Below are 45,775 nucleotides of genomic sequence, written 5' to 3'. Positions count from 1 at the left end.
GCTCCAACTCAGCCTCCACTTCCGCCGTGAACGACAGTGTCACCGCCACCCGAGCCATCTCATCCCCCCCAACGCCGCAATGGGGGTTATCATAATACTATCGATGTATAATGCAATTAGGCACTAGGAAGCGAGTCGCTAGCGCATTGAACATTCCATCGGCATGGAGCAGATAGCTGATGGGTGTCTTGGCGAGCCCGAGTTTGCGACTTGCCGCCTGCACTCGCGCATACAGGTCAGGCAATTGCTCCGGGCTCAACTTCACCGCCGATCCGCGAAGGTAGGAAATGAAGGCGGAATGAGCGAATACGTAGGCGACATAGAACAGCAGCAACCACAGCAAAGCGATGCCCACCGTGCCGACAATCAATGCAATCCAGAAAATGATCGCCAGCGTGGCAGCAATCCCGAAGCGTGTACGTTCCCCCCGGATAAACCAGTTTCATGAAGTCCCCTTGGTTTCAGTTCGACGCCTGTTGGCGCACGCGGCCCCCGCCAGCGTGGAGCGAGGGTAGGACCTTAAGGAAAAGTGCGCCAGGGGATGCACATTGGTCGCGACATGCGGCGCGGGTTCCCTTAGGCTAAACGCCCGCCCAATCTACTGAATCGAATCATGATCGTCCTCGTCACCGGCGCCAGTGCCGGCTTCGGCAGCGCCATCGCGCGCCGCTTTGCATCCGCTGGCGCCAGCGTGATTCTGGCCGCACGCCGGCGTGATCGCCTCGATGCGCTGGGCGAAGAACTTGGCGCGAGTGCGTATATCGTCGAGCTCGACGTGCGTGATCGCGTGTCGGTACAGAATGCAATCGCGTCCTTGCCGCCGCACTGGAGCGAGATCGATCTGCTGGTCAACAACGCCGGTCTCGCGCTCGGCCTCGCGCCGGCGCAGCGCGCTTCGCTCGACGACTGGGAGACGATGGTCGACACCAACGTCAAGGGCCTGATGTCAGTGACCCACGCGGTGCTGCCAGGCATGGTTGCGCGCGGCCGCGGACACATCATCAACATCGGATCTACCGCCGGCGAGTGGCCTTATGCGGGCGGCAATGTCTACGGCGCGACCAAGGCTTTCGTCCGTCAGTTCTCGCTGAATCTGCGCGCCGACCTTGCCGGAACGCCGCTACGCGTCAGCAACGTCGAGCCCGGGCTCTGCGGTGGCACCGAGTTCTCCAAGGTGCGTTTCAATGGCGACGACGAAAGTGCCGCGAAACTCTACGAAAACGCAACGCCGCTGACCGCTGAGGATGTCGCGGAGACGGTGCATTGGATCGCGTCGCGACCAGCGCACATGAACGTCAACACGATCTCGCTGATGCCGGTTTCGCAGTCCTTTGCCGGGTTATCCGTGCATCGTCGGGGTTCCAGCTAAATCGCGATTACCGCGCGGCAACTCTCTGTGTGAACTGCGTCTCTATCTTCACACGATAGACGGGCATAGCATCGGCAATCCGGCTCCGCCCCGGAGTCTGGACGCAGCCCAAGAGCTGCGGAAAGCGAGAGGAGAACCTGCGATGAAATCAATGTCGATACTGATGATGAGTACCGGACTTGCGGTAACTTCAGTTGCCGCCGTTGCCGGAAATGGAGCGGTGGGAAGCAAGGAGGTTCAGCGACCGGTGGCGGCCGCAGCCGTCGTGCTGACGCCGGTGTTCACGCTGCCGGGAACCACGCATGTCGCGGCCGGCGCCGCGCTGCGCAACCGGCCCTCCGCTGTCATCAACCTCAGCGGCGTCCCGTCCGGCTACACGCTGTCGGCCGCCTATCTTTACTGGGCCTATGCCAGCATCTCCGGCGAAACCGCGGATGGCGTCCACAACAAGATGCTGTTCAAGGGTCTGGCGCCGACTTCGTCGCAGGTTACGCTGAAGGGAACCACGGTCGGCAACGGCGCCGATCCGTGCTGGAGCGGCGGCAGCGTTTTTGTGTACCGCGCCGACGCCACCAAGGCGATCCAGAGTTTCATCGATGCTGTCGGCTCCCTGCCGCTGTCCTACCAGGTGACGCTGCCGGCCGGTGCAGCGGGTGACGTCAGTGGCGCCAGCCCCTGGTCCTCGGCCGTACCGCCGCTGGCGGAAGGTGCCAGCCTCGTCGTGATCCTGGCCAGCGCCAGCGAGACCGGAACCACGCTCGTCTACGACAAGAAGCTCGCGGGTCGCACGATACCGGGCGGCTCGCTGGCCTACAGCATGAGCCTGGTGCCGGCCGGCTTCTCGACGCTGATGACCACCATCGGCGCGGACGGCCAGGTCGGCGGCGGCTACAACGACAGCGCAACCGGCGAAACCACGACGGTCAACGGCACACTGATCGCCGGCCCCGGCTCGACGCGCAGCGACGGACACTGGAACGGTGCCGACGGCCATGCGATGCCGCAGTTGTGGGACACCGCGACACAGGATGTCTCGTCGCTCAATGACGGCAGCGGCACGATGTCGGTGCTGGAAAACTCGCCCGGTGATTGCCTGGTGCCGGTCGCCGACGTGCTGTCGGTGAAGTGAGATAGGCCAGGCTTGCAGCTCCAGCGCTGCAGGCTGAAGCGGCCTCGATCGGGCAGGGATGCCCGATCGACTCGCCCAGCCGGCGATCAGGTGCCCGGCATTACCGGCAGATCGGTCGCCTCCGGGTCGATTCCGAATTGCATCAGCAGCGTCGTAGCCTGACCTCGGTGATGGGTCTGGTGGTTGAAGAAATGGGTGACCAGCAGCCAGGCCGGCTTCGTGTAGTGCATGTCGTAGGCCTTGCTGTAGTAAGCGAAATCCGACGCCAGCCAAGTGGAGTCGACGGTGGCAGCCCAGGCGCTGATTTCCTGGTCCAGTGATTCGCGGTGTGCGCGCATTTCGGCGAAGGTATCGAAGCGGCCGCCGAGCGTCAGATTCTCGATGCTGCGGCCGGTGAAGCGGTACATCCACATCGTGTCGCCGCTGATCAGGTGGTCCAGCGTGCCGTGCAGTGACTTGAAGAACGCGCCGCGGTCCTGCCTGCGCTGCTCGTCGCTCAGACGCTCTGCGCAGGCATAGAGCCTGGCGTTCATCCAGCGGTTGTAGCGGGCCATGGTGATGGCGTATGCGCGGTCGATCATGATGTTGGCCTCTGGCTTGCGGCGGTAGGCGGCAGACGTATCTTAGCGATAGAGTCGGCCCGCCATGATCGAATCGAATACAGCAGCTGCCGCAGCGGCTCCGGAAATCTTCAGTGAGCTCGACGCCTGCGTCGATGCGATTCTTCAGCGCGTCGGCCGCGACGTGCGGCTCGGTATACCGCTGGGTCTGGGCAAGCCGGTCGAACTGGTGAATGCGCTCTACGAGCGCGCACGCTGCGATCCTGCAATGCGGCTGACGATACTCACCGCGCTGTCGCTGGAACGGCCGCATCCCAAGGGCCTGGAAGCGGCGCTGCTCGATCCTTTTCTGGATCGCGTATTCGAAGGCGTGCCCGAGTTGCAGTACGCCCTGGATCAAAGCGCCGATCGCCTGCCGGCGAACGTGCGCATCGTCGAGTTTTTCATGGCGCCCGGCAGCCGCCTGCATAACCCGCGCGCGCAGCGCGACTACATCAGCACCAACTACACTTTCGCCGCGCGCGATGTGTTCGAGCAGGGCTGCAACCTGGTCGCGCAAATGGTCGCGCGGCGCGATACGCCGGATGGCCTGCGCTACAGCCTGAGCTGCAATCCGGACACCGGCCCGGAGCTGGTGCGGATGCTGCGTGCGGCCGAAGCCGCGGGTACGCGCAGCATCGCGGTCGTCGGCCTGGTCAACCAGAATCTGCCATACATGGCGCGCGATGCCGAAGTGCCGCCGTCGACTTTCGACTACGTGATCGACCACCCGCGTTTCAACACCGCACTGTTCTCGACGCCGAAAACGCCGGTGGTCACGGCCGATCATGCGATCGGCCTGCAGGCTTCGGCCCTGGTACGCGACGGCGGCACTTTGCAGATCGGCATCGGCAGCCTGGGCGACGCGATCGTGGCTGCGCTGATCCTGCGGCATCGCGACAACGCGGCGTATCGCAGCGCGCTCGATGCGCTCGGCAGCGTGCAACAGCACGGTGAGATGATCACTCGCTTCGGCGGGATATCCGCATTCGAGCGCGGTCTTTACGGCGCCAGTGAGATGTTCGTCGATGGCTTCCTGGAGCTGATCCGCGCCGGTGTGCTGACGCGCGAGGTCTATGATTTCTGGGCGCTGCAGGAGCTGGTCGACGAAGGTGTCTGCGAGCCGGCCGCGCTGAAGCCCGAATTGCTGGACGAGCTGGTCGCGCGCGGCGTGCGTCTGCTACGCAGCCAGGACTTTCGCCGGCTGCAGAATCACGGCTTCTTCGCCGACGGAACTGTCTATGAAGACGGCCAGCTGATTGCCGCGGACGGCACGCACATCAGTGCGAACCTGGCCGATCCGGACGCCCGCGCACAGATCGCCGCGCGATGCCTCGGATCTCGTTTGCACAACGGCGTCGTCATGCATGGCGGCTTTTTTCTCGGGCCGCGCAGTTTTTATCGCGCCTTGAACGAAATGAGCCAGCAGCAGCGCGACTGCATCTGCATGACTGGCGTCGAGCGCGTCAACCAGCTCGACCTCGATCCGCGGCTTTACAAGGCGCAGCGTGTGCACGCGCGCTTCGTCAACACCGGCATGATGGCGACGCTGTCGGGTGCGGTGATTTCGGACGGGCTGGCTGACGGCCGCGTGGTTTCCGGTGTCGGTGGCCAGTACAACTTCGTCGCGCAGGCGCACCAACTGCTGACCGGTCGCTCGATCTTGCTGATCCGCGCAGTGCGGGAAGCCGGCGGTGCCAGCACCAGCAACATCGTGTTCAACTACGCGCACTGCACGATTCCGCGGCATCTGCGCGACATCGTCATCACCGAATACGGCATCGCCGACCTGCGCGCGAAGACCGATGCGGACGTGGCGAAGGCGATGATCCATGTCGCGGACTCGCGCTTTCAGGCCGGTCTGCTGGCGCAGACTCAGAAGGCCGGCAAGATCGAGGCGGGCTATGCGATCCCGGAGCGGCACCGCGACAACACGCCGGAGCGCCTGAGCCGCCTGTTCGAGTCACGCGCGAGCGCGTTTCCGGCGTTTCCGTTCGGGCATGAGTTCACCGCGCAGGAACTGCGTATCGCGAAGGGCTTGAAGGCGGTGCAGGCGCGGGTTTCGAGGACGCCGAAGTGGAAGCTGCTGGCGATGGCGGCGAAGCCGGCACTGAGGGTCGATGGCGCACTGCGCGAGGATCTGCAACGGGTCGGTCTGGTGATGCCCGAAGGTCTGGAGAATCGCGTGGCGCGGGCGCTGCTGATCGAAGAGCTGCGCCGCTCGTAGCGCGTAGGTTGGGGTGAGCGCAGCGAACCCCAACATTGCGCGGGTGATCGTTGGGGTTCGCTGCGCTCACCCCAACCTACATCGTACATTCGGTCAGCTGAGGTAAGTGTAGCCCGACAGCCCGGCCTCCAGCTCCGCCAGCAGCGCCGTGCGCTGCGCCTGCGGCAGATTCAGCACCGCCAGCTTCTTGCGATAGCTCTGCGCCAGATCCTCCGGCGCGATGTGCACGTAGCGCAGCAGTTCGTCGGTGCGGTCACCATGCTCGGCGCCTTCCAGGTGCCAGCCCTGCGGCGACTTCGCGTCGAGCACGACGTTCACCGCGTTGGTGTCGCCGAACAGATTGTGGATGTCGCCGAGAATCTCCTGGTAGGCGCCGACCATGAACAGGCCGATCAGATAGGGCTGGCCCTCGATCAGCTCGTGCACCGCCAACGTCGGCATCACGCCTTCGCGATCGACGTAGCGATCCAGGCGGCCATCGGAGTCGCAGGTCAGATCGCACAGACGCGCACGAACCGAGGGCCGCTCGTCGAGCCGGTGGATCGGCAGAATCGGAAACACCTGTTCGATCGCCCAGGCATCGGGCACCGACTGGAAGACCGAGAAATTGCAGAAGTATTTCGCCGACAGCTTTTCGCTCAAGCCCTCGATCGCCTCGCGCTCGGCGCGAATGCCGGAATCGAGTTTGGGCTGTACGTCGCGCGCGACCGCAAAGTACGCGCGCTCGGCCCAGGCGCGCTGGCCCAGGCTCAACAGGCCTTCGGCGTACAGCGATTGCGCTTCCGACAGGAATTGGGCTGCTTCATGCAGCGATTCGATCGGTCCGCGGCCGGGGCTGTCGTTCAGCAACTCGTACAACTCGCGCAGCACGCTCGGCGCGTCGGCGGCCGGCGCTTCGATCGCCGAGGTCGGCACGATCTCCTGGTCGATCACGCTGGTGATCAGCACCGCGTGATGCGCGGTCAGCGCGCGGCCGGATTCGGAAATCACGTTCGGCTGCGGCTCGCCGGCTTCGATGCAGACATCGCGCAGCGTGCGCAGGATGTTGCGTGCATATTCGCGCAGGCCGTAGTTCATCGAGCAGTGGCTGCGTGAACGCGTGCCTTCGTAATCGACGCCCAGGCCACCGCCGACGTCGACCACGTCGATCGGCGCGCCCAGACGGCGCAGCTCGACATAGAAGCGCGCGGCCTCGCGCAGACCGCGCGCGATGTCCTGCACCGCGGCGACCTGCGAACCCAGGTGGAAATGCACCATCTGGATCGACGCGATGCGGCCAGCCGCGCGCAGCATCTCGACTGCTTCGAGCACCTGCGGCGTGGTCAGGCCGAACTTGGCTTTCTCGCCGCCGGTGTTCTGCTGCGTGCTGCTCGAGTCCGCAGCCAGGCGCACGCGCAGGCCGATCACCGGCACGACCTCGAGCGCGAGTGACTCTTCAAGCACGATCGGCAGTTCGGACAGTTTCTCGACGACGATGTAAACCGTGTGGCCGAGCTTTTGGCCGATCAGCGCGCGGCGGATGTAGCCGCGGTCCTTGTAGCCGTTGCAGACGATCAGGCTGCCAGCCGGCGCGAGGCCGAGCACCGCTGCGAGTTCCGGTTTGCTGCCAGCCTCCAGGCCGACGCGCGCGCCGCCGTGGCGGACGATGGTCTTGACCACGTCGGCCTGCTGATTGACCTTGATCGGGTACACGGCCGTGTAACGACCTTCGTAGCCAAGATCCTCGATCTCGCGCGCGAACGCGCCGGTCAGCGCATCGACGCGGTCTTCCAGGATATTGTTGAAGCGCACCAGCACCGGCAGGTCGAGGCCTTCCAGCGGCAGCCGCCGGGCAATCTCGTACAGATCGATCGCGGGGCCGTCGGGATCGCGGAACGGCCGCACCAGCACGTGGCCGCGGCTGTCGCCCGCGTCGGACACGTCGAAATAGCCCTCGCCCCACTGCGGCAGGTTGTAGCGCTCGCGGGCGCGGTCGGCGGTCCAGGCTGGCTTCGACATCGTATCGTCACTCAAACAAAGTTATGGGCCTTTATACTCGCGCGTTCATTGCAACCCTATTGATGAGAGCGCGATATGGCACTGGATACCAGCTGGTTCACCGAACCCGTCGATGCAACCGGCACGGCATTTTCGCTGAAACTCGGCGAAAAACTGGTCGAGGAACAGACTCCGTACCAGAAGATCGAAATCTATCGCACCGAGACCTTCGGTTACCTGATGGTCATCGACGGCTGCACCATGGTGTCGACGCGCGACAATTTTCTGTATCACGAGATGATGTCGCACGTTGCGCTGAACTCGCACCCCGATCCGCGCAACGTGGTGGTCGTCGGCGGCGGCGATTGTGGGACTTTGCGCGAGGTTTTGAAACACCCCGAAGTGCTCAAGGCCACGCAGGTGGAGATCGACGAGCGCGTCACGCGGCTGTCCGAGCAGTATTTCCCCGAGCTGTGCACCGCGAACAAGGACCCTCGCGCGACGCTGTTCTTCGGCGACGGTATCCAGTGGATGAAGGATGCGGCGCCCGGCAGCATCGACCTGATCATCATCGACTCGACCGATCCGGTCGGGCCGGCGGAAGGTCTGTTCGGCAAGAAGTTCTACCTGGATTGCATGAAGGCGCTGAAGCCCGACGGCATGCTGGTGCAGCAGTCGGAATCACCGCTGCTGCATCTGGAGCTGATCCAGGAGATGCACCAGACGATGAAGGTCGCGGGCTTTGCGCAGACCCATCTGTTCACGTTCCCGCAGCCGCTGTATCCGTCCGGCTGGTGGTCGGGTTCAATCGCCTGCAAGACCGCGGCGCCGCTGCAGGAACGTCTGGACGGCGCCGCGCTGGCCAAGCTCGATGCGCTGTACTACAACGCGGCGATCCACCGCGGCGCGTTCGCGCTGCCGGGGTATGTGGCTAAGGCGTTGGCGTAAGGCTTGGGTGCTGGAACTGTAGGAGCGGTCCTTGACCGCGATTGTGCTGACGGGGCCTCAATCGCGGTCAAGGACCGCTCCTACCGCTAGTTCGTTGCCGATTTCGGCCGCACCTGCTGATACAGCCGTTGCGGCGCATCCGCAGCGCAAAGACCCGTCGTTTCGCGTTCGGTCTCCGCAACCAGCAAGCGCGCCTGCGAAGCCGACAGCCGATAGGTATTGCCATCCGGATCGCGTCCGTACAGCGTCTTGGCCGAGCGATAGCCGGCCAGGCGTTCCCGTGTCTGCGCGCAACGCTGCTCGACTTCGTGCGCAAACTCCGCGGGCACGATGCCGGCCCATTCCGGCACCGCCTTGACGACGCGCTTCTTGACGTCGTCCTGGGTCATCGCGTGGCCGCTCGCCTGGTTCATGTCGTCGTAGTGCAGCGCGCCCTGGCTGTCGGTCCACTTGTAGACCGCCGCATCCGTGACCACCGGCAGCGCGGCGATCCACAGCAGCAGGAGCGCAATCCGGCGGCGGTTCATACGCCCGGTCTGCCGCAGGCGCTCAATACTCGTCGCTCGGCGAGCTGCATCAGCTGGGTTCTCTGTGCCGGGTCGTATTCATGGCTTTGGCCCAGCGCGTCGGTCTCGACCACCGAGGCCGCGCTCTTATAGGCCTCCAGCTGGCTTTTGCGGCGTTCGCATTCCTGGGTGAGCGGCTGGACGGCCTCGGCCTGCTCGACCGGCCGGGCCTCGCCGCCACCGGGCCGGATTTCGATCGCGCTGACACCGGCACCGCGCTGGTCGCCGTAATGCACACGGCCGCGCTCGTCCACCCATCGGTAGATGGTCGCGGCCTGGGCGATGCCGATCCAGCCGATCAGCAGCCAAGCCAGCAGTACCCGCAGTGAGATCCGCCGGAGTGTCATGGAGCCATGCGTCGAGAAAAATCGGACGACGATCAGTCTATTCGCTTTGACCTGGCCCTCTTGTGCCTAGAATCCGACCATCGCTACCGCCGGACCGCTCCTTGAGACTGAGTCATTTGCTGTTGCGGGTTCTGCTGCTGGCCGCGGTCGTTCTCGGCGTCGCGCAGTGGTGGGCTCTGCATCAGGCGGAGCTGGCGGCGCAGCGTTTCATCTACCAGTGGCAGGCCTATGGCCAGATCCGCTACGAAACACTGTGGGTCAATCTCTGGGGCAGCGGCGTTCTGCGCGGCGTCTCGATGCAGCCCAGCGGCCTGAGCCAGGCGATGCTGGGCACGCCGCTGGAATACCGGATCACGGCCAAAGAGCTGCGCATCGACCGGCTCGACCTGGCCGACGACGGTTCGCTGGAGCACGCCAGAGTTCGGCTGATCGACCTGAGCCTGCCGATGAGCGACGGCTATCGCCTGCGCGGCCGCGACGTGCCACCGGCCCTGTCCGCACTTGGCTACCCCAGCTTGGATCTGCAGGCGAAGTTCGATGTGCGCTCGCTGCCGGATGCCGGCCTGCTGCTGATCGATGGCGATCTGGACGGAGCGGACAGCGCCGGCCTGCGCTTTGGCCTGCAGCTGGACGCGACGCCCGCTCAGCTGGCGCATGCGCCCGACCAGGTCGGGCTGCGCAAGCTGCAGCTGGACTATCAGGATCGCGGGCTGATGAGCCGCTACCTGGATCGGCGCGCGCTCGATCTCAATGTCAGCCGCGAGGCCGCGCCGGAAACCCTGATCGGCCTGCTCGACCAGCGCGCCAAGCGCGAGCACTGGCGCTGGGACGCGGCGTCGGCCGCCGCGCTGCGCGGTTTCATCCGCTACCCGCAGGCCTGCCGGGTGGTGATGGACCCGCCGGCCGAAGTGATTCTGCGCAACCTCAACCTGTACGCAGTCGGCGACTGGGCGCCGCTGCTGGGCTTCCGGTTCCAGCTGCTGCAGCCGAAGCCGGGCACCGCGGTGCGGTGACGGCGTAGGTTGGGGTGAGCGATAGCGAACCCCAACAGTGGTCCGCGCCGGTGTTGGGGTTCGCTATCGCTCACCCCAACCTACCAAGCGACCCAGTCTTGAAGCTCTAGACCGCGTTGACGCCGGATTCGCCGGTGCGGATGCGCACCGTCTGGCCCAGGTCGTAGACGAAGATCTTGCCGTCGCCGATCTGGCCGGTCTTGGCGGCCTTGGCGATCGCGTCGATCGCCTTGTCGACGTTCTCCGGCGCCAGCGCGACTTCGAGCTTGATCTTGGGCAGCAGATCGACCGTGTATTCGGCACCGCGATACAGCTCGGTGTGGCCTTTCTGGCGGCCGAAGCCACGGACTTCGGTGACCGTCATGCCTTGGACGCCGATGTCGGACAGCGCCTCGCGCACCGCGTCCAGCTTGAACGGCTTGATGATGGCGATGAGCATTTTCATGACGGGGGCCTTCTGCGCGCTTGAGAGTTAGGTTCGTTCAGTCTAGCCAAAGCGCGGGCGCTTGTAGAAGCGCTGTCGTAAATATTTGTACCTATCGGCCTGCTAGTGGCGCGAAGCGGCCGGCGTCGAGCCCCCGATGCCGTCCAGCGCCTGGGCTTTCAGCAGCCCCAGATGAGCATCCTTGCGCGCCCACAGGCCGTTCAGCCAAGCCTGGAAGCGGCCGCGGTATTCGGCGTCGGTGTCGTAATCGCCGTGCATCAGCTCCGCCGGGATCGGCCGCAGCTCGGCCTGCACCACCAGGGTCTGCTGCTGCCCGCACAGCCAGCTCCAGACGATGCCGCCGGCGCCAGCAGCGGGTTTGTAGGCGATGCTCACGTCGATCAGGCCGGCAAACTGCTCGCCCATCGCATTGAGCGTGAACGCCATGCCGGCCGACTTGGCTCGTAGCAGGTGGCGGTACGGCGACTGCTTGCCGTCGCGCTTGGCCTCGGTGAAGCGTGTGCCTTCCGGGAACATGATCGCGGTGATCGGCTGGCGGCGGTATTTCTCGCAGAACTCGCGGGTTGCGCGCAGATCGTCGCTGCGCAGCTCCGGGTTTCTGGCCAGCGCCTCGCGCGAGTGGCGCTTCATGAAGGGCATGTCCAGCGCCCAGCAGGCGACTCCGATGATCGGCACCCAGATCAGCTCGCGTTTCAGGAAAAAACGCGGGAAGCGGATGCGCCCCTGAAACGCGTCGCACAGCACCAGGATATCGGCCCAGGACTGGTGGTTGGCCATCAGCAGGTAGCTGCGGCCCGGCTCGATGGCCCCGGCTATCGTCACCTGCCAGCGCAGGTCCTGCAGCAGCCGGACGATCACCGCGTTGCCCGCGGTCCACAGGTCGGCGACGCCGGTCAGATAGCGCGTGCACAGATCGCGCGCCGCCGGCACCGGAACCGGATAAGCGAAGATCGCCTTGAGCAGGATGCCCGGCGCCAGCATCACGCCGATCGCCAGCAGCCAGCACAGCATCAGGCCCAGCGTCAGCACACCGATCAGCGGCGCCGGCAGCAAGATCGACAGCATCAACGCCCTCCTACTCGAACCGCTGGTAGGTCGGCAATCCCTTGCCGACGTGTACGGTGAATGCGCAACCGGAGCCTCCCGTCGGCAAGGGATTGCCGACCTACGACTTCAGCGCAGCGCCGGTAACGTGATGCGCCGGGCTGAGTTCGCGCACCGCAGCTATCATCACGCCAGCATGTTCCGGCGGCGTCTGCTGCAGGATGCCGTGGCCCAGGTTGAAGATATGGCCGGGCCCGGCTCCGTAACTCTGCAATACCCGCGCGACTTCGGCCCGGATGCGTTCCGGCGACGCGAACAGCGTGGTCGGGTCGAGGTTGCCCTGCAGTGCGACGCGGCCCGCGACGCGCTCGCGCGCCACGGACAGGTCCGTGGTCCAGTCCACGCCCAGGCCGTCGCAGCCGGTGTCGGCCATCTCGCTCAGGTACTGGCCGCCGTTCTTGGTGAACAGGATCACCGGCACGGTCGGCGCCGCCGCCTTCAGGCCGGCGACGATCGCACGCATCGGGTCCAGCGAATGCCGGCGATACAACGACGGCGCCAGCACCCCGCCCCAGGTGTCGAACACCATCAAGGCATCGGCGCCGGCCGCAACCTGCGCCAGCAGGTACTGGGTCACCGACTTCGCCAGCTTGGCGCTCAGCCGGTCCAGCACTTCGGGCTGCTCGTAGGCCAGTGCCTTGATCTTGGCGAAGTCGTGGCCGCCGCGGCCTTCGACCATGTAAGTCGCCAGCGTCCACGGGCTGCCGGCAAAGCCGATCAGCGGCAGCCGGCTGCCGAGCGCGCCGCGGATCGTGCGCACCGCGTTCATTACGTAGCGCAGTTCGCCTTCCGGGTCCGGGTCGGGCAGCGCGTCGATGTCGGCGGCGTTGCGCAGCGGCCGCGCGAACTGCGGACCCTCGCCCTCGGCGAAGCTCAGGCCCAGGCCCATCGCGTCGGGGATGGTCAGGATGTCGGAGAACAGGATCGCCGCGTCCAGGCCGTAGCGCTCCAGCGGCTGCAGTGTGACTTCGCAGCACAGCTCGGCGTTGCGGCACAGGTCCATGAAACCGCCGGCTTTCGCGCGCGTGGCGCGGTACTCGGGCAGGTAGCGCCCGGCCTGGCGCATCATCCAGGTCGGCGTGCGCTCCACGTTCTCGCGGCGCAGTGCGCGCAGGAACAGGTCGTTGTCGAGAATCCGGCCCTGTGAGGGCGCGCTGGCAGTTGAGAGTGTGTTCATGGCTTATTGTCGCCTGCCGGCACGGTGTTGACGATGCCCGGCGTCGGCAGCGATGGCATCGGAACGTAACGCTGCTGATCGTCGACGCCGGTATTGGCGGTCTCGAGCCGGCGCAGGCTGTATCCGGCGAAGGCCAGCAGCACCACGAACACTGCGACGTACAGCCCGGCCGGCCCGAGCAGGCTCATTACGGCGGCGCTGACGATCGGCCCGAGGCATTGGCCGACGCCGTAGCACAGCAGCAGGCTGGCATTCGCCGCGACCGGATTGCGGCCGTGGGTGCGATCGTTGAGCCGCGCCAGGCACGAGGGATACAGGCAGGACAGCGTGGCCGTGAACAACATGCTGGCGACGAACAGTCCGGCCAGCGACAACTGCCCGACGGTCGCGGCCAGCAGCGACGAAGCCGCGACCGCGATCGCAATGCCGAGAATCACCCGGCGCCGGTCGTAGCGGTCCGACAGCCGGCCGATCGGATATTGCAGCGCCATCGAGGCGACCACCGCGCAGGCCATGTAGCGCGCAACCGTGCCGACGTCATAGCCCAGCCCTTTTACCGAAATCGGCGACAGCTGATAGAACGCGGCCATCGCAAAGCCGGCGACCAGCGCCCCGGCGACGCTGATCCGCGACGCACGGAAAAGCTCGCGGAAGGCAAGCCGGCCCGAGGTTGGCAGCGCCGGTGCCGGGCGCGAGGTCAGCGACAGCGGCACCGAGGCCAGCACCAGCAGGCTGGCGGCGATCGCGAACAGCCGGTGATCGCCGGGCGGATACAGGCCCACCAGCAACTGGCCGCCGGCGCCGGCGAGGTAGTAATTGACCATGTACAGACTCATCAGCCGGCCGCGCGCCTGCGGCGTGGCGTGCGCATTGATCCAGCTTTCCAACACGATCAGCAGCAGCGCACCGCAGAAACCGGAGATCGCGCGCAGCAGAGCCCAGAGCAGGTCATGCAGGAGCAGGCTGTGCATCAGCGCCGCGCAACAGGTCAGCGCTGCAAACGCGGAAAACACCCGGATATGACCGACCCGGCTGATCAGCCGCGGCCCGGTGACCGAGCCGAGCATGAAGCCGAACGAGTAGCACATCATGACCAGACCGATGTGCATCGGCCCGAAGCCGGCCGCGGACAGACCCAGCGACAGCTGGGTACCGAGCAGCATCTGTCCGGCGACGAACAGCGCAGCGGCCGTGAAGACCGAAACAGCGGAAAGGACGAGCGGCAGCATGCGATGGTGCGATAAAAAAGCCGCAATTGCAGCTTTATCTATCAATTGATCAATAAGCGATGTTGTATTGTCCGGGAAAGCGGCAGCGGATGCAGGATCGGTGGCGGAAATTCGAGATCATGTTGGTGCTAATAAATTAAAAATAACGGTAAGAATAAATTTTAAATCACATAAATGTGTATTTTTATTGTATATTATGTCTTTATTAATTTAATCATCAAGCACAATACGATGTGCTGAATCGAACCGTATAAGAGCAATTAGCGATTTAAAATCACATATTATGTGATTAAAACTATATTAGTACGTCTTTTTTTAGGGAAAACGCACTTATGACCGCTGAGTCCTTGACCGAACCCGCGGTGCGCCTGGCGCTGGTTGCTGCCGGCGTCTTCTTTCTGTCGGGCTTGCTGACCGGGGTCTGGAAGTACGGCCATATCGCCACGAGCACGCGGGCCGCAGCGCCGGCCTATGTCGACATCGCCCATCGGGCTTCGCTGATGTACAGCTTCGCGGCGCTGCTGCTGGCGGTGTTCGCTTCGCTGTCGGCCTGGTCGAATGCCGTCGATCTGTGGTCGGTTGCGCTGCCCTTGCTGTTCTTCGCCGTCGCGATCGTCGGCTACGTGGTGCACGGCCTGCTGCGCGACACCGACAACCAGTTCCGCCGGCCGCAGACCATCGGCCCGTTGGCGCTGCCGCGACATGGGCTGCTGTTGTTGATGGTGGCACTGACGGTCGCCGAGATCGGCGGCTTCGTGGTGCTGTTCGCGGGTGTGCTGCGGCGACTCGAACTGCTCTAAATCTGCCAACTGTAGGAGCGGTCCTTGACCGCGATTGAGGCTTTGCAGCGCATAATCGCGGTCAAGGACCGCTCCTACAGTGGTTTTCCCGTGGCGCTGGCTACAACAGTTTCACCTCGAAGCCGACGATCACGCTCGCGCCTGGCAGCGGTACTTGGTCCTTGATGAACGACGTCGCGCGGCGCGCTTCCTGATCCAAAAGATTGCGCCCGCGGATGTACAGCGTCGTGCTGTGCGAGGCACCCGGCAGCGTGTAATTGGCGCTGGCATTGAGCATCGTGTAGCCGTCGGTGTCGGTTTCCAGGCTGGCGACACGATCCTGCTTCAGCACCTGGATCAGGTCGAGATTGCCCGACATCGGGCCGTGATCCGCCTCCAGGCCGAGGCCGATACGCGCCGGCGTGATCCGCGGCAGATTGTCGCCGCCGCTGAGTTCGCCATAAGCGGCGTCGCCGAACAGGCGGGCCTGCAGATTGATCGGCTCGCCCTGCAGCAGCGCATAGCCGATCTCGCCTTCGACGCCGTAGAAGCGCGCATTCGACTGCTGGTAGTTCACCAGCAGCAGTTCGCCGTTCGGGTCGTATGTGCCCTCGGCGTCGACACGATCGGGCTGGCCGTCGCTGGACGCGACGCCGCTGCCGTCGGCGTTCAAGCCCTGATCGGTTTCCTGCTCGAAAATGTAATTCTTGATGATTTCGTAATACACATTCGCGCGCCATTGCAGGCGGCCTCCGTGCTTGTCCAGGCCGATCTCGAAGTTGTTCGCGGTCTCCATGTTCAGACCGGCGTCACCACGCTCGAAGGTCGAGGTCGCACCGTGCGGCCCGAACGAATACAACTCCTCGGATTCGGGTGCGCGCTGCGAACGGGTCGCGTACAGCTTCAGGTGATAGTCGCGGCCGAGATCGAAGGTGGTGCCGGCCGACAGCGACAGCGGATCGAAGCTCTTGTCGGGAAAACCATCCGGGTCGCTCTGGGTGTGATCGCTGCGGATGCCGAGTTCGAGCGAGCCCCAGGACACCGGCCGCTGCTCGACCAGGAAAGCGCCGAGATCGGTCGAGATCGTCGGCGGCACAAAAGCCTCTTCGCCAATCGCGGAAAAGTCGCGATGCCCGTATTGCAGGCCGAACACGCCGGTCCAGCCGGCGAGCGGATCGTGCACGGCTTCCAGCCGCGTATCGCTCTGCTTGTTGCTGAAGCGCGTACCGGCGACGCCGGGTGATTCGAACTCGACATGGCCGTAGTCGTTGTAGCCGCTGCGCAGACGCAGCGAGGCGATGCCGGGCAGCGGGTCCTTGAGCTTGGCCTCGAGGTCGTAGCGCGTCTGGCTCATGTCGATGAACGCAGTCTGTTCGACCGGCAGACCGTATTCGGCGACCACCCGGCTGACGCTGCCGGCGATCGAGCCGCCGTCCCAGACCTGCGCCGCCGAGACCGAGCCGGAGTCCTTGCGCGTGGCGCTGTTCGGCATGTGGCCTTCGGTGCCGCTGCCGTCGCTGGCCGAGTTGCCGTGGATGTCGTAGTCGCTGGAGTTGTTGCCGGCAATATCGGCATGCAGCTGCGTGCCGCCGAAGCCGTAGCCGACGTCGGCGCTGCCGAAACGCTGATCGCCGTTGCTGCCGTAACCGGCTCCGGCACTGCCGGAGACCCCCGGCGTCACGCTGTCCGGCAGTCGTCCGTCGACCACGTTGACCACACCGGCCGACGCGCTGCTGCCATAGATCAGCGCTGAGGGTCCCTTGAGGATTTCCACCTGCTCGGCATGCGCCGGATCGATGCTGACGTCGTGATCGGTGCTGACATCGGAGGCGTCCATGGACGGGCTGCCGTTCTCCATCACCAGTACGCGCGGGCCGCCCTGGCCGCGGATGATCGGGCGGCCGGCACCGCGGCCGAAATCGGTGGTCGAGACGCCGAGTTCATGCTCCAGCGTCTCGCCGATCGAGGCGCCGCGCTCACGGTCCAGATCCTCGCCGCTGAGCACTTCGACCGGCTGCGTCAGCTGATCTGCGGCGCGCGCGAACGGGTCGGCGGTGACGATGATTTCGGGCAGGGCTTCGGTGCCGGAGACGTCCGCGGCGGCGAGGGTCGGTGCGGTATCGGTAACGCCGGGATCGGCGGCCAGCGCCGGATGTGGGTAAGCCAGGTACAAAGCCGGGTACAGCGCGCTCGCGATCGCGGAGCGGCGAAAAAGACGGGACATGGAGGGATTCCTTGAGATTGAGCCAAACAGGCAGGCCCGCGCAGATACGCACGGACGACACAACGCGGCCGCCGATGGCCGCCGCGCGAAAGCGCAGGCGGCTGCGGCGGTACGGGGTCAGCTCGAGGAAACGGGAGGGCCGCGGGCGCGGGCCGTCGGCAGCCCAGCCGACGCGGCATCAGCTGCGGCTTGTGGCGGCGGCAGTTCAGTGGGGAACCAGTACGCGATCGTCGGCAGTGCCGGCAACGGCATGCCGCCGTCGAGGTTGAGGCCCATCACGCAGACCGCGCAGGCCTTGTCCTGGGACAACGCCGGGTGTTCGACCGCGTGCGCGAACGTCAGCCACTGCGTCAGCAGCAGCGCACAGCCGAGCAGCGCCGCGCGCAGACGGCGCGCGCGGATACGCTCACCGTGGAACAGCTCGCCGAGGCGCGGCCGGTTCATCGGGTGGTCGAGGCTCGCTGTCTCATCGCGGCGGCGTCTACGCGGCGCGGGAACCGCGCAGCAGACGTCCCGTGACGCCGGCGATCAGCGACAGAACCGCCAGCGCGCACACCACCAGCGGGCCCGACGGCAGATCCAGCGGCACCGAGATGCTCAGGCCCAGCGCGTAACCCAGCGCGCCGATGCCATAGGCCAGCGCGACGCCGCGGCGGCCCATGCCGAGCACCGCGAGCGCCGGCAGGATCAGTGAGGCAAACACCAGATACACGCCGACCAGCTGCACCGACGCGGTAACCGTCAGCGCGAACAGAAAGTAGAACAGCGTGCGCCGGTGCTCGCCCGCCAGCGCCCAGGCCGCGAGTACCAGTGCATACAGCCCGGCGACCGGCAGCAGCTGCGCATAACTGACCCACAGGATCTGCCCGGCCAGCAGTTCGGTCATATGCTCGGCGCCGTGCGGGCTATGCGCGAGCAGCAGCAGCGCGCTGCTCGCTGCCACCACGTACAGGCTGCCGATCAGGGGCTCCTGGATCTGCGGGAACTTGTGCTCGGTCCAGGACAGCACGCCGGCTGCGATCAGCGCCGATACGCCGGCCGCGACCTGCAGCGCCCAGCCGTGATCGTCCGCGCCCATCGCCAGCAGGCCGATCACGCCGAGCGCGGCGATTTGCGCGATGGTCAGATCGATGAAGATGATGCCGCGCCTGAGCACCTCGCGGCCCAGCGTCACATGCGTTGCGACCACCAGCAGGCCGGCCAGCAGCGGCGGCCCGAGCAGCGTCCAGTCGAAGCTCACGGCGCACTCGCCTTGAGCCCGGCCAGCAGCTTGTCGATCGTCACCTGATACAGGCCCAGCAGGTCGTCGGTGCCCTTGTCGCCGCCGACCGTGAACGGCAGTTGCACCGCCGGCAACTTGGCGCGGTCGGACAGCCAGGTGGCGGCGCGATTGTCCTGGTAGGCCGAGTACAGGATCATCTTCGCCGGCTGCGTCTTCAGCCCGTTGAGCAGGTCCTGCAGATGCGCCGCGCTCGGCGGAATACCCGGTTTGGGTTCCAGCGTGCCGGCCAGTTTGATGCCGAGCCAGTCGAACAGATAGGCCCATTCCTTGTGATACGTGATCACCGGCTGGTCCTTCAGCGGCGCGGCCTGCAGCGCCCATTTGGCGACGGCGGCGCTCCAGCGCGCGTCGAAGTCCGCGGCGCGTTTGGCGTAGTCCGCGGCATGCGCGCCGTCGAGATCCGCCAGCCGCTGAGCCAGTGCCTTCGCCACCTTGCCGATGTTGCGCGGATCGGTCTGGATGTGCGGGTTGCCGTAGGGATGCACGTCGCCGTCGGCGCGGTCCAGATGCGTCGGTACCTCGAGCATCGTCACCGCCGAACTCGCTTCGAAATAGCCGGGCTGGCCGCTCTGGATCTTCGGATTGCCGGCGCTCTGCATCAGCACCGGCAGCCAGCCGATCTCGAGTTCGGCGCCGGTGCATACCGACAGATCGGACTGGCGAAAGCGCGCCAGCAGGCTCGGCCGCGGCTGGATCTGATGCGGGTCCTGTTGTGCCGTGGTGGCGGTGTAGACGTCGACGTCACTGCCGCCAAGCTCCTTCGCCAGCGCTCCCCACTCAGGTTCGCAGGCGAAGATTTTCAATGCGGCGGACGCCGGCATCGACAGCGTCAGCGCGGCCAGCACGACGCTGGCTTTGAGCGCGCGATACAACGAAAAACAAGGCGAATGCGTCATGTCGGTGCCTCAGAACACGTGGGCCGGGTGCGAGCCCAGGCTGAAGATGTATTGCAGGAGAATCTGGTTGTCGGTGCTGCCGTCGGCGCGCGAATCGTCGTGATTGAACTGCAGCCGCAGCCGCGAGAATTCGCTGCGCGAGTAATCCGCCATCAGGCTTTCGCGCGTCGCGTCGTGGCCGTCGTCGGCGACGATGTCGAAAGCGCCGTCGGCATTGTTCGGAACCTGGTTGTCGGCCGACAGCCAGTCGTAGCGTGCGCCGACACGCCAGCGCGGCATGAACTGGACAACGCCCTGCACGTAGGCGCCGATCGCGTTGCCGCGATACGCCGTGGTGGCGCTGTCGTCACCGAGCGTGACGTCGCCGCTTTCGTGACGGCGGAACACTTCGGCCTGCAGCAGCGCATTGCGCCGCGTGGCATTGCCCTGCGGCGCCCACTTCATTACGCCGTCGAGGCCGACGATGTCGGATTTGCCGGTGAACAGATAGGTGTTGCCGCTATCACTGTCGTCGCTGCTGTCGTTGCTTTGGCGATCGTGGCTGTCGCCATGCAGGTAGGAAGCGCCGAGCCGGTATGAATAGTCGATGCCGACATCGCCGCCCAGATGCACGAACGCGGTTTCGCCGTTGACGCCGCTGCGATGGTTGCCGCCGGACGGATAGTTCGCGCCGCGCGTGGCTTCGGCGCCGAATTCCAGGAATACATCGGTCGGCGCGACCCATTTCAGCTGCAGGCCGTCGTCGTCGAGCTGCCCGGCATAGAACGCCTGATACACCAGCGGCGCCTCGACGAAATCCCAGGCGTGACTGTGCTGGCGATTCTGATAGCCGATGTCGGAGAAGAAGCGGCCCATCTTGAAGGCCAGCCCTTCCGGCAAGGTCAGCGTGTTGACGTAGGCTTCCTCGACCGACACCGAGCTGTCGCCCTGCGCGTTGTTCTCGAACGAGATCGCGGCCCAGCCGTGCCACAGGTCGTCGATGTTGCTTTCGACTGCCAGCTCGGTTTCACCGAGCGAGAAACCTTCCGGCCGGGCTTCGGTCTCCGGGTCCAGCAGAAAGCCGCCGAAGCTCAGCGGCCGGTCGTGCTGGTAGTCGGCGAAAGTGCCCTGCAGCACCAGGCTCATTTTCGGATTGAAGGCATTGCCGGCATCGGCGGCCCAGGCCGCGGGCGTGGCACAGCACAGCAGCACGCCGATACGGCGCGCGCGGGAATATCGGGTGAGCAAGAAAGAATCTCCAAAACGTCTGAACTGGCCCGAAAACAGGCCAGGCCGGCGGCGCGAAATGCGCGGCCGGACGAACTGCGGATCAGACGGCGGATACGGGCGGTGCGCGGCTGCGGTAGACGCCGACCGGCTGCGCGATGGCGGCCGGTGCCGCAAGCGATGCCAGCCAGGCTTCAGCCGGCGGAACCAGCGTCAGCTGCAGCGACGGCCCCGGCAGCGCCTGCGGGCCGCCGCCGTAAACGCACCACGCGCAGGACGCGACGTGCTCGGCACCGGCGCCGGCGTGCTGCGCGTCGTGCCGCGCCGCCCAGATCTGGGACCAGACCAGGACTGCAGCGAGCAGCGCATAGCGCAGCACGGGTGAGATGCCGCCGCAACGCCGCCCTTGCGTACCCGAGGCCTGGAACGCGCCGATCTCTTCCCTCGCCCGCGGCGCGGCAGAGGGAAGCTCGGAGGCGGTCTTCGACCGCAGGTTCCTGGGTGGACGCATCGGGCGAGTGTAGCAGCGGCGCTGTCGGATCGACTGAGGACTTTTCAGGAGACCGCGGCGGTGGCCGCCGAGTTCGCGGTTGCCGCGGGCGCGCTCTGCGGAAACAGCCGGCTAGCCTCGGCTTCGGCGATCACCCGCTCGCGGAACCAGGCGCCGGCGCGGCCCTCTTCGGCCTCACGCCAGCCGATATGTGCGGGCGCCGATTCGCGTGTCAATTCCGGATGTTTGACGACCAGCCGCCCGGCGGCGATCTCCGGCTCGGCCATATAGGCCGGCAGATAACCGACGCCGAGACCGGCGACCTGCGCCTGAAGCTTGGCGATGAGCGTCGGCACGATCAGCGTTTCCTGATTGGCCAGCACGCCCGAGCTGCGGCCGGGAATGCGGCGCGACGAATCCGCGGCGACGACTGCGCGATAACGCGTGATCAGCTTGGACGGCAGCGGATCGGGCGCCTCCGCCAGCGGATGGAACGGCGCCACCACGTAGACGAAATCGATGCGGCCGATTTCGCGCGAACAGATGCCGAAACCGGCCGGCACCTCGCCGGGCGCGCACACCGCGAGATCGGCGCGGCGATCGATCAGCGCGTCCCAGGTGCCGCCGAAGATTTCCTGGATGAAACGAATCCGCGTGCCGGCCCTCTGCGCGTCGAATTCGGACAGCAGCGGGAACAGCCGGTCCAGCGGCAGCGCCTCGTCGACGGCGATAGTGAGCTGTGTTTCCCAGCCTTGCGCAACCCGTTTGATACGGCGCTCCAGGCTTTCGGCCTGGCGCAGCAGCTCGCGGCCCTGCTCGAGCAATTCGCGGCCGGCGGCAGTCAGCACTGCGCGCTTGCCGCTGCGGTCGAAAATCGCCACGCCGAGATCGGATTCGAGCTTGTTGACGGTGTAGGTCAGCGCCGAGGGCACCCGGTGCAGGCGCTCGGCGGCGCGCGCGAAACTGCCGGCCTCCTCGATCGCGTCCAGGGTTTCCAGTGCATCCAGGCTCAGGCGCATCGGGGTTCTCGCATGGGCATTTCTATGGGGTTCAACGTGGCTGAAGACTCGTTCCAAAACATTCCGATTTCATGCTGCCGGCATTGGCCATAGATTGATCGCAGACATTTTTACAGGAGCAGCGTCATGATCACCCTTCAAGCTGGCAGCGAGCGCGGCCATGCCCAGCACGGCTGGCTCGACAGCCACCACACCTTCTCGTTCGGCGAGTTCTACGACGCCGGCAAGATGGGCTACGGCGCACTGCGCGTGATCAACGAGGACCGCGTCGTTGCCGGCGCCGGCTTCCCGCCGCATTCGCACCGCGACATGGAGATCATCAGCTACGTGATCGAGGGTGGCTTGCGTCACCGCGATTCCACCGGCGGCACTTCGGTGATTCTGCCCGGCGAGCTGCAGCTGATGACCGCCGGCAGCGGCATCCAGCACAGCGAGATGAACGCCTCCCCTGGCGAGGCCGTGCATTTTCTGCAGATCTGGATCGTGCCTTCGGAACGCGGCGCGGCGCCGGGTTATCAGCAGAAAGCGCTGGACGCCGACGCGCTGCGCCGCGGTTTCACCATGGTCGTCGCGCCCAAGAGCGAGAACGCGCCGTTCTCGGTTTTGCAGGATGCGCGGCTGCTGATCGCCTGGCCGGGCGAGGGCCAGGCGCTGACGCAGACGCTCGACCCGCAGCGCCGCTACTACCTGCACCTGGCGGCCGGTGAAGTCAGCGTCGGTGGCCGCAGGCTGAAAGCCGGCGACGCGCTGACCTTCAGTGGCGAATCCACGCTGAGCCTGATCGCCGGCGAAGATGCGCAAGTCCTGCTGTTCGATCTGCCGGGATAGGGCGCGCATCAGCCCCGGTCACCGCCGCCGCGCCAGCTCAGCCCCATGTGGATGCTGAAATCCGGCGAGGAACTGGTGATCGGGTCTTCCTGGAAGCCCAGGTCGAAATCCAGCTGCTGGCCGATGTGGTAGCGCAGGCCCATCGAAAACTGCAGCGCCTCGCGGAACGGGTCCAGATCGGAGCCGCTGTACAGCGCGCCGCTGCCGTAGAGCTGCGCGAGCAGCGACAGCGAATTCAGCACGCGCACCGCGATACCGGCGCTGCCGAACGGAATCCATTGGTTCTGCATGTCGCCAAGCACGCCGGTCTTGCCGTTGTACGAGCCCCCGGCCGACAAGAAGCCGCTGAACATCGAGCCTGCCGGGAACGGCAGCGCGTAGTCGCCGTATACCGCGATGCCGCTGTTGCCGCCGGACAGATGCGATTCGCTGCCGGTTCCGAACTTGGCTTCGCTGCGCAGCGCCAGGCCGGCTAGCGCCTGCCAGCCCAGGCCCATGCGCAGGTCGCCGATGCCGGTGCCGCTGCGCTGCTCATCGAGCAGGATCGCGCCGTTGCGCTGGTACTGGTACAGATAGCGATTATGCGGCGCGTCCTCGCGGCCGCCGTTGGGCAGGCCGAAGGCGCTGTGCCAGTCCTCGACCACGCTGTCCATGAAACCGCCGCCCTGGTACAGCAGCGGCACGTCGAATGTCAGCTCCAGGTTCGAGCCGATACCGCGGCGGAAGGCGAACGTCAGCAGGTCGGCTTCACCGTCCAGAACCACCGACTCGGAAGCGTCGCCGCTGGCGTGATACTCGGTGGTCAGGTCGTAGCGCAGGTCGGTGATCGACGCGCCCGATGCCAGCACGCTGGTTTCGCCGAGCGCCGGCAGCTCGAAGGCCCGCGCCAGCGCGCCCTGGTTGTAGACCGCCAGCGGCCGCTCGCCGGCGGCGGCCAGCGCGCTGGCGGTGAGGCCGGCCAGTAATACGATTTTTTGTGATAAAAGCTTGACCACGAACGCTCCCTTGTATCCTTGCGAACACTCCCTGCGATGCCGAAGCTTAGCTCAGCTCTAGGGCGCCGCGGCGGCCTCTGCTAGCATCCGTGCCCCTTAAAACGCGATCTGCCGAACGGCACCGTGCCACCATGAAGTTCGTTACCGACAACATCCGCTCGCGCGCCCGCGCGGTTTCGACGCCGGCCCAGGTTCAGGCCGAACTGCCGCTGTCCGAGCGCGCCGCCCAGACCACCTTCGACACGCGCCGCGAAATCCAGGAAGTGCTGGCCGGCCGCGACGATCGCCTGCTGGTAATCGTCGGCCCCTGCTCGATCCACGACACCCGGGCCGCGCTCGAATACGCGGAGCGCCTGCTCGGCGCGCGCGAGCAGTTGAAGCAGAACCTGCTGATCGTCATGCGCGTGTATTTCGAAAAGCCGCGCACTACGGTCGGCTGGAAAGGCCTGATCAACGATCCGAAGCTGGATGACACCTATGACATCGATCAGGGCCTGCGCACCGCGCGCAAGCTGCTGCTGGATCTGAACAACCAGGGCCTGCCGGCCGGCGTCGAATACCTCGATCTGCTGACGCCGCAGTACCTGTCCGACCTGGTGAGCTGGGGTGCGATCGGTGCGCGCACCACCGAGTCGCAGCTGCACCGCGAAATGGCCAGCGGCCTGTCCTGCCCGGTCGGCTTCAAGAACGGCACCGACGGCAGCGTCAAGGTTGCGGTCGACGCCTGCCAGTCGGCGCGCACGCCGCATCGTTTCCTGTCGCTGACCCAGGAAGGCCAGATCTCGATCTTCGAGACCAGCGGCAACGAGGACTGCCACATCATTCTTCGCGGCGGCACGCTCGGCACCAACTACGACGCGCAGTCGGTGGAAGCGGCCAGCGCGGCGATGGCCAAGGCCGGCCTGCGCCCCGAAATCATGATCGACTTCAGCCACGCCAACAGCTCCAAGCAGCACAAGCGCCAGATCGTCGTCGCGCAGGATGTCGGCGGCCAGATCGCCGCCGGCGACCGCCGCATCATTGGCGTGATGGTGGAATCGCACCTGGTCGAAGGCCGCCAGGAAATCGCGGCGCCTGACAAGATGAAGTACGGCCAGAGCGTCACCGACGCCTGCATCGGCTGGGACGATACGGTGGACGTGCTGCGGACCTTGTCGGCGAGCGTGGCGCAGCGTCGCGCGCGGCTGCGCCCGCCGTAGGTTGGGGTGAGCGCAGCGAACCCCAACGTTTGTTCCGCGCCGATGTTGGGGTTCGCGATGCTCACCCCAACCTACCGCGCTGCCCCAGCCAGCGGATCACGCGCTCGGGCTTGTCACCATTCTTGATCACGTGCAGCGGCTTTTTGCCGGCGAGCTTGCCGCCGAGTGCCAGCACCACGCCGTCGTCCGGGCACAGGTCCAGGCATTTGCACTTGGCCATCGGCAGCGGCTCGCCGTCGAGCGCGCGCAGCTGCTGCTTGAGCCAGTCGTCGAGTTCGACTCCGTCGACGTCGCAATCGCGCCGCTGCTTTTTCAGGCACTTTTTGCAGATCAGCAGCGCGTCCGGCCTGGTGCGCCGGCTCAGCTTGCTCATGAAACGCGGAACTCCAGGCGCTGGATCAGTTGTCCGTCCGGCGTTTCCAGATCCACGCTCCAGTCGCCGCGCGGGTCCTCGGGGAAATTTCGCTTGCGGCTCCAGGTGCGCCAGCCGGTTTTGCCGCCGCCGTGGATCTCGGCCGGAATCCGGTCGAGCAGCTGGCCGTTCTGCACCCACTGGAACACCACGCTCTGCTCAAGGCCCATCGGCGCGCGGATCGCGACGAACGCGATTGCACCGCTGCCTTTCAGCGCGCTGGTCGAGAACGTGGTCACCGCGTTGCCGGGATCAAGGCCATCGATGGTCTGTGAAATGCGCGCATCCGTCACCGACAGACCGGCCGCCGGCACGTGCGCTCGCAACAGCCAAAGCAGGAACGGGGCCAGCAGCAGGCCGGTCAGGCCGAGCGTGCGGGCGCGCTGGGTCGACAGGTCCGACCAGACGCGCGGCAGGCCGAGCAGCAGCCACAGCCCAGTGATCGCCAGCGCCAGCGGCAGCGCGTTTTCGAGCTGGACTTTCAGCGCGATCGGGATCACGACCAGCGCACAGACGAAGCTGCAATAGGCATGAAACAGCATGCCCAGCGCTGGCCGCTGGGCGATGCGTTTTTCGTAGATCGGATCGAGCGTGCTGACCAGCGCCGCGACGCAGGCCAGGCTGGTGAACAGCCACTGGCCCCAGTCGCGCTGCGTCGCGCCGATGATGAAGGGCAGCGCGAAGAACAGTACTTCCTGCTGGATCGACTGCGTCACCATCTGCAGCGCATAGGGTGTCCAGCGCGAGTTGAAACGCCGGATCAGATAGCGATGCAGCCAGCCCTGCACCAGCAGCCAGGGCCAGCCCAGCAGCGCGACGATCGCGATGCTGCGCGCCAGGGTCTCGCCACGCCGCACCATGAAATAGCTCGCGGCGCCGGCGACGAAACTGCCCAGCGGCAGCAGCCAGGGATAGCGATCGAGCAGGCTGAGCACGCGCGCGAGCAGGCGCTGCAGCGGCAGCCAGCGTGTAGGCGCCGGTGGTGGTTCGATGAGTTCGGTCACGACGGGATCGTTGTTGTCGTTATTGTATGTTTAGGTGATACAGGGCATTAGGCTGTGCCGCGACTGAAGCCCGCGTGAGTAGCGCGGTAATCCTTTGTCGGCACGGAGTGCGTATGCAAGCGAGCCTGTCGGCAAGGGATTGCCGATCTACTGTTGGTCAGCGGTAGATCTGCACCGGGAAGCTCAACTCCAGGTGTGGCAGCGGCATGTCCGCTGCCATCTGCGGTACCGGCGAGGCGCGCAGGATCACGTCGCCGGCTTTGCGATCCAGCACCGGGTCGCCGGTGCTGCGCACGACCTGCACGTCCAGCACTCTGCCGCTGCGGTCGATTGTAAAACGCACTTCGACCGTCAGCCGCGGCGTCGCGCGGATCGCTTCGGCCAGCACCTGCTGGTTCACCTGAAAAAGATGCTCGGTCAGCTTCTGGAAAAACTGCCCGCGCTCGCCACTGGGTTCGCCGGGCCCGCGATCGGGCGCCGCCAGGCTCAGCGCATTGCCGGCAGTCGGCGGCGGCGATGCCGGGCTCTCGTCCGGCCCGGCAGGCGGTAGCGGCGGCGCCACGGCGACTTTCTCCTCCGCTGCGCCGCGATACGGCTGCACCGATGGATAGGCCGGCGGCCGGATAGGTTGCTGGATCGGTGGCGGCGGCGCCGATGTCTCCGCTGGTGTCGGCGCAGCGCTGCGCGCGCGGCTCGGCTGCGTCGATGCTGGCGGTGCGGCCGGCTCGATCGGCGCAGCGACGCCCGGCTTCGTATCCGCCGATGCCCTGTTTCGCTCGGCCGTCGGTGATGCTGTGGGCCGTGCCGGGTTGGTGCGGGCCAGCCGCAGTTCGGTGACCCGACCTGCGGTTTCCGGGGGCTGCTGCATTGGCGGTGTGCGCCGATCGGCTGCCAGCGCCTCGCCGGCCGCGGCACCGAGGCTGGCACTCATCGCGAACTTGCCGACTGGCGCCTTCGCCGCGCTTGGCAGCGAACCTCGCCGCGGGTTGTTGCGCGCGACCGCGCCCAGTTCGGTCTGCATCTGGAAGCCGGCGAGCGGCAGACGGATGGCGATCACTTCGCCACTCGGCGTCGTCGGCGGTTCGCGTGGCAAGGGCGGCGGCACGGGTGCCGGCTTTTCCACAGCAGCGGACGCGCCGAGCAGGCGATACAGGCCAGGCCAAGTCAAAGCGGCCAGCACATGCAGCGTCAATGCCGCCGCGAATGCGAGCGACAGTCGCGACGGCATCGGTTTGAGCGGGGCGGCGGCCATTAGCCGAAAAGGCTAAGCGAATTCGCGCGATTGATGTCGGTGACGTTGCAGTTGTAGGTTGGGGTGAGGTTGCGAACCCCAACGGTCGCGCGCGCAAATTTTTGGGTTCGCAAGCTCACCCCAAACTACGTCGCTGCGACGCGCCTACCAGTGCTCGCCCTTGAACACGTTGGCGAACACCATCTGCTCCAAGGTCGGCTTGTGGCCTTCCTTGCGACCTTGGCGCGCGGCCGATGACGACGGGAACAGCCGGAAGCCCCAGCTCAGCACGTAGTCGTTGAGCTTGGGCCACAGCGCGTAGCTGACCGAGGCCGCGGTGCCGAGCGTGGTGGCGACCGACTTGGGCCGCTCCAGCACCGCCTTCATCACCACGTCGCCAGCGGTATCCGGACTCCAGGTCGGCACGTAGTCGTACATCTTGGTCGGCGCGATCATCGGCGTGCGCACCAGCGGCATGTAGATCGCGGTGGTGTGCACGTTGTGATTGCGCACTTCGGCCGACAGGCAGCGCGTGAACGCGTCGAGCGCCGCCTTGCTCGCCACATAGGCCGAGAAACGCGCCGCGTTGGCGAGCACGCCGATCGAGCTGATGTTGACGATGTGGCCGCTCTTGCGCTTGGTCATGCTCGGCAGCAGCTTCATGATCAGCCGCACCGCGCCGAAGTAATTCAGATCCATCGTGCGCTGGTAGTCGTGGAATCGCGTGCTCGATTCCATCACCGCGCGGCGGATCGAGCGGCCGGCGTTGTTGATCAGGATGTCGACATGATCGAAGTCGCGCAGCACTTCGTCGGCCATGCGGTCGATGTCCTCCATGTTGGACAGATCGCAGGGGTAGACATAGGCCTCGCCGCCGGCGCGCTCGAGCACGGTCCTGGCTTCCTCGAGCTTGTCGAGCGTGCGCGCCACCAGGATCACCTTGGCGCCGGCGGCAGCGAATTTCTTCGCCGCGTTGAAGCCGATGCCGGAGCTGCCGCCGGTGACCATGACCACCTTGCCGGCGAGTTTCTGCATCGCATCGGCCGGGATCTTCACTTTCAGATCCAGGAACAGCTCCCAGTACGCCCACAGCTTGTCGGCGTAGTCGCGGATGTCCGGGCAGCTGACGCCGGTGTTCTTCAGCGCGGCGCGCGTGTGCTTGTTGTCGAACACGCTGCGGTTGAACGCATAGCCGATCACCGACATCGGCACGCCGATGGTGTCGGCGATGCGCTTCTGCGTGCCCTTGGGCACCGCGTTGGCCACTCGTGAGCCGATGTTGCGGACGAAATCCGGAATCGCCGGCAGCTGGATCTTGGCCGCGAATTCCGGCCCATGCGCGACTTCCATGCAGGTTGCGAGCAGTTCGCCGACCGTCGGTGACTTGTTCTGCATCAGGTGGAAGCACTGGCCGTCGAGCTTGGGCTGATGCGCGATCGCGTCCATCGCCGCGGCGACGTAGTCCACCGGCACCACCGGCATGCGCCCGCCTTCGATGCCCAGCAGCGGTAGCCACTTCGGCACTTTATGGCTGATCTTCTGCAGCGCCTTGAAGAAATAGTAGGGGCCGTCGATCTTGTCCATCTCGCCGGTGACGCTGTGGCCGACGACGATGCCGGGGCGATACACGCGGAACGGCAGCTTGCTCTCGTTGCGCACGATCGCTTCGGACTGGAACTTGGTGCGGTAATACGGGTGCTCGACGCTCTGGCCTACGTCGAACATGTCTTCGGTGAACTTGCCGATGTGCTCGCCGCCGGCGACCGCGACGCTGGAGACGTGATGCAGGCGCACGTCGCCGCCGAGACTGTTGGCGAACTCGACGACGTTGCGCGTGCCCTCGTTGTTGATGCGGTCGGCCAGCGCATCGTCCATGTTCATGTCGTACAGCGCGGCGAGATGGAACACATGGTCGATCTTGCCGGCGAGCTTCTTGAAGTCGGCCGGCTTGACCAGGCCCGCCTCGGTGATATCGCCGTATACCGGGACCAGGCGCTTGGCCGCCTCGCCGTAGCGCAGGGTCTGGATCGCGAACTTGTCCTTGGAGCTTTCGCGGACCAGCACGTAGACCTTGGCATCGTCCCGCGCCAGCAGCCGTTCCAGCAGAAACTTGCCGATGAAGCCTGTGGCACCGGTGACGAAATAGTTCATGGCGTTCTCCTTATGATTTTATATTTTGATTTTCAACAAAGACCGTACAGGCGGCTGTGCCCGGCCTGCTACGGTCGGCCGCCCTGGAAGTGATCCATGCTGCTGTAGATGTGGAACACCTTGTCGGCAATGAAATCCCAGACGGCAAGCGGCAGCAGGCCGCGGCTCAGCATCGCCAGGCGCACGGTCCAGGGCAGCGTCAGCTGCGCCTTGCCGATCTTCATCGCGGCCCAGACTTTGTCCACGACCACCTGCGGTCTCAGGATCGGTGTCATCAGCGGCGCCTTCACGCCTTCGAACATGCCGGTCGAGATGTAGCTCGGCATCACCGTGGTGACTTTCACGTGGCGGTGGCCGGCCTGCTCCAGCTCCAGGCGCAGCGAATCGCTCCAGCCGATCGCGGCCCATTTGCTCGCGCAATACACACTCATGCGCGGGTTGCTGACGGTACCGGCGGCGGAGGCGATGTTGACGATACGGCTCTGGCGGCCGCCGGCGATCATGGCCGGGATGAAGGCGCGCGCGATATACATGATCGCCAGCGAATTCACTGCCATCGTCATCCAGATGTCGCGGCGGTTGTCGTGATCCCAGAAATACTTGCCGCGGATGATGCCGGCATTGTTGAACAGCAGATCGATATCGCCGATTTCGCGCTGCACCTGCGCCGCGTTCTTCTCGATGTCCTCCAGGTTGGACACGTCCACCACATAGGCGAACACGGTGCCGCCGGCGGCCTTGAGCTCAGTGACGGTCGCGTCGAGCGCGGCCTGGTTTACGTCCCACAGCACCACCGCGCCGGCTTTCTCGCGCACCGCCAGTTCGGCGTAAAGCTTGCCCATGCCCATGGCGGCGCCGGTGATCAGCACCTTCTTGCCTGCAACGGTTTCCATCACGCACTCCGATCAGCAAATAAGCCGGGTCGAGCCGCCGTTGCCGTCTGCGTCGATGCGCGGACGATGGTTTTGGTAGGTGGGCTGGCTCGGATTGCGCCAGTGTGTTGCCGCCGCGCCGCAACCGCAACCGTTCGGCAAGCGTTTCGCTGCTACAGCCAGCGCCAGTCGGCGCCTAGCAGCGGACCCAGCTTCGCCAGCCGTTCGCTGCGCTGCTCGGGCGTATAGGGCACGGCCGGATGGCGGCCCCATACCGGTGCCGGCCAGGCCGCATCGCCGTGATGCCGGACGATATGGTGCAGGTGCAGTTGCGGCACCATATTGCCGAGCGCGGCGACGTTGAGCTTGTCACCGCCGTAGGCCTGCATCGCCGCGCGCCCCAGCGCCACCGATTCCGCCAGCAGCAGCTGCTGGCCGGCGGTATCCAGCTCGTAGATTTCGCGCAGGCCGGCGATCCGCGGCACCAGGATGAACCAGGGATACTGGGCGTCGTTCATCAGCAGCAGACGCGACAGCGGTGCGTCGGCGATCACCGCGCAGTCGGCCGCCAGCTGCGCATGCAGCGAGAAACCGCTCGTTGAATCGGCCTGCATAAACCGGCGCTCCGCGATCGTCACCCATCGCCCCCCGAATGACCGCGTTAGTCTACGCAGGCGCGCCGCGCACCGGGATGCTGCTGCCGATGCGGTTCAGGCCGGCAGCGCGCCCGTCGCCGGCTTGGGCCGCGCCGAATAGCGTGCCACCCGGCGCACTACCGACCAGTACTGCCGCGGCAGACTACCCGTGTTGTATTGCAGGCCGTAGCGCTTGCACAGATCCTTGAGCCAGGGCTGGATCTCCGTATAGCGGTGCGACGGGATATCCGGGAACACGTGGTGCTCGATCTGGTGGCTCAGGTATCCGCTCATCACATACAGCAGCCAGCCGCCTTCGATGTTGCACGAGCCTTCGATCTGCCGTGCGTACCAGGCGCCGCGGCTTTCGTTCGCGGTCTCATCGATCGAGTAGATGCGTGTCTGCTGCGGGAAGTGGCCGCAGAAAATGATCACCGCCGACCAGATGTTGCGGATCAGGTTGGCGAGGGCGTTGCCGGCCAGCACACCCAGCGCATGGCCGGTCAGCAGGGCCAGCGCGGGGAACAGCAGATAATCCTTGAACGCCTGGCGCCGCAGCTTGCGCCCGAAAGCGCCGAGCCGGTCGACGAACTGCTTGAAGCTGATGCGCCCGTCGCGCACCGCCTCGGGCTCGGCGTCGTGGATGCCGACGGCCCATTCGAAAATCAGCGTCGTGGTCAGGCCCAGCACCAGCTGGGCGCGGCTGCGACGATGCCAGGGTACCGCGTCGGTGAGCCGCAGCACGCCGTAGCCGAAGTCGGGGTCCCTGCCGACGATATTGGTCAGGTCGTGATGCTTGACGTTGTGCGACTGCTTCCAGTCCTGGGCGGCGCAGACGTTGTCCCAGTCGTAGGTCCGCGAATCGAGCCGCGGGTCGCCGGTCCAGTCGTACTGGCCGTGCATCACGTTGTGGCCGATCTCCATGTTCTCGAGAATCTTGGCCACGGCCAGGCTCAGCACCCCGGCGATCCAGGTGTAGGGATTGAAAAAGCTGAACATCAGCAGCGAGCGGCCGCCGATGCTGAGCAGCCGCGACACCCGCATCACGCGGCGGATGTAGCGCGTGTCGCGCTCGCCCAGATCGGCCACGAGTTCGCGGCGCTTGGTGTCGATTTCGGCGCGGAGCGCCTCCTGGCGCTCCGCGTCCAGCTGAAACGGGATGTGCATGCGGGTCCCTCCATTCCCGGCGGCGTGGCCCCCGGGCCACCCGCCGTCACAAGACTAATCCTGAGCTAATCCCGGGCTAATCCTGAACTAATCCCGGGCTAATCCTGAACTAATCAGAAAGGCTTCTCCAGCACATACCGCACCAGAATCGCCTGTGCATCGTCAAAGTAGCGCCAGGAGCCCGGAAAGAACGCGACATACTTGTTGAATACCTTCATCCCGACCAGGCTGATCGCGCGTTCGCGGTTCGCAACCAGGTTGTCGAACCAGGCGCGCAGCGTCGGGCGATAGTCGTGGATCGACCGGTGGGTGACGCGAAAGCCTGCCTTTTCATAGGCTTTGAACTGGCTCGGATGCGAGGGCGGCATCGACCCGGGGAAAAACACCTGTGCGGCGAACATGCCGGGCGTGATGGTGTCGGTCAGCGGCGCGAAAAAATGATTCACGAAGCGCCCGCCCGGCTTGAGCGTCTGGTAAATCTTTTTCAGCACCCCATCCAGATCGTCGGCGCGCACGTGCTCCCAGGCGCCGATCGCGTAGACCTTGTCGAAAGCCTCAGGCTGGTAGTCGCCGGTGATGAAGTTCTTGAACTCGACATTGAATCCGAACTTGGCTTGCACGTAACTGGCCTGCTCGGTCGACAGCGTGTAACCGGTCAGGCTGCCCGGGTCACCGGTGGTGGCCGCGATGTGCCGCATCATCGGGCCCCAGCCGCAGCCGAGTTCCAGGATTTTCTCGCCGGGCTTGGGGTCGATCAGGCCGAGGATGAAGTTCGCCTTGATCGTCTGCGCCTCTTCGATGGTCTCTTTGCCGGTGGGGAAATCCGCGCAGCTGTAGAACATGAATTTCTTGTCGAGGAACAGCTCGTAGAAGTCGTTCGAGACATCGTAATGCTCGGCAATTCCCAGGCGATGATCCTGCCGCATCCTGGAGGCCAGCAGCAGGCGGCGCGCGAAAGCCGGTGGGTGATGGAATCGAAAGAAGTTGAAGACCGGCCCGGCGGGCGGCTGGCGCATCAACAGCTTCCAGACCTTTTCAGGGTCGAGCAGCCTGGGACTACGAACCAGGTACTGCATCAGGGCGTAGGGAGCACCGTAGATCAAGGTGTCCCAAATCGCGGCCAGCTGTCGGAAAGGGGCTCGCATGGCGGTTTGGTTTCCTCCGTTTTCTCATCGGGATGCAAGCTTCAGTCCACGGAACCAGCGTCCCCTGGCGAGCAAGGCTATGCCATTATCACAGCTGCGGATGCCGCGCCAGTGACAATCGGCAAACCGCGGGCGTCCGCTGCCGGGTCCTGCGACTACACTGAGCCGACTTTGTCAGGGAGGCCAGACCGCCATGTCTCGCCACGCGGTACTGGCCGGCGCGACCGGCCTGATCGGCTGTCATCTTCTGAGCGGCCTGCTGTCCGAGCCCCGCTACACGAAAATCACCGCACTGAGCCGGCGGCCTCTGATGGCCAGCGATCCGCGCCTGCAGGTGCTGTTGACCGACTTCGGCGATCTCGATGCGCATGCCGCGTCGCTCGCTGCCGACGACGTCTACTGCGCGCTCGGCACGACCCTGGCCAGGGCCGGATCGCGCGAGGCCTTTGCCCATGTCGATCACGATCTGGTGATGGCGCTGGCGGGCGCTGCGTATCGTGCCGGCAGCCGCCAGTTCCTGCTGGTGTCGGCGGTCGGTAGCAGCGCGAATTCGCCGTCGTTCTACAGCCGCACCAAGGGTCGCGTCGAGGAAGATCTGCGCGCGCTCGGCTTCGAATCACTGCACATCATCCGGCCTTCGCTGCTGCTCGGCGAGCGTACCGAATCGCGGCCGATGGAGGCGGTCGCACAGAAACTGGCGCCGGCGCTGGGCCTGATTACCCGCGGCTTTCTGGCGCGCTATCGGCCGGTCACGGCGGCCGAAGTCGCACGGGCGATGATCGCCTGCGCGCTCAGCGACCAGCGCGGCGTGCAGGTGCACGAGGCGCCGTTTCAGTGAACCCGGTAGGTCGGCAATCCCGTTGCCGACGCGAGGCTCCGGTTGCGCATTGACCGTACACGTCGGCAACGGGATTGCCGACCTACGGGGCTCGCGTCCCCTTGGTTTCATCGCGGATCGGTCGCAGCTCGAGATCGGGTTCGTCGTCGGGCAGCGGATGTTTCGCCGCCTGTGGCGCAATATCGGTTTCGATGAACTCCGGCAGATCGAGCGCGCCGTTGCCGGGCAGCGTGCGGTTCACCACGGCCACCGTCACCGCGGAGTCCGCAGCATCGGCTTCGACCCGCAGCTCGTAGTAAGCCTCGCGCAAGGCCTGCTGCAGGCGCTCGCAGCGTTCGCTGCGCATGCCGGCTTCGAACAGATCGGCCGACACCGCGCTGAGCAGATGCTCGAAGTCACGCACCCGCGTCGCCTCGCTGGACAGCGCATTCAACAGCCGCTCCAGTTGATCGAGCGCATCCTGCCACGGTACGGACGGCTGGCCGTGTTTCAGCAGGCGCTGGGTCAGCAACGGCCCCCAGCCAGCGCGCAGGAACAAGCGCAGACCCTGCGGCCGCGCGTGCGCCAGCGTTGCGCGCGCTAGCGCCAGCGCCACCTGGCGGCGTGCGTCGCCGAGCCGTGTTTCTTCGCGAGTGCCGTCCTGCTGATGCCGCTGATCCAGGCAGCTGTCGATCTGCTGCGCGGACAGCGGCGCCAGTTGTGCCAGGCCGTCGTGCACGAAGTCGGCGTTCATCGCGACCTGCTCGATGCGGGAGCAGGCCCGCTGCCGGCGCTGTTCGTCCGGATGCTCGCAGGCATCGCGCAGCAGCGAACGCTGCGGATGGCCGGCGTTGAGCAGGAAGACCGGATCGGCCAGCACGATCTTGATCAGTGTGAAGCGTAGACGTTCGACATCGCGGCGCGCGGCCGGCGGCAGCGGCTCGAACCAGGCGGTGCACAGCGGGCCGAGCAGCGCGATGCGTTGCAGCACCGGATGCGTTTCGACCTCGTCGGGCGGTATGCCGCCGACGATCGCCAGCAGCGCTGCGGCGAGGCGCGCATCGGCGCGCTGCGATCCGCCGGCCGCCACCTGGTGCAGCTCAGCCAGCATGGCATCGTCGATCGTCAGCCTGGCGTGTCGGATCGGTGCCGCCACCGCTGCGACGGCATGGCGATCCAGAATGCTCAGCGCCTGTTCGTAGAGCGGCCCGAGCGCCGCAGCAGCGGCCTGCTCGTAGCGTGCGAACAGCAACTGCCGCTGCGGCCGTTCGATATCCAGCGCTTCCAGCGCGATGCGAAAACACTCCAAGGCGGTGGACGGCGAATAGACCGTCGTCGCGATCGGCAGCGCGGCGCGTCGCACCAGCGCGCGCAGCTTTTGCTCCAGCTCCTGCAGCTGCGATGCCGGGGACGCCCTCAGCCGGCGCGCCAGCGCGGCCAGTGCCAGCTGCTCCTCCAGCGCCTCGGACGGCGGGCGCGTATAGCCCTGCAGCTCGCGTTCGCTGCCGCCGCCGGCCGGCTGCGACAGCGCCTGCGGATGGAAGCGCCGGCCAATTTCATGCAGATAACGCCGCTGCAGCCTGGAGCGGTCCAGGCGCAGGCGGCGGGTCAGCTCGATGGGCAGCGCCGACGTGTCGGCGCTGCGCCCGGTGCCGGATGCGGAGCCCTCGACGCCGCTCAGCAGCGCGTCGAGCAGCTGCCGGTGGGCGTCCACCGCGGCGGCCGACAGCTCGTCGACCAGCGGGTCGGTCCCCTGCGGCCCGGCGGGCTGGCGGGTGTCGGATGGCGGATGCATGTGGCACTTTGGCTTACCCGGAGCGCCGCGGCAAAAGAGTCACGATCAACCGGCAAGCGCCTGCCGACGGGTGGCTCCGGACACCCTCATTGAAGTCATCCGCCTATCCGGATGACGAGATATAATCAGCCATGTACGACGCCAGCCCCCCGACCAGTCCCGACACCCGCCCCGATTGTTCCGGCGCCCTGAAGCGCCTGCTGGCCGAGCGCGTGCTGGTGCTGGATGGCGCCATGGGCACGATGATCCAGGGCTACAAGCTCGAGGAGGCCGACTACCGCGGCACGCGCTTCGCCGACTGGCACCGCGACCTCAAGGGCAACAACGATCTGCTGGTGCTGACCCAGCCGCAGATCATCCGCGAGATCCACCGCAAGTACCTCGACGCGGGCGCGGATTTCATCGAGACCAACACCTTCAACGCGCAGGTGATCTCGATGGCCGACTACGGCATGGAGGCGCTGGCGTATGAGATGAACATCGCAGCCGCGCGGCTGGCGCGCTCGGCTTGCGACGAAGTCACCGCATTGAATCCGGCCAAGCCGCGTTTCGTCGCCGGCGCGCTGGGCCCGACCAACCGCACCGCGTCGATTTCGCCGGACGTCAACGATCCGGGCAAGCGCAATGTCAGCTATCAGGAGCTGGTGAGTTCGTATCTCGAGCAGGCCAATGCGCTGGTCGACGGCGGCGTCGATCTGCTGCTGATCGAGACGATCTTCGACACGCTCAATGCCAAGGCCGCGATCTTCGCCTGCGAAACCTTGTTCGAAGAGCGCGGCCGGCGCTGGCCGGTGGTGATCTCCGGCACCATCACCGACGCGTCGGGGCGCACGCTTTCGGGACAAGTCACCGAAGCCTTCTGGGCCTCGGTGCGCCACGCGCGGCCGCTCGCGATCGGCCTGAACTGCGCGCTCGGCGGCAAGGACATGCGTCCCTACATCGCCGAACTCTCGCGACTCGCCGACTGCTACGTGAGCTGCTATCCGAACGCCGGCCTGCCGAATGCCTTCGGCGAATACGACGAAACGCCGGATGAGACCGCCGCGATCGTGCGCGAGTTCGCCGAAGCCGGCCTAGTCAACATCGTCGGCGGCTGCTGCGGCACTTCGCCGGGCCATATCGGCGCGATGGCGCGCGAAGTCGCCGGTATCGCGCCGCGCGTGCCGGTACCGCACGACGGCATCACCAAGCTCGCCGGCCTGGAACCGCTGAACCTCACCAGCGCGATCCGCTTCGTCAACGTCGGCGAGCGCACCAATGTCACCGGCTCGGCCAAGTTCCGCGATCTGGTCAAGGCCGGCGACTACTCGGCCGCTTTGACGGTGGCACGCCAGCAGGTCGAGGCCGGCGCGCAGGTGATCGACGTCAACATGGACGAGGGCATGCTCGACGGTGTTGCCGCGATGGATCGGTTCCTGAAACTGATCGCGTCCGAGCCCGATATTTCGCGTGTGCCGGTGATGGTGGATTCCTCGAAGTGGGAGGTCATTGAAGCCGGCCTGCGCTGCGTGCAGGGCAAGCCGATCGTCAACTCGATCTCGATGAAAGAGGGCGAAGAGAAGTTCATCCGCGAAGCGCGCCTGTGCCGCAAATATGGCGCCGCGGTCGTGGTGATGGCTTTCGACGAAGAAGGCCAGGCCGACAATCTGGAACGCCGCAAAACCATCTGCTCGCGCGCCTACAAGATCCTGACCGAGCAGGTCGGCTTTCCGCCGGAAGACATCATCTTCGATCCGAACGTGTTCGCAGTCGCGACCGGCATCGAGGCGCACAACAACTACGGCGTCGATTTCATCGAGGCTGCGCGCTGGATCAAGCAGAACCTGCCGGGCGCGCACATCAGCGGCGGCGTGTCGAACGTCAGCTTCTCGTTCCGCGGCAATAACCCGGTGCGCGAGGCGATTCACAGCGTATTCCTGTATCACGCGATCAGCGCCGGCATGGACATGGGCATCGTCAACGCCGGTGCGCTGGTGATCTACGACCAGCTCGATCCTGAGCTCCGTGAGCGCATTGAGGACGTGATTCTGAATCGCCGGCCCGATGGTACCGAGCGACTGCTGGAGATCGCACACAAGTTCAAGGGCGACGGTGCCAAGCAGGAAGTCGCGGATGAAGCCTGGCGTTCGCTGCCGCTGGGCGAGCGCATCACTTACGCGCTGGTGAAAGGCATCGACACGTTTGTCGAAGCCGATACCGAGTTGCTGCGGGTCGAGATCTTTGCGCGCGGCGGCCGCCCGATCGAAGTGATCGAAGGTCCGCTGATGGACGGCATGAACGTGGTCGGCGATCTGTTCGGCGCCGGCAAGATGTTCCTGCCGCAAGTCGTCAAATCCGCGCGCGTGATGAAGAAGGCGGTCGCGCATCTGATTCCGTTCATCGAGGCGGAAAAGAAGCCCGGCGACGTGCAGAAGGCCAAGGGCAAGATCCTGATGGCGACGGTCAAGGGCGACGTCCACGACATCGGCAAGAACATCGTCGGCGTCGTGCTCCAGTGCAACAACTACGACGTCGTCGATCTCGGCGTGATGGTGCCGTACCAGAAGATTCTCGACGCGGCCAAAGCCGAGAAGGCCGACATCATCGGCCTCTCCGGCCTGATCACGCCATCGCTGGACGAGATGGTGACGCTGGCGAAAGAGATGGAGCGCCAGGGCTTCGACATTCCGCTGCTGATCGGCGGCGCGACCACCTCGCGCGCGCACACCGCGGTAAAGGTATCGCCGCAGTATCACGGCCCGGTGGTCTGGGTGAAGGATGCGTCGCGCTCCGTGCCGGTCGCGTCCGCGCTGCTGTCCGACGAGCAGCGGCCGAAGCTGATGGCCGAGATCGACAAGGACTACGCCGCGATCCGCGAACGCCATGCCAACAAGGATCGCCAGGAAAAATTCCTGACGATCGACGCCGCTCGCGCCAACCGCACGCCGATCGACTGGAAGACCTGCAAGCCGTTCCGCCCGCGCATGCTGCTGCAACAGGCACTCGATGTTTGCGAGGGCCCCGCGTGTGATCATCACCACGAGCACGCCACACAGTTCATCAAGACGCTGCGTGACTACCCGATCGCGGAGCTGCGCGAGTACATCGACTGGCAGCCGTTCTTCATTTCCTGGGAGCTGAAGGGTCGCTTCCCCGATCTGCTGAACAACCCGGCCAGCGGCGAGACCGCGCGCAAGCTGTTCGCGGACGCCAACAAGATGCTCGACGACATCATCGAGCATCACTGGCTGCAGGCGAACGCGGTGTTCGGCCTGTTCCCGGCGAACCAGATCGACGGCAGCGACGACATCGCGATCTACACCGACGAGACGCGCCAGCACGAACTCGCGCGGCTGCACAATCTGCGTCAGCAGAGCGAGCATCGCGCCGGCGTGCCGCATCGCTCGCTGGCCGACTACGTCGCGCCAAAATCCACCGGCTTGCACGACTACTTCGGCGCGTTCGCGGTGACCGCGGGCATCGGCTCATCCGAGAAAGTCGAAGAGTTCAAGCGCAACAACGACGACTACAACGCGATCCTGATCGAATCGATCGCCGATCGTCTCGCCGAAGCGTTTGCCGAGCGCCTGCATCAGCGCGTGCGCAAGGAATGGTGGGGCTTCGTGCCGGACGAGCGGCTCGACAATGCCGCGCTGATCGACGAAAAGTACATCGCTCTGGGAGGGGGCATCCGCCCCGCGCCCGGCTACCCCGCCTGCCCCGAGCATACCGAGAAGGGTACGCTGTGGCAGCTGCTCGACGTCGACAACACCGCCGGCATCACGCTGACCGAAAGCTACGCGATGTGGCCCGGCGCGGCGGTCAGCGGCTGGTATTTCGCGCATCCGGAATCGCAGTACTTCGTCGTCGGCCGGATCAACAAGGATCAGGTCGCCGACTATGCCCGGCGCAAGAACTGGACGCTGAAAGAGGCAGAGAAGTGGCTGGCGCCGAACCTGGGTTACGAACCCGAGGATTGAGCGGCAGCCCGCGGTACCGTTGATGCTCGGGTTTAGTGCCGTTTGCCGGCCGGTCGCGGCAGGACTCGGACCGCCGTCGCCTGCATGCTAGCCTCGGCCGAAATAATTCAGCCCGAAATCGCCATGCCTGGGAAGGTGGAGGCACTACGACGCAGTGCGTCGATCAGCGAAGAGCAGCGCATGCGCTTGGTGATAGAGGCGACGCCCAATGCCATGATCATGGTGGATGGAAGCGGCGCCATCGTCCTGGTCAACTCGCAAACCGAAAAGCTATTCGGCTACGGCCGCAGCGAGTTGCTCGGACAACGTGTGGAGATGCTGGTGCCGGCACGTTTCCGCCACCACCATGACGGCTACCGCCGGGGTTTCTTCGCTCACCCCGACACGCGGGCCATGGGCGCTGGTCGCGATCTCTATGGCCTGCGCAAGGATGGCAGCGAAGTGCCGATCGAAATCGGTCTCAATCCGCTGCAGATGCCCGAAGGCGACTTCGTGCTGGCGGCGATCATTGACATCACCGAGCGCAAGCGTGCCGAACAGCGTCTGCGCCTGGTGATCGAGGCCGCGCCCAACGCCATGCTGATGGTCAATGCCCGCGGCGGCATCGTACTGGTCAACTCGCAGACCGAGCAGCTGTTCGGCCATACCCGCGAGGAACTGCTGGCCCTGTCGATCGAAGCGCTGATACCGAGCCGCTTTCGCGGGCGTCACGAGGGCTACCGCAAGGGTTTCTTCGCGCAGCCTGACGCGCGCGCCATGGGCGCCGGCCGCGATCTCTACGGCCTGCGCAAGGACGGCAGCGAAGTGCCGATCGAGATCGGCCTCAATCCGCTGCAGACCGAGGAAGGTTCCTTCGTGCTGGCCTCGGTGATCGATATCACCGAACGCATCGGTGCCGAAAAGCTGTCGCGCGCGGCTCAGGCCGACCTATTGCGCCAGTCGATTCTCGACAGCCTGCCGTTCAGCATCATCGCCACCGATGTTGACGGCCGTATTCTCACTGCGAATCCGGCGGCGGAGCGCCTGCTGGGATTTGGGCGCCATGAACTCGTCGGCCAATCCGCGCTGGTGATGCACGAGGCAGTCGAGTTGGAACGCCGCGCCAGCGAGCTGTCGTTGCAGACCCACGCGGTGATTCCGCCGAACTTCCAGGTGATCGTCGCCTCCGGCAGCCAGGACACGGCCGACGAGCGCGAGTGGACCTACCTGCGCAAGGATGGCTCGCGCCTGCCGGTCAACATCGCCATCACGGCGATGCGCGACGACCAGGGCAAGGTGGTCGGCTTCCTCAAGGTTGCCTATGACATCACCCAGCGCAAGCGCGCCGAAGCCTTCATCCGCCACATGGCGCATCATGATGCGCTGACCGGGCTGCCCAATCGCACGCTGTTGTTCGACCGGCTGGAGATGGCGATCCACCAGGTACAACGCAGCGGCGGCCAGCTGGCGGTGCTGATGCTGGATCTGGATCACTTCAAGCGCGTCAACGATTCTCTGGGACATCAGATCGGCGACCGCCTGCTGCTGTCCATTGCCAAGCGTCTGCAGGACAGCGTGCGCCAGGTCGATACCGTCGCCCGCCTCGGAGGCGACGAGTTCGTGCTGCTGCTGACCGATGTCGGCAGCCGCGGCGAAGTCGTGGCGATCGTCGACAAGATCAGCAAGGCCATCGTCATGCCGATACAGATCGACAGCCACGAGCTGCTGATCGCGGCCAGCATCGGCGGCAGCCTGTTTCCGGGCGATGGCGACGATCCTGTCACCCTGCTCAAGCACGCCGACACCGCGATGTATCACGCCAAGGCTGCGGGCCGCAGCAACTTCCAGTGGTTCAGCCAGGCGATGTTGGAGCAGACCGAGGAAAAGCTGGCACTGAGTACGGCGCTGCGGCGGGCGATCGACGGCGAAGATCTCGCAATCCACTACCAGCCGGAGATTTCGCTCAAGAACGGTCGCGTTGTCGGCATGGAAGCGTTGGTGCGCTGGGATCGGGGCGCGCTGGGCATGGTTTCGCCGGAGCGCTTCATCCCGGTTGCCGAGGAAAGCGGGCTGATCCTGCAGCTCGGTGAATGGGTGTTGCGCAGCGCCTGCGCGGAATGCGTGGGTATCCGGCAGCAGACCGGGCGCCTGCTGAAACTGGCGGTCAATGTCTCGCCGCGCCAGTTCCAGCAGAAGGAGTGGCCGCTGATCGTGCGGCGCGCGCTCGACGACAGCGGCCTGCCAGCCGACAGCCTGGAGCTGGAAATCACCGAAGGCATGCTGATGCAGCATCCGGAAGACGGCGTCGACATGCTGCGCGCGTTGCGCAAGCTCGGCGTCGGCGTGGTGGTCGACGATTTCGGCACCGGCTTCTCCAGCCTGTCGTATCTGACGCGCTTCCCGATCGACAAGATCAAGATCGACCGCTCCTTCGTGCGCGATCTGACTACCGATACCGCCGACGCTGCGATCATCTGCGCGATCCTCGCGATGGCCCACAGCCTCAACATAAGCGTTGTCGCCGAGGGTGTTGAAACCGAGCAGCAGCAGCGTTATCTGCAGGAGCGCGGCTGCGACCAGGCGCAGGGATTCCGCTACAGCAAGGCGGTGCTCGCGGGCGAATTCGGCGCACTGATTCCGATGATCGAGAGTCTGTGACGGGAGCCTGTGACGGGAGCTCGTAAAGGGCGAAGCCGCCGCCCCGAGGTGCCTGGCTGGCGCTTGCGCCATGGCGCAGAATCGGACGAAACGCTCCGGGACTTTCAATGACGAAGCCGTATTTTCGCGCTGCGATCACCATGCTCGCCAGCCTGCTGCTGACACCGGCCTGGGCCGATTCCCGGCTGATCGATTTTGCCGGCTACCAGTGGACCGTGAAAAGCAGCGGCAGCGGCACTGTAGGGCCGGGGCCGAACCACTTCTCCGACAGCAGCGACAACGTCTGGGTCGATTCCAAAGGCAAGCTGCATCTGAAAATCACCCAGGACAGCGATGGCAACTGGCAATGCGCCGAGGTGTATCTGAACCCGTCGCTGGGCTACGGCAGCTACCAGTTCAAACTGGCGACCGATCTTGGCGATATCGATCCCAACATCGTGCTCGGCCTGTTCACCTACGACAACAACCCGGCGTATCACTACCGCGAGATCGACATCGAGTTCGCGAAGTGGAGCGATCCGGCCAATCCGGACAACGTGCAGTACACCGTGCAGCCGCCGCGCAGCGGCACGTACTATGCGTGGCCGCTGACGACCGGCTACGCCAAGACCACGCACTCGTTCAAATGGGCGGCGAAGAAAGTGTCGTTCAAGAGCGTCGCCGGTGACGTCACGCTGGCGCAGTGGAGCGACACCCGCGCCGGCAGCATTCCGCCGCCGGGCGCGGAAGTCGTGCATCTGAATCTCTGGCTGAATCAAGGCCAGGCGCCGATGAATGGCACGCCGTTCGAAGTCGTGATCAGCGGCTTCACGTTCACGCCTCCATGAGCATCCGGTGCAAGGCTCGGCGATGAAGCTTTCGTCACGCCGGATCTGGTGCTGCTGCGGCCTGCTGCTGGCGATCGCGGCGGGCGTCTGGCTGATGACGCGCGCGCCGGCGCAGCATCCGGATACCGCGCATTTTCTGCAGCGCCGTGCCGGCGTGGAGCTGGTGGATGGCTATCGCAGCTATTCCAGCGTCGCGGAGGTCGGCAAGGCGCTGCAGGCACGCCGGCTGGGCGCGTCGCGCCGCACGCTGGCGCGGCCGCCGGACCCGCGTTATCCGCCGCATGCGCTGGATACGCTGACCGTCGAGCAGCTGGCGCTGCTGGATACGCAGGGCCGGCTGAGCCTGCAGTTTTTCAACGACCGCCTGTTCGAGATCGATTTCAAGCCGGACGATGCGGCCGCCTGCGCCGCGGCGCTGAAGCGCGCCGATCCGCAGCTGCAGCGCGACCGCAACGGCCGCGCGGAACACAGCGTCGGCGATCGGCGCCTGGCCACGAACGTGGGACTCGCGTCCAGCCATGTCGGCGAGTATCTGGGCACCGAGCCCTACGTGCTGTGGCAGGACCTGCGCCTGACCCGCGAGCGCGACGAATGGGACCGCCGCTTCGGTGCCTTGCCGTACAAGATGGTGGAGTGAGGCGACGCGTCGTTCAGCTCCGTGGCCCGCAGATTCTCTGCGACCGGTCGCCCGTCGCTTGCCACCGGATATCCCGCGTTCGCATTTGTAGAAGGCGGCTTGGTGCCAGAATCGGCTGCCTGCTGCAGCGGGCGGGAGAATCTTTGGGCGATGAGTTCCACGGGACCACCATACGTATTGATGGCGGTCGTCTGTTTGTCGGGGGCGGCGACCTGGTACGGCATCAATGCCAAGTTGCCGAGCCTGCGCTCGGCAGGGATGACAGCGCCCGCACCGACAGTCGCGGTCAGCTCCGAGGACTACACGCGTCGCCAGCCTGGCCGCCCGCTGTTCGCCGGGCTCAGCAGCTATTCCAGCATCGACCAGATCACCCGTGATTTCGCCGCCAGGAAACTGGTGCCGGTGCGGCGCACGATGTCGCGTCCGCCCGATCCGCGTTATCCGGTTCACGCGCTCGACCTGCTGACCCTCGAGCACTACTCCATGCTCGGTACTCAGGGGCGGCTGAGCCTGCAGTTCTTCAACGACCGGCTGTTCGAAGTCGGCTTCAAGCCCGACGATGCCGCCGCCTGCGCCGCGGCGCTGAAGCGCGCCGACCCGCAACTGCGCCGCGACGCCAACGGCCGCGCCGAACGCACCGTCGGCAGTCAGCGCCTGGCGACCAATGTCGAACTCGCGGCCAGCAGCGTCGGCCAGTCGCTGAACACCGAGCCCTACGTGCTGTGGCAGGACCTGCGGCTGGTGCGCGAGCGGGACGACTGGGACCAGCGCTTTGGAGCCATTGTCCAGAAGACCGAGCAGTAAAGAGGCTGCAGGTTCTGCAAATGTGATCTGTTTCGCATTCCGATGCCGGCTTGTCCATTAGTGTTCGAATAGTCGCCGGGCCGCATGTCCGGATCGATTGAGGCCGGGGTCCATATGGCACTTGCTACCTCATTGAAGGAGGGGTTGATGAGCATGAGGGCGAAGAAGGCGGGGATTGTCGCAGCGCTTGTTCTGATCTCACTCAGCGCCACGGGTGCGTCCGGGACGGCGACATACACCTACGACAATCTGGGGCGGCTCAAAGGCGTCTCCTACGAAGACAGCACGGCGCAGAGCTATACCTACGATGCGGCCGGCAATCGCCTGAGCACCGGCTCGACCGGCCTCTCGACGGTATCCATCGCTCTGACGGCCAGTGGTGTCGAGGGCAACGCCATCTCCCTGCAGATTTCACGCAGCGGCTACACCGCTTCCGCGATCGTATTGGCGGTAGCCGCCGCAAACGGATCGGCGACCGCCTCCGTCAACTACACCCCGCCGCAGAGTTCGTACACGCTACCGGCGGGCCAGTCTTCGGGCTCATTCCCTGTCAGTACCATTCGAGACGGTAAATACAACACCGACTTGAGCTTCACGGTCTCGATCAGCACGTCGAACCCTGCCGTGCAGATCG

The 45,775-nt window shown here is 65.4% G+C and carries 41 protein-coding genes; 16 read left to right on the top strand and 25 right to left on the bottom strand.

Annotation, left to right across the window (positions count from 1 at the left end; all coding sequences use genetic code 11):
• Positions 1-298: 298 nt before the first annotated feature.
• The 3 genes from JWQ90_RS23570 (at position 299) to JWQ90_RS23560 (ending at position 2,498) form a co-directional block, all read left to right on the top strand.
• A complete protein-coding gene (locus JWQ90_RS23570) occupies positions 299-448 on the top strand; it encodes a hypothetical protein (RefSeq protein WP_299697451.1) in 150 nt (49 codons plus the stop codon).
• 165 nt (positions 449-613) lie between these two features.
• Positions 614-1,369 (top strand): bifunctional NADP-dependent 3-hydroxy acid dehydrogenase/3-hydroxypropionate dehydrogenase YdfG, encoded by a 756-nt coding sequence (gene ydfG, locus JWQ90_RS23565; protein ID WP_299697450.1) that lies wholly within the window; start codon positions 614-616, stop codon positions 1,367-1,369.
• Between the two features lie 247 nt (positions 1,370-1,616).
• A complete protein-coding gene (locus JWQ90_RS23560; protein ID WP_299697449.1) occupies positions 1,617-2,498 on the top strand; it encodes a hypothetical protein in 882 nt (293 codons plus the stop codon).
• 86 nt (positions 2,499-2,584) lie between these two features.
• On the opposite strand, the gene JWQ90_RS23555 is transcribed toward JWQ90_RS23560, so the two are convergent.
• Complete coding sequence (locus tag JWQ90_RS23555) at positions 2,585-3,079, bottom strand: DinB family protein (protein ID WP_299697448.1); 495 nt, start codon at positions 3,077-3,079, stop codon at positions 2,585-2,587.
• Between the two features lie 64 nt (positions 3,080-3,143).
• Here JWQ90_RS23555 and JWQ90_RS23550 point away from each other — a divergent pair, with 64 nt between their 5' ends.
• Positions 3,144-5,324, top strand: a complete 2,181-nt coding sequence (locus tag JWQ90_RS23550; RefSeq protein ID WP_299697447.1) for an acetyl-CoA hydrolase/transferase C-terminal domain-containing protein — start codon at positions 3,144-3,146, stop codon at positions 5,322-5,324.
• A 93-nt stretch (positions 5,325-5,417) separates the two neighbouring features.
• Here the strand turns inward: JWQ90_RS23550 and speA are convergent, their stop codons facing one another.
• Entirely contained in the window at positions 5,418-7,322 is a 1,905-nt protein-coding gene (gene speA, locus JWQ90_RS23545) for a biosynthetic arginine decarboxylase (protein WP_299697446.1), read from the bottom strand.
• A gap of 75 nt (positions 7,323-7,397) precedes the next feature.
• Between speA and speE the strand changes: the two genes are divergently transcribed.
• A complete protein-coding gene (gene speE / locus JWQ90_RS23540; RefSeq protein ID WP_299697445.1) occupies positions 7,398-8,249 on the top strand; it encodes a polyamine aminopropyltransferase in 852 nt (283 codons plus the stop codon).
• An 86-nt stretch (positions 8,250-8,335) separates the two neighbouring features.
• On the opposite strand, the gene JWQ90_RS23535 is transcribed toward speE, so the two are convergent.
• Together JWQ90_RS23535 and JWQ90_RS23530 are read right to left on the bottom strand one after the other, a co-directional pair.
• On the bottom strand, positions 8,336-8,776 hold the full coding sequence (locus JWQ90_RS23535; RefSeq protein WP_299697444.1) for a DUF4124 domain-containing protein: 441 nt from the start codon (positions 8,774-8,776) through the stop codon (positions 8,336-8,338).
• Positions 8,773-9,162: a DUF4124 domain-containing protein gene (locus JWQ90_RS23530; RefSeq protein WP_299697443.1), complete on the bottom strand. Its 390-nt coding sequence runs from the start codon at positions 9,160-9,162 to the stop codon at positions 8,773-8,775. The genes JWQ90_RS23535 and JWQ90_RS23530 overlap by 4 nt, the downstream gene beginning before the upstream one ends.
• A 101-nt stretch (positions 9,163-9,263) precedes the next feature.
• Between JWQ90_RS23530 and JWQ90_RS23525 the strand changes: the two genes are divergently transcribed.
• Positions 9,264-10,175 (top strand): hypothetical protein, encoded by a 912-nt coding sequence (locus JWQ90_RS23525; RefSeq protein WP_299697442.1) that lies wholly within the window; start codon positions 9,264-9,266, stop codon positions 10,173-10,175.
• Positions 10,176-10,281: 106 nt separating this feature from the next.
• Here the strand turns inward: JWQ90_RS23525 and JWQ90_RS23520 are convergent, their stop codons facing one another.
• From JWQ90_RS23520 to JWQ90_RS23505, 4 genes are all read right to left on the bottom strand, one after another.
• A complete protein-coding gene (locus JWQ90_RS23520) occupies positions 10,282-10,620 on the bottom strand; it encodes a P-II family nitrogen regulator (protein ID WP_299697441.1) in 339 nt (112 codons plus the stop codon).
• Positions 10,621-10,722: 102 nt separating this feature from the next.
• Entirely contained in the window at positions 10,723-11,685 is a 963-nt protein-coding gene (locus tag JWQ90_RS23515; RefSeq protein ID WP_299697440.1) for an acyltransferase, read from the bottom strand.
• Between the two features lie 100 nt (positions 11,686-11,785).
• On the bottom strand, positions 11,786-12,901 hold the full coding sequence (gene hemE, locus JWQ90_RS23510; RefSeq protein ID WP_299697439.1) for a uroporphyrinogen decarboxylase: 1,116 nt from the start codon (positions 12,899-12,901) through the stop codon (positions 11,786-11,788).
• Entirely contained in the window at positions 12,898-14,130 is a 1,233-nt protein-coding gene (locus JWQ90_RS23505) for an MFS transporter (RefSeq protein WP_299697438.1), read from the bottom strand. Before JWQ90_RS23505 ends, hemE begins: the two co-directional genes overlap by 4 nt.
• Positions 14,131-14,462: 332 nt before the next feature.
• Between JWQ90_RS23505 and JWQ90_RS23500 the strand changes: the two genes are divergently transcribed.
• Positions 14,463-14,930, top strand: a complete 468-nt coding sequence (locus JWQ90_RS23500) for a hypothetical protein (RefSeq protein ID WP_299697437.1) — start codon at positions 14,463-14,465, stop codon at positions 14,928-14,930.
• Between the two features lie 100 nt (positions 14,931-15,030).
• Here JWQ90_RS23500 and JWQ90_RS23495 read toward each other — a convergent pair whose 3' ends face one another.
• From JWQ90_RS23495 to JWQ90_RS23465, 7 genes are all read right to left on the bottom strand, one after another.
• Complete coding sequence (locus JWQ90_RS23495; protein WP_299697436.1) at positions 15,031-17,133, bottom strand: TonB-dependent receptor; 2,103 nt, start codon at positions 17,131-17,133, stop codon at positions 15,031-15,033.
• 117 nt (positions 17,134-17,250) lie between these two features.
• A complete protein-coding gene (locus JWQ90_RS23490; protein ID WP_299697435.1) occupies positions 17,251-17,577 on the bottom strand; it encodes a hypothetical protein in 327 nt (108 codons plus the stop codon).
• 37 nt (positions 17,578-17,614) lie between these two features.
• Positions 17,615-18,373: a metal ABC transporter permease gene (locus tag JWQ90_RS23485; protein ID WP_299697434.1), complete on the bottom strand. Its 759-nt coding sequence runs from the start codon at positions 18,371-18,373 to the stop codon at positions 17,615-17,617.
• Positions 18,370-19,311, bottom strand: coding sequence for a zinc ABC transporter substrate-binding protein (locus JWQ90_RS23480; protein ID WP_299697433.1), 942 nt, complete (start codon positions 19,309-19,311; stop codon positions 18,370-18,372). The genes JWQ90_RS23485 and JWQ90_RS23480 overlap by 4 nt, the downstream gene beginning before the upstream one ends.
• A gap of 9 nt (positions 19,312-19,320) precedes the next feature.
• Positions 19,321-20,538, bottom strand: coding sequence for a hypothetical protein (locus JWQ90_RS23475; RefSeq protein ID WP_299697432.1), 1,218 nt, complete (start codon positions 20,536-20,538; stop codon positions 19,321-19,323).
• Positions 20,539-20,620: 82 nt separating this feature from the next.
• A complete protein-coding gene (locus tag JWQ90_RS23470; protein ID WP_299697431.1) occupies positions 20,621-21,028 on the bottom strand; it encodes a hypothetical protein in 408 nt (135 codons plus the stop codon).
• A 44-nt stretch (positions 21,029-21,072) separates the two neighbouring features.
• Positions 21,073-22,026, bottom strand: a complete 954-nt coding sequence (locus tag JWQ90_RS23465) for a LysR substrate-binding domain-containing protein (RefSeq protein ID WP_299697430.1) — start codon at positions 22,024-22,026, stop codon at positions 21,073-21,075.
• Between the two features lie 126 nt (positions 22,027-22,152).
• On the opposite strand from JWQ90_RS23465, the gene JWQ90_RS23460 reads away from it, so the two are divergent.
• On the top strand, positions 22,153-22,854 hold the full coding sequence (locus tag JWQ90_RS23460) for a pirin family protein (RefSeq protein WP_299697429.1): 702 nt from the start codon (positions 22,153-22,155) through the stop codon (positions 22,852-22,854).
• Positions 22,855-22,862: 8 nt separating this feature from the next.
• Here the strand turns inward: JWQ90_RS23460 and JWQ90_RS23455 are convergent, their stop codons facing one another.
• Complete coding sequence (locus tag JWQ90_RS23455; protein WP_299697428.1) at positions 22,863-23,849, bottom strand: DUF3187 family protein; 987 nt, start codon at positions 23,847-23,849, stop codon at positions 22,863-22,865.
• 131 nt (positions 23,850-23,980) lie between these two features.
• Between JWQ90_RS23455 and JWQ90_RS23450 the strand changes: the two genes are divergently transcribed.
• Positions 23,981-25,048, top strand: a complete 1,068-nt coding sequence (locus JWQ90_RS23450) for a 3-deoxy-7-phosphoheptulonate synthase (protein WP_299697427.1) — start codon at positions 23,981-23,983, stop codon at positions 25,046-25,048.
• A 61-nt stretch (positions 25,049-25,109) separates the two neighbouring features.
• Here the strand turns inward: JWQ90_RS23450 and JWQ90_RS23445 are convergent, their stop codons facing one another.
• The 8 genes from JWQ90_RS23445 to JWQ90_RS23410 form a co-directional block, all read right to left on the bottom strand.
• Entirely contained in the window at positions 25,110-25,421 is a 312-nt protein-coding gene (locus tag JWQ90_RS23445; RefSeq protein ID WP_299697426.1) for a hypothetical protein, read from the bottom strand.
• Positions 25,418-26,464 carry a DUF2914 domain-containing protein gene (locus JWQ90_RS23440; RefSeq protein WP_299697425.1) on the bottom strand — a complete coding sequence of 349 codons (1,047 nt, stop codon included), beginning with the start codon at positions 26,462-26,464 and terminating at the stop codon, positions 25,418-25,420. Before JWQ90_RS23440 ends, JWQ90_RS23445 begins: the two co-directional genes overlap by 4 nt.
• Before the next feature lie 157 nt (positions 26,465-26,621).
• Positions 26,622-27,716, bottom strand: a complete 1,095-nt coding sequence (locus JWQ90_RS23435) for an energy transducer TonB (RefSeq protein ID WP_299697424.1) — start codon at positions 27,714-27,716, stop codon at positions 26,622-26,624.
• A gap of 144 nt (positions 27,717-27,860) precedes the next feature.
• Positions 27,861-29,846, bottom strand: a complete 1,986-nt coding sequence (locus JWQ90_RS23430) for an SDR family oxidoreductase (protein ID WP_299697422.1) — start codon at positions 29,844-29,846, stop codon at positions 27,861-27,863.
• 68 nt (positions 29,847-29,914) lie between these two features.
• Positions 29,915-30,739: an SDR family oxidoreductase gene (locus JWQ90_RS23425; RefSeq protein ID WP_299697421.1), complete on the bottom strand. Its 825-nt coding sequence runs from the start codon at positions 30,737-30,739 to the stop codon at positions 29,915-29,917.
• A gap of 152 nt (positions 30,740-30,891) precedes the next feature.
• Positions 30,892-31,332, bottom strand: coding sequence for an HIT family protein (locus JWQ90_RS23420; protein ID WP_299697420.1), 441 nt, complete (start codon positions 31,330-31,332; stop codon positions 30,892-30,894).
• A gap of 96 nt (positions 31,333-31,428) precedes the next feature.
• On the bottom strand, positions 31,429-32,520 hold the full coding sequence (locus JWQ90_RS23415; RefSeq protein WP_299697419.1) for an acyl-CoA desaturase: 1,092 nt from the start codon (positions 32,518-32,520) through the stop codon (positions 31,429-31,431).
• A gap of 113 nt (positions 32,521-32,633) precedes the next feature.
• A complete protein-coding gene (locus JWQ90_RS23410) occupies positions 32,634-33,665 on the bottom strand; it encodes a class I SAM-dependent methyltransferase (protein ID WP_299697418.1) in 1,032 nt (343 codons plus the stop codon).
• A 193-nt stretch (positions 33,666-33,858) separates the two neighbouring features.
• On the opposite strand from JWQ90_RS23410, the gene JWQ90_RS23405 reads away from it, so the two are divergent.
• Positions 33,859-34,503 (top strand): NAD(P)H-binding protein, encoded by a 645-nt coding sequence (locus tag JWQ90_RS23405; protein ID WP_299697417.1) that lies wholly within the window; start codon positions 33,859-33,861, stop codon positions 34,501-34,503.
• A gap of 82 nt (positions 34,504-34,585) precedes the next feature.
• Here JWQ90_RS23405 and JWQ90_RS23400 read toward each other — a convergent pair whose 3' ends face one another.
• On the bottom strand, positions 34,586-36,277 hold the full coding sequence (locus JWQ90_RS23400; protein ID WP_299697416.1) for a DUF1631 family protein: 1,692 nt from the start codon (positions 36,275-36,277) through the stop codon (positions 34,586-34,588).
• 131 nt (positions 36,278-36,408) lie between these two features.
• Here JWQ90_RS23400 and metH point away from each other — a divergent pair, with 131 nt between their 5' ends.
• The 6 genes from metH to JWQ90_RS23370 all read left to right on the top strand — a co-directional run.
• A complete protein-coding gene (gene metH, locus JWQ90_RS23395) occupies positions 36,409-40,236 on the top strand; it encodes a methionine synthase (protein ID WP_299697415.1) in 3,828 nt (1,275 codons plus the stop codon).
• A gap of 123 nt (positions 40,237-40,359) precedes the next feature.
• A complete protein-coding gene (locus JWQ90_RS23390; protein WP_299697414.1) occupies positions 40,360-42,873 on the top strand; it encodes an EAL domain-containing protein in 2,514 nt (837 codons plus the stop codon).
• Positions 42,874-42,980: 107 nt separating this feature from the next.
• On the top strand, positions 42,981-43,700 hold the full coding sequence (locus tag JWQ90_RS23385) for a hypothetical protein (RefSeq protein ID WP_299697413.1): 720 nt from the start codon (positions 42,981-42,983) through the stop codon (positions 43,698-43,700).
• Positions 43,701-43,722: 22 nt separating this feature from the next.
• Positions 43,723-44,337: a hypothetical protein gene (locus JWQ90_RS23380; RefSeq protein WP_299697412.1), complete on the top strand. Its 615-nt coding sequence runs from the start codon at positions 43,723-43,725 to the stop codon at positions 44,335-44,337.
• 180 nt (positions 44,338-44,517) lie between these two features.
• Complete coding sequence (locus JWQ90_RS23375; protein ID WP_299697411.1) at positions 44,518-45,141, top strand: hypothetical protein; 624 nt, start codon at positions 44,518-44,520, stop codon at positions 45,139-45,141.
• 147 nt (positions 45,142-45,288) lie between these two features.
• A partial coding sequence (locus JWQ90_RS23370; protein WP_299697410.1) for a hypothetical protein occupies positions 45,289-45,775 on the top strand: 487 nt, incomplete at its 3' end.

This window comes from Hydrocarboniphaga sp. (genome assembly GCF_028291725.1).
In the GTDB taxonomy this organism is placed as follows: domain Bacteria; phylum Pseudomonadota; class Gammaproteobacteria; order Nevskiales; family Nevskiaceae; genus Hydrocarboniphaga.
Note: the sequence above shows the minus strand (reverse complement) of the source record. Positions and strands in the feature narration are given on the sequence as shown.

Coding starts and splice junctions, on each gene's coding strand:
- JWQ90_RS23570 (WP_299697451.1), top strand. CDS start 299: ATGAGCGAATACGTAGGCGACATAGAACAGCAGCAACCACAGCAAAGC.
- ydfG (WP_299697450.1), top strand. CDS start 614: ATGATCGTCCTCGTCACCGGCGCCAGTGCCGGCTTCGGCAGCGCCATC.
- JWQ90_RS23555 (WP_299697448.1), bottom strand. CDS start 3,079: ATGATCGACCGCGCATACGCCATCACCATGGCCCGCTACAACCGCTGG.
- JWQ90_RS23550 (WP_299697447.1), top strand. CDS start 3,144: ATGATCGAATCGAATACAGCAGCTGCCGCAGCGGCTCCGGAAATCTTC.
- speA (WP_299697446.1), bottom strand. CDS start 7,322: ATGTCGAAGCCAGCCTGGACCGCCGACCGCGCCCGCGAGCGCTACAAC.
- speE (WP_299697445.1), top strand. CDS start 7,398: ATGGCACTGGATACCAGCTGGTTCACCGAACCCGTCGATGCAACCGGC.
- JWQ90_RS23535 (WP_299697444.1), bottom strand. CDS start 8,776: ATGAACCGCCGCCGGATTGCGCTCCTGCTGCTGTGGATCGCCGCGCTG.
- JWQ90_RS23530 (WP_299697443.1), bottom strand. CDS start 9,162: ATGACACTCCGGCGGATCTCACTGCGGGTACTGCTGGCTTGGCTGCTG.
- JWQ90_RS23520 (WP_299697441.1), bottom strand. CDS start 10,620: ATGAAAATGCTCATCGCCATCATCAAGCCGTTCAAGCTGGACGCGGTG.
- JWQ90_RS23515 (WP_299697440.1), bottom strand. CDS start 11,685: ATGCTGTCGATCTTGCTGCCGGCGCCGCTGATCGGTGTGCTGACGCTG.
- hemE (WP_299697439.1), bottom strand. CDS start 12,901: ATGAACACACTCTCAACTGCCAGCGCGCCCTCACAGGGCCGGATTCTC.
- JWQ90_RS23505 (WP_299697438.1), bottom strand. CDS start 14,130: ATGCTGCCGCTCGTCCTTTCCGCTGTTTCGGTCTTCACGGCCGCTGCG.
- JWQ90_RS23500 (WP_299697437.1), top strand. CDS start 14,463: ATGACCGCTGAGTCCTTGACCGAACCCGCGGTGCGCCTGGCGCTGGTT.
- JWQ90_RS23495 (WP_299697436.1), bottom strand. CDS start 17,133: ATGTCCCGTCTTTTTCGCCGCTCCGCGATCGCGAGCGCGCTGTACCCG.
- JWQ90_RS23490 (WP_299697435.1), bottom strand. CDS start 17,577: ATGAACCGGCCGCGCCTCGGCGAGCTGTTCCACGGTGAGCGTATCCGC.
- JWQ90_RS23480 (WP_299697433.1), bottom strand. CDS start 19,311: ATGACGCATTCGCCTTGTTTTTCGTTGTATCGCGCGCTCAAAGCCAGC.
- JWQ90_RS23470 (WP_299697431.1), bottom strand. CDS start 21,028: ATGCGTCCACCCAGGAACCTGCGGTCGAAGACCGCCTCCGAGCTTCCC.
- JWQ90_RS23465 (WP_299697430.1), bottom strand. CDS start 22,026: ATGCGCCTGAGCCTGGATGCACTGGAAACCCTGGACGCGATCGAGGAG.
- JWQ90_RS23460 (WP_299697429.1), top strand. CDS start 22,153: ATGATCACCCTTCAAGCTGGCAGCGAGCGCGGCCATGCCCAGCACGGC.
- JWQ90_RS23450 (WP_299697427.1), top strand. CDS start 23,981: ATGAAGTTCGTTACCGACAACATCCGCTCGCGCGCCCGCGCGGTTTCG.
- JWQ90_RS23445 (WP_299697426.1), bottom strand. CDS start 25,421: ATGAGCAAGCTGAGCCGGCGCACCAGGCCGGACGCGCTGCTGATCTGC.
- JWQ90_RS23435 (WP_299697424.1), bottom strand. CDS start 27,716: ATGGCCGCCGCCCCGCTCAAACCGATGCCGTCGCGACTGTCGCTCGCA.
- JWQ90_RS23430 (WP_299697422.1), bottom strand. CDS start 29,846: ATGAACTATTTCGTCACCGGTGCCACAGGCTTCATCGGCAAGTTTCTG.
- JWQ90_RS23425 (WP_299697421.1), bottom strand. CDS start 30,739: ATGGAAACCGTTGCAGGCAAGAAGGTGCTGATCACCGGCGCCGCCATG.
- JWQ90_RS23420 (WP_299697420.1), bottom strand. CDS start 31,332: ATGCAGGCCGATTCAACGAGCGGTTTCTCGCTGCATGCGCAGCTGGCG.
- JWQ90_RS23415 (WP_299697419.1), bottom strand. CDS start 32,520: ATGCACATCCCGTTTCAGCTGGACGCGGAGCGCCAGGAGGCGCTCCGC.
- JWQ90_RS23410 (WP_299697418.1), bottom strand. CDS start 33,665: ATGCGAGCCCCTTTCCGACAGCTGGCCGCGATTTGGGACACCTTGATC.
- JWQ90_RS23405 (WP_299697417.1), top strand. CDS start 33,859: ATGTCTCGCCACGCGGTACTGGCCGGCGCGACCGGCCTGATCGGCTGT.
- JWQ90_RS23400 (WP_299697416.1), bottom strand. CDS start 36,277: ATGCATCCGCCATCCGACACCCGCCAGCCCGCCGGGCCGCAGGGGACC.
- metH (WP_299697415.1), top strand. CDS start 36,409: ATGTACGACGCCAGCCCCCCGACCAGTCCCGACACCCGCCCCGATTGT.
- JWQ90_RS23390 (WP_299697414.1), top strand. CDS start 40,360: ATGCCTGGGAAGGTGGAGGCACTACGACGCAGTGCGTCGATCAGCGAA.
- JWQ90_RS23385 (WP_299697413.1), top strand. CDS start 42,981: ATGACGAAGCCGTATTTTCGCGCTGCGATCACCATGCTCGCCAGCCTG.
- JWQ90_RS23380 (WP_299697412.1), top strand. CDS start 43,723: ATGAAGCTTTCGTCACGCCGGATCTGGTGCTGCTGCGGCCTGCTGCTG.
- JWQ90_RS23375 (WP_299697411.1), top strand. CDS start 44,518: ATGGCGGTCGTCTGTTTGTCGGGGGCGGCGACCTGGTACGGCATCAAT.